The sequence below is a fragment of the Sulfitobacter sp. PR48 genome, from assembly GCF_028807335.1.
Taxonomy (GTDB): Bacteria; Pseudomonadota; Alphaproteobacteria; order Rhodobacterales; family Rhodobacteraceae; genus Sulfitobacter.
Map to the genome: position 1 here is coordinate 55,225 of NZ_JARAMM010000011.1, position 55,388 is coordinate 110,612.

Below are 55,388 nucleotides of genomic sequence, written 5' to 3' on the forward strand. Positions count from 1 at the left end.
ATTGCGGGTTGTTGAAGAACTCTTCCGGTTCGTTCTGTTCGACGATCTGGCCCTGATCCATGAAGATCACCCGGTTCGCCACCTGACGGGCAAAGCCCATCTCATGTGTCACGCAGAGCATGGTCATGCCTTCTTCGGCAAGCTCGATCATCGTGTCGAGAACCTCCTTGATCATCTCGGGGTCCAGCGCCGATGTGGGCTCATCAAACAGCATGATGCGCGGACGCATGCACAGGCTGCGGGCGATGGCCACACGCTGTTGCTGACCACCCGAAAGCTGGCCGGGGTATTTGTCGGCCTGATCGGGGATCTTCACCTTTTCCAGGAAATGCATCGCCGTCTCTTCGGCTTCCTTCTTGGGCGTCTTGCGTACCCAGATCGGGGCCAGCGTGCAGTTTTCCAGGATGGTCAGATGCGGGAACAGGTTGAAGTGCTGAAAGCACATGCCAACCTCGGACCGGATCTTGTCGATGTTCTTGAGGTCCGAGGACAGCACGGTGCCGTCCACTTCGATCCGGCCCTTCTGATGCTCCTCCAGCGCGTTGATGCAGCGGATCAACGTCGATTTGCCGGACCCCGATGGGCCGCAGATCACGATCCGCTCACCGCGATAGACCGTCAGGTCGATGTCGCGCAGCACATGGAAGGTGCCGTACCATTTGTTCATGTTCTGGATCGAGATCGCGATCTCGTCCGATACTTTCATTTGTGTTGCAGTGGCCATGTGTCAGCCCTTTCTTAACGATGATCTGTCGCAAGGCGGCGTTCCAGCCACTGCGAATATTGTGAAATGCCGTAGCAAACGACAAAGAAGAGGATCGAGGCGAACATCAGAAGTTCCCAATAGACCCCGTTCCAGTCCGTCGAGGCCAGGATCGGCCCCCGGATCATGCCCACGATGTCAAACAGCGAGATGACCGAGACCAGCGTGGTGTCCTTGAACAGGCCCACCGCGATGTTCACGATGCCGGGGATGGATATCTTGAGCGCCTGCGGCAGGATGATCAGGCGAATGGCCTGCGCATAATCCAGCCCCAGCGAATCCGCCGCCTCGTTCTGCCCCTTGGGCAGGGCAGCCAGACCGCCCCGGATCACCTCGGCGATATAGGCCGAGGAGAACATGGTGATCATGATCACCACCCGCAGGAACAGGTCCACGGTGGATTCCGGCGGAAAGAAATAGGCCAGCATCACGCTTGCCACGAACAGCAAGGTGATCAGCGGCACGCCGCGGATGAACTCGATGAAGACAACGCAGATGCCCTTGATCAGCGGCAGGTTCGACTGACGCCCCAGCGCCAGCGCGATGCCGATGGGCAGGGACAGCGACACGCAGGTCACGCCCAGCATCAGGTTCAGCATGAAGCCGCCGAGGTCCCTGCTGGGGATCGGTTCCAGCATGGCACTGGCCGATGCGCCTGCCGGGATCAGGTAGCCACCGATTGCCCAGACCAGAACCGCCGCGGCGATCCCGCCCAGAAATCCCTGGGCAAAGCTGGTTTTGACGAACCGTGCATAGACGAGGTAGCCCACGATGAAGCCCAGCAGCGCCACCAGCGGCGCAAGGATGGTGCCGCCCCAGATCAGCCAATAGGCGATGAAGGGATAGAGCCCGGTAAAGATCAGCAGCTTGCGCGGCAGGTCAAAGAACAACACAGGTGCCGCGGCAAAGAACAGCATCAGCAGCGCCAGGTTGGGCCGCCAATAGAGCTCGGACGGATACTTGAAGCCATAAAGCAACTGGTGCCACCGCTCCGTCAGCACGGAGAAACAGGCAGCGGACCGGCCATCGAGAACCTCGCGGCAGGCGGCCAGGCTGTTGGTGTTCCAGACACCACCCAGGATCCAGGGCAGGGTCGAGGACAGGACCAGCCAGATCACGTAAAGTGCAGCGACCGTGAGCAGCGCATTGGCCCAGGTGGGAAACAGGTTGTCCCGCACCCATTTGATCGGCCCTGCCGCAGTCGAGGGCGGTGCTGAGGGCGGAATGGCTGTTTCGCGGACGAAAGCGACGGATTGTGCATGTGTGTCCGACATCTCAGCGCTCCTTCAGCTTGTTGGCATTGTTGTAGACGTTCATGAACGCCGAGATCAGAAGCGAGATCGTGAGATAGAACAGCATCAGCAACAGGACACATTCGATGGCCCGGCCCGTCTGGTTCAGCGTGATGCCGCCCAGCGTCGCCGTCACATCGGCATAGCCCACGGCAATCGCCAGCGATGAGTTCTTGGTGATGTTGAGATATTGCGAAATCAGCGGCGGGATGATCACCCGCAGCGCCTGTGGCAGGACCACCAGGTTCATCACCCGTCCGGGGCGCAGGCCCAGGGCCGCGGCGGCCTCTGTCTGGCCCTTGGACACGGCCTGGATGCCCGCGCGCACGTTTTCCGCGATGAAGGCACCGGTATAGATCGACAGGGCGAACCAGAGCGCGATCAGCGGTGCACCGATCTTGATCCCGCCGCCAAAGTTGAAGCCCCGCAGTTCCGGATAGTCCAGGCTGATGGGGGACCCCATGATGAAATAGGCAAGGATTGCGGGCAGCAGCAATATCCCGACCGAAGGCCAGAACATCGGCAACAGTTTGCCCGTGTCGTACAGCAGCTTCGTCGCATAGCGACGATAGGCAAAGACCCCGATGATGGACAGGATAAAGACAACGACAACCACCAGGGACCCTGCCCCCCAGACCGGCGCGGGCACATAGACACCGCGGTTGGTAAAGGCGAAGGCGCCCAACAACATCGAAGACGCCGGATCCTCGCCCCGGAAGGCGCTGGGTGCAGGCATCGAGGCGGTCATCACGGTAAAGATGATGATGATCCAGATCAGCACGGGAATGTTGCGGAAGATCTCCACGTAGACTGCCATCAGCTTGCGCACCAGCCAGTTCGGCGACAGGCGCAGGACGCCGGCCAGCACGCCAAAGACCGTCGCGGTCACACAGGCCAGGAATGCAACCAGCAGCGTGTTGAGAATGCCGACGACAGCCGCTCTGAGGTGCGTGGACCGGCTGCTGTATTCGATCAGCGTCTGGTTGATATCATAGTTCGAGGCGCTGCCGAGAAACCCGTAGGAGATGTTCAGCCCTGCAGCCCGCAGGTTCTGGATCAGGTTGTTGCCGAGATAAACAATCGCAAGCGCCAGCAGCAGGGCCGCGATGGCCTGCATTGTCAGCGACCGATAGCGTGTATCGTTCAACAGCATAGAGAGCCGGAACGACTCCTTCGGAGGGTCGGTGAGTGTTGTCATCAGATTTTTCCCTGTGTCCCATGCCTTGATTTTTTTCACTGTGCCTTTGTGGCACATGCGGCAGGGTCATTATTGGTCGCAGGCACCGCATCGCGCTGATTTGGTGCCATCAGGTGCGAAGGGCGCGGAATGTTCCGCGCCCTCCGGCAGTTCTGTTTAGCGGAACGGCGGGCTGTAGAGCAGGCCACCGTCTGTCCACTGGGCGTTCAGCCCGCGTGCCAGGCCGATGGGTGTGTCTTCGCCGATGTTCTTGGCAAAGATCTCGCCGTAGTTGCCCTGGGTTTCGATGGCGCGCTTGGCCCAATCTGCGTCCAGGCCCAGCATGGCGCCCAGTTCCCCTTCGGTGCCCAGCAGGCGCGCGATTTCGGGGTTGTTGGTCGAGGAAGCCATTTCACCGACGTTTGCAGAGGAGACGCCCAGTTCTTCGGCTGCGATCAGCGCGTTCAGGGTCCAGCGGACCACATCGCCCCATTCGCTGTCGCCGTGACGGACCAGCGGGCCCAGCGGCTCTTTCGAGACGATTTCAGGCAGCAGGACGTGATCGCCCGGGTTTTCGAAGGCGGCACGTGTCGCCGCGAGGCCGGAGGCGTCTGTTGTGTAGACGTCGCAGGCACCGGCGAGGTACTGCTGCTGCGCTTCGGCGTTGGTTTCGATCGGCACCGGCTCATAGCTGATGTTGTTCACGCGGAAGAAGTCCGCGAGGTTCAGCTCGGTGGTTGTACCAGTCTGGATGCAGACGGTCGCGCCGTCCAGATCCTTGGCCGAGGATACGCCCAGCGCCTTGGGCACCATGAAGCCCTGACCGTCGTAGTAGTTGACGCCGATAAAGTCGAATTTCAGGTCGACATCGCGCGAGAAGGTCCATGTGGTGTTACGGGCCAGCACGTCGATTTCGCCGGATGCCAGCGCGGTAAAGCGTGTCTTGCCGGTTGTCGGGACGAATTCGACAGCTGTCGCATCCCCCAGAACGGCAGCGGCGACAGCGCGGCATACCGCAACGTCAAAGCCTTTCCATTCACCGTTGGCGTCCGGTGCCGCGAAACCGATCAGACCGGTTGTCACGCCACAGTTGAGTTTGCCGCGTGCCTTGACATCGTCAAGCGTAGCTGCGCCGGCAGCGCCGGCAGCCAGACCCGCAACGGTCAACGCACCAAAAATCATAGATTTGTTCATTTTTACCTCTTCCTGATAATCCGCCACGTTTTGGACGGTTGATCCGACAATTCGATGCCGGAGGCGATACTGTGCAGGAGTTCCCATGCTCAGTGTAGGCTAATGTGCTCGGATTCCCGCAAAAAGGTCAAGGGTTAGCCCCCGGGTTTTCGACCGATTGACACGAATGCGGTCTCAGAACGCTCTGCATTGACGCTAATCGGCCTGACTCAGGGCAAACATCCGGCTGGCATGCAAAAAGGCCGCTTTCTTGACTTCCGCCAGCGCTTCGGCGGCATCGTCGCGGCCCCATTGTTCTGCCTGCCATGCCTCGTCAAGCCGTGAAATGTCCCACAGGACCTCTGTATCACGCGCGCCCAGGGTTGCGGCGAAGCCCAGGACAAGGGACCCAGAAAGGCTGACCAGATCGTGAAAGGCGGCCAGTTCGAAATTGTTCAAGGCATGGGTGCGGGCGCGCAGGGTGTCCAGGGTGGCGGGGTCCTGCGGCTTGTGCATGATGCCGGTGCGGGGCTCCAGCCGCGCACCCAGCACTTCGGCAGCCCAATCCAGCATCGGGTCCCAATGTGCCGCCTGCCGCGCCACCAGTTCCTCCGGCGCTTCGGCACGGTAGCACAGAAGATCGGCATCGCCATAGTCGGCCAGCATGTCCGCCACTTCGGCGTGCTGCGCCGCAACCTTGTCGATCGCCGAATTCGCGGTCTTGGTGACCGGCATCAGGTTCGGGTTGATCACCCCCTCTTGCGCGTCCCATTCGGCGGCGACAGCCCTGGCCATCTCTTCGGTGGGCAGGAACAGCGGCTGCTTCGCCGGTGTCTTGACCGGCCTGCCGTCCAGTTCGACCGCAAATCCGCTTGCGGCGGGCACAACTGCCGCCTGTTTCCAGAATCTCTTGGCTTTCCAGTCGCTCACGCGGCTACCCCCCAGATCAGGTCCAGCGCAGCGGGCAGGGCATCGAAACTGTCGATCACCTGACCCGCGCGGGTCAGGCGCTGGCGGTCATGGTAACCCCAGCCAACGCCGACCCCCGCAATCCCTGCGGCATGGGCCATGTCCATGTCAAAACTCGTATCGCCCACCATCACAGCCCGCTCCGCGGCGATCCCCGTCTCGGACAGGGCGGCCAGCAGCATGGAAGGATGCGGTTTGGAGGGGTGGAAATCGGCGCATTGCAGGGTCTGGAACATGCCCTCCAGCCCGTGCCCCTCGATCAGCTTGTCCAGCCCCCGCTTGGATTTGCCGGTGGCAATGCCCAGCAGCACATCATCCCTGTCGTGCAGCAATTGCAGGGCCGCCAGAGCACCGGGGTAAAGCGGCGAAGACTGCGCCACGCCTGCTGTCGCCCGCAAATCCATGTAAGCGGCCTTGTAGGCCCCGACCATGCGCTCATGATCAACGGCTTCCAATGCCGGTACAAGCCGGGCCATCGCCACATCCAGCGAAAGCCCGACGATCCCCAGAAGCTCTGCCCGTTGCGGCAAGGGCTGGCCTACAGCCTCGAATGCCGCCGCCATGGCCGCCAGGATATCGCCCTGACTGTCGACCAAAGTGCCGTCCACGTCGAAAATCACCAGGCTGAGGGGCGCGTCGCTCATCCCCAGCCTTCCTCGAACGGATCGTCCGGCACATCGGCGGGGGACCACTGGAACGTCTCCCAGGTGCGGGCCATATGATCGGGCAAGGGGGCCACCAGTTTCAGGACCGCCCTGGTCACCGGATGCTCCACCGTCAGGCTGCGCGCATGCAGGTGCAGCTTCTTGGAGATATCGCCCCCCAGTTGCGCGCCCCAGCCGTCGCCGGGGTTGTCCTGGCCCGAGCCGCCGTATTTGCCGTCGCCCACGATGGGATGCCCGATCTCGGCCATATGTGCCCGCAGCTGATGGGTGCGGCCCGTCACCGGGATCAGCGCGGCCCAGCAGGTGCGGCTGCCCGCCTGCGCCAGAACCGCGTAATCGGTGGTGGCCCGCTTGGCCCCTTCGGTGCTGTCGATGTCGGCGGGATGCACCGCGATCATCTTTTCGCCTTCACCGCGCGCCCCGTGACCGCCTGCCTTGACCAGCCCGAACTTGATCTGTCCGTTCTTGGGATGCGGCACACCCGCGATGGCCGCCCAATAGATCTTGCGCGTCTCGCGGTGCCGGAAATTTGCCGTCAGCGCCTGTGCCACCGACCGGGTGCGCGCCATGATCAGAACACCGGATGTGTCCTTGTCCAGCCGATGCACCAGACGCGGCTTTTCATCCAGATCGAACATCAGCGCCTCGGCCAGCGCATCCACATGCCTGTCAGACTGGCCAGAGCCGCCCTGCACCGGCAGGCCCGGCGGTTTGTTCAGCGCGATCACATGATCATCGCGGTAGATCACGCAGGAGCGGATGAACTTGGCATCCGCATCCGTCACGCGGGTCCGCTTGGGCGGCGGCGGGGCGTCGCTGTCCGGCAAGGGCGGGATGCGCACCTGCTGGCCGACTTCAAGGCGCGTCGCCCCCTTGACGCGGCCGCCATCGACACGGATCTCCCCCTTGCGGCACATCTTGTCGATGCGGCCCTGAGATATCTGCGGAAATTGCCGTTTGAACCAGCGATCCAGGCGCTGATCGCCGTCGCCTTCCTGCACGGTCAATGTCTGTACCTTGCTCATCCCAGGATCCCCCGCGAGGCCCAGAGCCCCAGCATCAATGCCGCCACGGACAATCCGACGGAGGCGCATACATAAAGCCCGGCCTGCCCATAGGCCTGGCGTTCGATCAGGGTGACCGTTTCCAGCGAAAAGGCGGAAAAGGTGGTAAATCCCCCCAGAAGCCCGGTCATCACGAAGGGGCTGTAATGGGTCAACCCCTTGTGCGCGGCAAACACCACGAAGGCCCCCATCAGGAAGGACCCGACGACGTTCACCGTTATGATGGCGAGCGGAAAGTCCTGCGGGCCGGTCAGCCGCAGCATCGCGACACCGGACAGGAACCGCAGCGCGGCACCGATGGCACCGCCGAGCGCAACAAGAGACAAGGTTGAAATCATGCGGCGTCTGTCACGGTTTGCGTGGCGATTGTCAAGAATTCACGCCCCTGCCCGGCATTTGCAGGCAATTGAGACCCTTTTTCCTGACAATCCGCGCCGGTCTTTGCCAGCCCGCGTCAGCCAACGCCAGACTGTGTCGCGATCACTCAGCGCCCTGCAGCACCGGAATCCTACGGATTTCCGAAAGTGACATGTCTTCCCTGCTGCCACGGCACCGGCATCGGGTTACTCCGCGCCACCCCGCTTGCTCCTCAGCTTCGCGAAATACTCCAGCCGCTTTTTCAACTCCCGCTCGAAGCCCCGCTCAACCGGGGCATAAAGCGCCTGTCGCGCCACCCCTTCGGGAAAGTAATCCTGCCCTGAAAACCCGTCTTCGGCATCATGGTCATAGGCATAGCCATCGCCGTAGCCCTGTTCCTTCATCATCTTCGTGGGCGCGTTCAGGATATGTTTGGGCGGCGGGGCCGATCCGGTTTCCTTCGCCGCACGCCGTGCGCCCTTGTAGGCCACATAGGCCGCATTCGACTTGGGCGCGAGCGCCAGATAGGTCACCGCCTGCGCCAGCGCCAGCTCGCCCTCCGGGCTGCCAAGACGCTCGAACGTCTCCCAGGATTGCAGGCAGACCGCCTGCGCCTGGGGATCGGCCAGCCCGATGTCCTCCACCGCCATGCGGGTGATCCGCCGTGCGAGGTAACGCGGGTCCTCGCCGCCTTCCAGCATCCGCGCAAACCAATAGAGCGCCGCATCCGGGTCCGACCCGCGCACCGATTTATGCAGCGCCGAGATCAGGTTGTAATGGGAATCGCCGCTCTTGTCGTATTGCGCCGCCCGCCGCATCAGCCGCGCCGCCAGCGATGCCTTGTCCAGCTTGCCCTCGACCTTCCAGGCCACCAGCTGCTCGATCAGGTTCAGCAGCGCCCGCCCGTCGCCATCCGCCATCTCCAGCAGCGCCATACGGGCATCTGGCTGCAGGGGCAGATCCACCCCCAGCTCCTGCTCGGCCCGCCGGGCCATCAGCTCCAGATCGTCAACCGTCAGCCGCTCCAGCACCAGCACCTGCGCGCGGGACAGCACCGCCGCGTTCAGCTCGAAACTGGGGTTCTCGGTGGTCGCCCCCACCAACAGAATCGTGCCATCCTCCATATGCGGCAGGAACCCGTCCTGCTGCGCCTTGTTGAAACGATGGATCTCGTCGACAAACAGCAAGGTCCCCTGCCCCTGCCGCCGCCGCAGCTTGGCCGCGTCAAAGACCTTGCGCAGCTCCGGCACGCCGCTGAAAATAGCGCTGATCTGCACAAAATGCAGCTCCGTCTCATCCGCCAGCAGACGCGCGATGGTGGTCTTGCCCACCCCCGGAGGCCCCCAGAAAATCAGCGAGGACAGCGCCCCCGACCCCAGCATCACCGTCAGCGGCGCATCCGGCCCCAGAATCTTGCGCTGGCCGATGACTTCGGAAATGGCGCGCGGCCGCAGCCGGTCGGCCAGCGGGCGATGCCCGCCGCCTTCCTCTGCATCCCCGGTATCGAAGAGATCTGCCACCGCTCAGACCCGAAACCGCAGAAGGCTGCGACGGTCGCCGCGCTGGATCAGCAGTTCAAACTGCCGCACCTGGCCACCGAACAGGGCCTGCAGATCCCCGGGGTGTTCGATCTCCACGCCATTGACCGACAGGATGATATCGCCGTTGCGCAGCCCGACCCGGGGGCCGAACCGGCCCGCGTCCATGACAACAACGCCCGTTGCCTCCAGCGGCAGGTTCAGCTCTGATATCACCGCCGGATTCACCCGTGCGATCCGCATGTCCGGCAGGATGCTGCGGGCGGGCAGCACCTCCTCGTCCCGCGCGGGCACATCCGGTGCGGCGATGAGCGAGACATCGGCCTCTTTCTCCTCCCCGCCCCGCAGGAAGCGCACCGGAGCCTGGCTGCCAAGGCCCGCAACGCTCATCCGGTAGATCATCTCATTGGGCGTATGCACCGGCGCGCCGCCCACATGGGTGATCACATCCCCCACCTGCAAACCGGCCTCCAGAAAGGGGCTGGCCGCATGCAGGCCCGAGATGATGATCCCCCCGGCCCGGTCCAGCCCCAGGGGCCCCGCCATGTCGCTGTCCACCGGCTGGCCGCTGATCCCGGCCCAGGGCCGGGCAAAGGCCACCTCACCCGCGCGGGCCTGCGTGACAAAGGCCTTGACCAGGTCGGCGGGGATGGCAAAGCCGATGCCATTGGACCCGCCCGACCGGGTCAGGATCGACGTGTTGATGCCGATCAGCTGCCCGGCCATGTCAATCAGCGCCCCGCCGGAATTGCCCGGGTTGATCGGCGCATCGGTCTGGATGAAATAGCCCAGCCCCGAATTGCCGCCCCCCGCACCGGAGCGCGCAAGCCCCGAAACGATGCCGCTGCTCACGGTCTGGCCCACACCGAAGGGATTGCCGATGGCCAATGCCAGTTCGCCCACTTCCACCGTCTCGCTGTCGCGCAGTTCAAGAAAGGGCAGCGGCGCCTCCGCATTGATCTTCAATATGGCCAGATCGGCCTCCGGATCCCCCAGCAAGACTTCCGCCGAATACTCCCGACGGTCGTTGAGCACGACGCGAATTTCCGTTGCCATGCCGACCACATGATAATTCGACACGACAATCCCGTCGGCGGAGAGGATCACACCCGAACCAAGCGAGTTCTGGACCCGGGGCCGTTCGGAAAACGGATCGCTGAAGAAACGCTCGAAAAACGGGTCGCTTTGCAGCGGTGTGCGGCGCGGGGCGGCCATGATCTTGGCATAGATATTGACCACCGCAGGTGTCGCCTGTTTGACCAGGGGCACGAAACTCAGCTGCATCTGGGCGGCGGATTGCGGCACCTGCTGGGCCAGCGCGGGTGCCGCCACGAGGGCAAGGATCATCAACAGATATCTCATGCCCCAGATATGCGCGGCGAGGGCGGAATGCGCAACTCCCCTGCTCTTTTTGGCAATAAATATCCCTGCACCACGGCAACAAAAAAAGCCCCGCCAGAAGGCAGGGCTTTCAACGCGCAAAATGCGCAAATTCTTATTCCGCGGCTTCTTCCGCTGACAGGCGGGCCTTGTCGCCTGCACCCTTGGCATCGCGGTCGCGGTCGACGAATTCGATGATCGCCATCGGCGCCATGTCGCCATAGCGGAAACCCGCCTTGAGAACGCGCACGTAACCGCCCTGGCGGTCCTTGTAGCGCGGGCCGAGAACGTCGAACAGTTTCGCCACATAGGCGTCCTGCTTGAGCTTCGCGGCCGCCTGACGGCGGGCGTGCAAATCGCCGCGCTTGGCCAGCGTGATCATCTTTTCGATGATCGGGCGCAGTTCCTTGGCCTTGGGCAGCGTTGTCTTGATCTGTTCATGCTCAATGAGCGAGCCTGCCATGTTTGCCCAGAGCGCCTTGCGGTGCTCATGTGTGCGGTTGAGGCGGCGGTATCCACGTGCGTGACGCATATTTCTTCTCCTAATGTGCCCTCTACGGGCGATTTTGCTTTGTCTGGCTGGCGTGCGTAGCGCCAACTCTCCTTGGGGTCAGCGTCACCCGGAGGGAGGCGCGTAACCCGGTCGTTGTCCGCCCTCGGGCGGGCAATGAAAGGGCAGGATGCCCGGGGTGCAAGGTGCGCAATAAATGCGCACCCTACGGGTTCTTAAAAGTTGTCTTCGAACTTCTTGGCCAGATCTTCGATGTTGTCTGGCGGCCAGTCCTCGACGTCCATGCCAAGGTGCAGACCCATGCCCGACAGCACTTCCTTGATCTCGTTCAGGGATTTGCGGCCAAAGTTCGGGGTGCGCAGCATTTCTGCTTCGGTCTTCTGGATCAGATCGCCGATGTAGACGATGTTGTCGTTCTTCAGGCAGTTTGCCGAACGCACCGAAAGCTCCAGCTCGTCGACTTTCTTGAGCAGCAGCGGGTTGAATTCCAGACCGTCGTCGTCGTCCTGACGGGAGGCTGATTCCGGCTCGTCGAAGTTGACGAAGATCCCCAGCTGATCCTGCAGGATGCGCGCGGCGAATGCCACGGCGTCATCCGGCGTGATCGACCCGTCGGTTTCCACCTTCATGGTCAGCTTGTCATAGTCCAGCACCTGGCCCTCACGGGTGGGCTGCACGTCATAGCTGACCTTCTTGACCGGCGAATAGATCGCGTCGATCGGGATCAGGCCGATGGGCGCATCTTCCGGCTTGTTCTTGTCAGCGCTGACATAACCTTTGCCGGTGTTGACGGTCAGTTCCATGTAGACGTCCGCGCCATCGTCGAGGTGACAGATGACGTGATCGCGGTTCAGGATCTCGATACCGGCGGATTCGCTGATGTCGCCTGCGGTGACAACACCCGGACCCTTGGCGGAGATCGACAGGCGCTTGGGCCCTTCGACTTCCATGCGGATCGAGACACCCTTGAGGTTCAGGACGATGTCGGTGACATCTTCGCGGACACCGGCAACCGAAGAGAATTCATGCAGCACGTTGTCGATCTGCACGGAGGAGATCGCGGCACCCTGAAGCGAGGACATCAGAACGCGGCGCAGCGCGTTGCCCATGGTCAGACCGAAACCGCGCTCCAGCGGTTCGGCAACCACGGTGGCCTGACGCGCGGGGTCGTTGCCCGGCTTTACGTCAAGCTGCTGTGGCTTGATCAGTTCGGCCCAGTTCTTATGGATCATGTGTCCCTCCATCCTAGTATCTGCCGCATGTCCGGTCGGCGGATACGCTCGAGGTTTCAAAAAAGCGGTATGGGGCCGCGTGAAAACACGCGGCCCCGTCAATAAAGTCGCGCTTAGACGCGGCGGCGCTTGGGCGGACGGCAGCCGTTGTGGGCCATCGGTGTCACATCACGGATCGAGGTGATGTTGAAACCGGCAGCCGCCAGGGCGCGCAGGGCGCTCTCACGGCCGGAACCCGGCCCCTGAACTTCGACTTCCAGAGTCTTCACGCCATGTTCCTGCGCCTTGCGGCCCGCATCCTCTGCAGCCATCTGGGCCGCATAGGGTGTGGATTTCCGCGAGCCTTTGAAACCGCATGTTCCGGCAGAGGACCAGCTGATCGCATTGCCCTGAACGTCGGAAATCAGGATCTTGGTGTTGTTGAAGCTCGAATTCACATGCGCCACACCTGCGGCGATGTTCTTGGAGACCTTGCGTTTGGTGCGTTTTGCATCGCGTGCCATGTTCTCAGCCCTCCCTTATTTCTTCTTGCCGGCAATGGCCTTTGCGGGGCCCTTGCGTGTGCGTGCGTTGGTATGGGTGCGCTGACCGCGAACCGGCAGGTTGCGGCGGTGGCGCAGGCCACGGTAGCAACCAAGGTCCATCAGGCGCTTGATGTTCATCTGCGTGTCACGACGCAGGTCACCTTCGACGGTGTAGTTTTCGTCGATGTGCTCGCGCACTTTCAGGACTTCAGCATCGCTGAGTTCGTTGACCCGGCGGGACAGATCGATGCCAACGGCTTCGCAGATCGCGCGGGCCGAAGAGTTGCCGATACCGGTGATATATGTGAGGGCGATGGGAACCCGCTTTGCAGTCGGGATGTTAACGCCGGCAATACGTGCCACGTGTCATATTCCTTTTCGTTGCGGGTCCGTCATCCCGGACCCTTTTTTCACAACATAAGCCCGATGCGATTTGGGCGCGTCGGGCCTGGCTGATCAGGTGATCTTGCGGAACTGAGAAACCCCCTTGCCGCAAATTGATTCGTCGTCAAGATACGGCTGGTTACGGGCAATCCGGACAAGGGTCAAGGCACGAACTGCCCGATGGGCCCGCTTCCGCCACATGCAAGCGGTTTTGCCGGACACAGCGGGGTTTCGCGAACCCGATCGGGGTTTCCCGCCAGGTCAGATCACGGCGCAGAGCAAACGCGCCTCATAGGCCCGTACAGTGGGCCGAACGGTCTTCCACATGCCACGCAAGATACTGCTGCGCAATTCGGGAAACAGGCGGAACAGCTCGCGCCGGGTGGGTTCGTCCACCGTGCCGACTGCCCGGTCGCCTGGATTGAAGCTCTCGGTTTCGCTGCCCGCCGCAAAGACGATTTCGTGCCGGTCACACATGAAATGCCAGTATTCGACCTCCGCCAGGTCGCGCACCTCCTGGATCGCTGAGCCATCGACAAGATGGCGGGCGGCCACCAGCGCCTGATCTGTTGCCAGCAGCAATTCGCAGCGGGATCCGGAGAACAGGAAGCGATGGGCGGGCGACACCATGATTTCGCAGAGCGGCAGGCCCTGCCCCAGCGCACCGGGGCGCAAGCGGATGGGGGCAAGTGCCGCGTTTTCGGGGGTCAGGGCGACGCGCGTGGTCGCGATCCAGCGAATCGCCTGGGCGCCATTGTCCAGGGTCGTCACCATGTCGCCCGGACGCAGGTTCTCTACCGCCACTTCCCCGTCCGGCGTGCGGATCGGCGTGCCACGGCAGAAACAGACAATCTCGTCCGGGTTGGCGGATGCGATATCCGACAGCTCCAGTTCCCCGTTGCCGCCCGGCAGCACATCGCGCCCCTGCACGAATGTGGCGGTCCCGGCATCGGCAAAGCCGCCAAGGTCGATAACGAACCTGGAGCCGCCGAAAAGGCCGAAGATGATGTAGTCGTCCCCGGCACCTGTATTGTTATAGGCATCCGGCGTCGAGAAATTGGCAGAGATAAGCGGTGTGGCCGACGGCACCAGCGTGCCGGAAGCGTTCGGAACGGCGGCGTGGATCGCAAAGAACTGGCCATTGCCAATGGTTTCACCCTCCCCCTGAGTGCGGATCAGGAAGAAGCGGGAGGTCTCGTCGCCCAGCGTCTTGATGCCATTCAGCCTGATGGTCGAGGTGCCACCGGGAAAGGTGACATGCGCGGTCGAGAACTTCGCAATCTGGTTGCCGGAAAGGAGGAACTGCTCGCCTGACATTCTGCCCGCACCTTGAAGGGGTCTGACGCCCCTGTTCGGCCCACGATTCTTCGTGGATCCGATTCAACGATCAGTCAAATTCATGGCAAATTGATGGCGAAACAGACGGTGCCACGGCGCGCAGACGGAATAATCCCGCGCGCCGGTCCACGGATCAGATGCGGGAGACAGTCCCGTCAGGAATCCAGAGTCGCGGAAATGCTGCGCTGCACATCCTCGATGGCACCCAGGCCATCCACACCGCGCAGCAGTCCCTTGGCGTGGTAATAGCCGATCAGCGGCGAGGTCTGTTTGTAATAGGCCATCAGGCGCACCTTCAGGCTTTCGGCATTGTCATCCGCGCGCACCGGCTGGCCTGCCTTGCGGGCCTCTTCGGCGCGGCCGACGATGCGGTCTACCAGAACATCATCATCGACCTGCAGTTCCACGGCATGTTCGATGGTTTGGCCCACCTCTTCCATCAGGAGCGACAGCGCATCGGCCTGCGCCAGCGTCCGGGGGAATCCGTCAAAGATGAAACCGCCCTTGTTGTCGCCTTCCAGCTTTTCGCGGATCAGGCCGATCACGATCTCATCGGTGACCAGATCGCCACGCGCCATGACATCGGCGACCATCTTGCCCATCTCGGTGCCTGAATCCTTGGCCTCGCGCAGCATGTCACCGGTGGAAAGCTGAACCATGTTGCGGGTTTCAACCAGATGGCGTGCTTGCGTGCCTTTGCCGGCGCCCGGCGGTCCAAGGAGAATAATGTTCATCGGCGTACGGGGCTCCGTTTCTTGCGTGGTTTTCCTTTGCCGGCACCTTTACCGCGCAACTGAGATTTTTCGAGTAGACCTTCGTACTGATGCGCGAGCAGGTGGCTCTGAACCTGCTGGATCGTATCCATGGTCACAGAGACAACGATCAGCACCGATGTGCCGCCGAAATAGAAGGGGATCGCGAATTGACCACGCAGCACCTCTGGCAGGACACAGACCAGCGCCAGATAGGCAGAACCCAGAACCAGGATGCGGTTCACCACGTATTCAAGATATTCCGCTGTCTTCTTGCCCGGACGGATGCCGGGGACAAAACCGTTCTGGCTTTTCAGGTTTTCGGCAACTTCGTCAGGTTTGAAGCTGACGTTGAACGTATAGAAATACGCAAAGAAGACGATCATCGAGATGAAGAACAGCAGGTAAAGCGGCTGACCGGGGCCGAAGTTCGCCAGCAGGATCGACATGATCGGACCGGTGGAATTGCCCGAGAATGTGCTGATCGTGACCGGCAGCAGCAGCAGTGAAGAGGCAAAGATCGCCGGGATCACGCCCGCCGGGTTCACCTTGACCGGCAGGTGGCTGGACCCGCCGTCATACATTTTCATCCCGACCTGGCGGCGGGGATACTGGATGTGGATCTTGCGCAGCGCACGTTCCATGAACACGACGAACATGATCGTGAGCACCACCATGACCAGCACACCGATGATCACCGCCGGGCTGATCGCGCCGGACCGGCCAGAGGCAAAGAACTGTGCAATCGCGGCAGGAACCTCGGCGATGATGCCGACAAAGATGATCAGCGAAATGCCGTTGCCGATCCCGCGCGAGGTGATCTGTTCACCCAGCCACATCAGGAACATGGTGCCGCCGACCAGCGTGATCATGCAGGCAATGCGGAAATAAAGCCCCGGATCGGCGGCAATGTCGCCCGCCTCCAGGCTGACCGCCAGCCCATAGGCCTGCAGGGTCGCCAGCGCCACCGTGCCGTAACGTGTGTATTGGTTGATCTTCTTGCGCCCCTGTTCGCCCTCTTTCTTGAGCTGCTCAAGCGCGGGCACCATCGAGGTCATCAGTTGTACGATGATCGAGGCCGAGATATAGGGCATGATCCCAAGGGCAAAGATACCCATCCGTCCCAGCGCCCCGCCGGTGAACATGGACACCATGCCGCCGATCCCCTGGCCCGCGCTTTCCATGAAATCGCGCAGCGCCTGACCGTCAATCCCCGGCACCGGAATGAAGGTGCCCAACCGGTAGACGATCAGCAAACCCAGCGTGAACAGGATCCGGTTGCGCAGGTCTGTCGCCTTGCCCAATGCGGACCAGCTGGTGTTGGCGGCCATGTTTTCGACGGCTGATACCATGAGGGGTCTCTTTTATTGTTATGCAAACGCCGCCCCGGCCGTTTTCCGGCGGGCGGCGTTCTGGGAAAACTCGAAGGAACATGTAAGCGGGTCGCGGCCCGCTCACAAGTCTTAAGGTCCGATTACTCGGCTGCTGCCGCCGCAGGTGCTGTGACGGTCAGGGTGCCGCCCGCTTTTTCCACCGCTTCAACGGCAGATTTGGACGCGCCTGCAACCTGCAGGTCGACCTTGGACGTGATGTCGCCCTTGGCCAGCACGCGAATGCCGTCCAGTTCGCGACGCACCAGACCGGATGCAACCAGCGCGGCGGCGTCGATCGCCTTGCCTGCGTCCAGTTTCTTGGCGTCGATGAATTTCTGGATCAGGCCCAGGTTCACAACGGCAAAGCTCTTGCGGTTCGGCTTGTTGAAGCCACGCTTGGGCAGACGTTGGTAGAGCGGCATCTGGCCGCCTTCGTAGCCATTGATCGACACGCCGGAACGGGATTTTTGACCCTTGATACCACGGCCACCCATCTTGCCCTTGCCAGAGCCGGGGCCACGGGCAACGCGCATGCGTTTCTTGGATGCGCCCGGATTGTCGGAAAGTTCATTCAGTTTCATGTCGCTTCTCCTTTTGCCGGAATTGGCCCCCAGCGACGGGAGCGGCCAAACGCGGCGTTTACGAATCTATAGCGGACGCGTCAAGCGTCCACCGGGGGCGTATAGACGAGCACCGGCGCAGGATCAAGCGGGGTTGCACATTGCCCCGCGCGGACCGCACGTCACAGCTTGCGGGCCACGACGAAATGACTGGGTGGTGCGGCCGGGTAATTCCCGGTCTCGATAATCTCGAACCCCGCTTCTTCGATGGTGCGGTCCAGATCGGCGATCCTGAGAAAGCGGACAAAGGGGGCCTTGCCGATCAGCTGCATCACCGGCAGGACCAAGCGCCAGATGCCCGGCTTCTCACCCAGACAGACGGTCTTGGTGATCAGCAACCCGCCCTTGGCGGTCTGGTCCGCCAGTCCCGCCAGCGCGCCCTGCAGGTCCTCCACCAGGTGCAACAGGTTCAACCCCATCACCACGTCAAAGGGGCCGCCCGCGTCGACACCGCGCCCGACCGCCATCGTGCTGAAGGTCACATTGCCAACCTCTTGCGCCTGCGCCTTGCCTTTCGCGATGTCGATCATCGCCTGCGACAGATCCGTCGCATGCAATTGATCAACCTGTGGGGCCAGTGTCAGCGCAGTCGACCCTGTGCCGCAGCCGACCTCCAGCACCCTGTCCTGCTGGCGCAGGTAAGACCGGATGCGGTCCAGCGTCTGGGCATAGGCCGCTTCATCCCTGACGGGCTGGCGGGCGTATTTCCTGGCGGCACCATCCCAGAATTTCGCACTTGGCTTCATCTTCGTCTCCCTCAGCTTGCCACTCTCTGTGTTGTCACTGGGTAATTCATACGCATATGCAAGGTAATTGTGGAAATATGCAGTTTCGATATACGATATTGCATGGATAACGCCCAGATGAGCTTTGACTGGAACCGGGGCCGCGCCTTTCTGGCGACGGCTGAACATGGGTCGCTCTCTGCCGCCGCCCGGGCGCTTGGCCTGACCCAACCGACCCTCAGCCGGCAGGTCGCGGGGCTGGAACAGGACCTGGGCGTGCTGCTGTTCGACCGTGTCGGCAAGACCCTGCAACTGACCGACGCGGGGCGCGACATGCTGGATCATTTCAAACGCATGGGCGCTGCCGCCGAGCGGATATCCCTGACCGCCTCCGGGCGGTCGACCTCGGTCGAGGGGCATGTGTCGATCAGCGCCAGCGACGTGACCGCCGCGCTTCTGCTGCCGGAAACGCTGGCCCTGCTGCGCCACACGGCCCCCGGCATCACGGTAGAGGTCGTCGCCTCCAACGCGCTGAGCGACCTCAGGCGTCGCGAGGCCGATATTGCCATCCGCCATGTGCGCCCCACGCAACACGACCTGACCGCCAAGCTGCTGTTCCAGACCCGCGCCCATTGCTATGCCGCGCAAAGCTATGCCGAAGAATACGGCCTGCCCCGCAGCATCGCGGATTTCGCCCGGGCGCGCATGATCGGCTATGGCGAACCGGCGCAGATGCTGCCGCAGATCGCCGCGCTGAAACTGCCACTGACCACCGCCAATTTTGTCCATTGGTCCGAAAGCGGCGTCGTCGGCTGGGAAATGGTGCGCCATGGGCTGGGCATGGGCCTGATGTCCGAAACCCTTGGCGCCCGGACGACAGGGGTTGTGCCGGTCCTGCCGGATCTGGTTCCGGAAATCATCTTTCCCACCTGGCTGGTGGCGCACCGGGAATTGCACAGCAATCCGCGCATCCGGCTGGTGTTCGACTTTCTCGCCGATCATCTGCCACGCTGACAGCTCTCGACACTGCGGGGCGGCGCGGTATCCTGACCCGGCCTTCATTCTCTCGGAGTATTCCCGATGCCGCTACGCCCGCTCGATACCGACCCTGCCCTGTGCCTGATCAATGGCCAGTGGCAGCCCCCCGCAGGTGGCGCGACCTTGCCGCTGACCAACCCGTCGGACGGCAGCGCGCTGTGCGAGATCGCGCGCGGCACGGCGGAGGATATTGACCGGGCCGTCGCAGCGGCAACGGCGGCACATGCCGGGGCCTGGGGCCGCGCAACCGCGCTGGAACGGGGGCGCATCCTGTCGCGGATCGGCGCATTGGTTCTGGAAAACGCCGACGAACTGGCGCGGCTTGAGGCATTGGACGTGGGCAAACCCCTGAAACAGGCCCTCGCGGATGTGAACGCCCTGGCCCGCTACATGGAGTTCTATGCGGGTGCCGTGGACAAGCTGCATGGCACGACCATCCCCTATCTCGACGGCTATACCGTCTATACCCTGCGCGAGGCGCATGGGGTCACCGGGCATATCATCCCCTGGAACTACCCGATGCAGATCATCGGCCGGTCGGTCGGTGCCGCCCTGGCCACCGGCAATGCCGCCGTGCTGAAACCGGCGGAAGAAGCCTGCCTGACCGCACTGGCCTTTGGCGAGCTGGCGCGGCGGGCGGGCCTGCCCGATGGCGCGCTGAACGTGGTGCCGGGGCTGGGGGCCGAGGCAGGCGCGGCGCTGGCCGGGCATCCCGGCGTGCAACACGTCTCCTTCACCGGCTCTGTCGGGGTCGGCAAGCTGATCCAGAAGGCGGCAGGTGACAATGTGGTGCCGGTCACGCTGGAACTGGGGGGCAAATCGCCGCAGCTGGTCTTTGACGATGCCGATATTGACGCCGCCCTGCCCTTCCTTGTCAACGCGGGCATCCAGAACGCGGGCCAGACCTGTTCCGCCTCTTCGCGCATCCTGGTGCAGCACGGTGTCTATGACCGCGTTGTCAGCGCCATGGCCGAACGCTATGCCGCGCTGCGGGTCGGTCCTGCCCTGAGTGATCTGGACGTGGGGCCGCTGATCTCGACCCGGCAGCGCGATATCGTGCGCGGGTTCCTCGAACGCGGCAGCGATCTGGAAATTGCGGCGCAGGCCACCCTTTGCGATCTGCCAGAGAACGGGGCCTATGTTGCCCCCACCCTCTTTGCCGGGGTCGCGGCGGATCACCCGCTGGCGCAGGACGAGATTTTTGGCCCCGTGCAGGTCATCATCCCCTTCGAGGATGAGGCCGAGGCGCTGGCCATCGCCAATGGCACCGACTACGGGCTTGTCGCTTCGGTCTGGACGCGGGATGGCGCACGGCAAATGCGGCTGGCACGCGCCTTGCACGCGGGTCAGGTGTTCCTGAACAACTATGGTGCCGGCGGCGGGGTGGAACTGCCTTTTGGCGGAACCGGGCTGTCGGGCCATGGCCGCGAAAAGGGGTTCGAGGCGCTCTACGGGTTCACCTCGCTCAAGACCGTGGCGGCCTTTCACGGGTAGTGAAATACAAAACGCCCCGCAGCAACCTGCGGGGCGTCTGATACTGGTGCCGGGGTTTTCGAAAACCCCGGTCCTGTCTTTCAGAAAACCGGTTACCCTTTTTCTTCGATGATCTCGACCATATGGGGGATCGAATTGATCATGCCGCGCACGGAAGGCGTGTCTTCCAGCTCGCGGGTGCGGTTCATCTTGTTCAGACCCAGACCGATCAGCGTGGCACGCTGTTTTGCGGGGCGGCGGATCGGCGAACCGATTTGCTTTACGACAATGGTTTTCGCCATGGTTTAGGCCTCCTCGGCTACTTGCGAAGATGTTTCAACGGCATCTTCACGCTTGGGCAGAATGTCCGCGACCTTCTTGCCGCGACGCTGCGCCACGGAACGGGGCGACTGCTCTTTGCGCAGGCCGTCCATGGTGGCGCGGATCATGTTGTAGGGGTTCTGCGAACCGATGGACTTGGACACAACATCCTTCACGCCCAGCATTTCGAAAACGGCACGCATCGGACCACCGGCGATGATCCCGGTACCTTCCGGTGCGCTGCGCATCACGACCTTGCCCGCGCCGTGACGGCCGGCCATGTCGTGGTGCAGAGTGCGGCCTTCGCGCAGTTGAACGCGGATCATCTGGCGCTTGGCCTGCTCTGTGGCCTTGCGGATCGCCTCGGGGACTTCCTTGGCCTTACCCTTGCCAAAGCCGACGCGGCCTTTCTGGTCGCCGACAACGACAAGTGCGGCAAAGCCAAAGCGCTTACCACCCTTGACGGTCTTGGACACGCGGTTGATCGCCACAAGGCGGTCTGCAAATTCCGGGGTCTCTTCGCGCTGGTTGCGGCGGTTGCCCCCACGGTTGTCATCTCTGGCCATTTGCGGCCTCCTTGTTCTGCGGGCCTGTGCCCTGTTTGGTCAATCCAGGTGGGCGTGTGGCCCCCGGATCATCGAAGGTGCGCAGTGAATGCGCACCCTACAGCTTTTTTGATCGTAGGGTGCGCATTCACTGCGCACCGCCACTTAGATTTTCAGACCGCCTTCGCGGGCCGCATCTGCAAGCGCCTTCACCTTGCCGTGGAACAGGAAACCGCCCCGGTCAAAGTATGCTTCTTCCACGCCGGCCTTCTTGGCACGCTCCGCAATCGCCGCACCAACCTTGGTTGCCGCGTCGATGTTGTTCTTGCCGACCACGCCCAGATCCTTTTCCAGGGAGGAGGCGGAAGCTATTGTCTTGCCAGCCACATCGTCGATCAGCTGAACGCTGATGTTCTTGGAAGACCGGTGCACGCTGAGGCGCAGGCGCCCGGCGTTGACGCGGCGAAGCTTGTTCCGAACGCGCAGGCGGCGTTTGATAAACAACTGTCTTTTCGTGTTTGCCATCTTTGCGTTCCTTACTTCTTCTTGCCTTCTTTGCGGAAGATGAACTCGCCCTTGTAGCGGATGCCCTTGCCCTTGTAGGGCTCGGGCTTGCGCCACGCGCGGATGTTCGAAGCAACCTGACCAACAAGCTGTTCGTCAATGCCTTCCACAACGATTTCGGTCTGCTTGGGCGCAGAGACGGTCACGCCTTCGGGCGCAACATAGTCCACGTCATGCGACAGGCCGAGGTTCAGTTTCAGAGTGTTGCCGGTCATCGCGGCACGATAACCAACACCCTGGATTTCCAGCTCTTTCTTGAAGCCGTCGGTCACACCGGTGACGAGGTTCGCCACCATGGTGCGGGACATGCCCCACTGCTGGCGCGCGCGCTTGGACTTGCCGCGCGGCGTCACGGTGATCACATTATCCTCGACCGTGATGGTGACATCGTCGGTCGCCTTGAAGCTGCGGGTCCCCTTGGGGCCTTTCACTTCGACGGTCTGGCCGGAAACGGACGCGGAAACACCGCTGGGCAGTGCGACCGGTTTTTTACCAATACGAGACATCGAATTCTCCTTAGAATACGGTGCAGAGCACTTCGCCGCCAACATTGGCAGTCCGTGCAGCAGCATCCGACATCACACCCTTGGGGGTGGAGACAATCGACACACCCAGACCCTGACGGACCTGCGGGATGTCATTGGCGCCCATGTAGACGCGGCGACCGGGCTTGGAAACCCGCTTCAGCTCGCGAATGACAGGTTCACCCTCGTAGTACTTCAGGCTGATTTCGATGGCGGGGTGGCCGTCGGCGCCCGTCATCTTTTCATAGCCGCGAATGTAGCCTTCGTCGGCCAGCACATCCAGCACCCAGGCACGCAGCTTGGACGCCGGTGTCATGACGGTGGACTTGCCGCGCATCTGGCTGTTGCGGATGCGTGTCAGCATATCTGCGATAGGATCGTTCATCTGATGCGCTCCTTACCAGCTCGACTTGACCATGCCGGGGATCTGGCCCGAGGAGCCGAGATCACGCAGCGCGATACGCGAGATTTTGAGTTTACGGTAATAGGCGTGCGGACGGCCCGTCAGCTGGCAGCGGTTGTGCAGACGCACGGCGCTGGAGTTGCGGGGCAGTTTCGCCAGCTTCAGGGAGGCGCGGAAACGCTCTTCCATCGGCTTGCTTTCATCGCTGATGATCTCTTTCAGCGCGGCACGCTTTGCTGCGTATTTCTTGACCAGTGCTTCACGCTTCTTTTCGCGTGCGATCATGGATTTCTTAGCCATATCTAATCCTTCCCCGCGCTCAGGAGTTGAAAGGCATGTTGAAGGCTTTCAACAATGCTTTCGCTTCTGCGTCGGTTTTCGCCGTTGTGGCGATGACGATGTCCATACCCCAGGTCTCATCGACCTTGTCGAAATCGATTTCGGGGAACACGATGTGCTCTTTCAGGCCCATGGCATAGTTGCCGCGGCCGTCGAAAGACTTGCCCGAGATACCGCGGAAGTCGCGGATACGGGGCATTGCGATCGTGATCAGACGATCCAGGAATTCATACATGCGCTCACCGCGCAGGGTCACTTTCGCGCCCAGCGGCATGTCTTCACGCACACGGAAACCGGCGATGGATTTCTTGGCCACGGTGGTCATGGCTTTCTGGCCTGCGATCGCGGTCAGGTCTTCCTGCGCGCTCTTGGCCTTCTTGCTGTCACGCACGGCTTCGGCACCACAACCGATGTTCAGCACGATCTTGTCGAGGCGCGGAATCATCATGTCGTTCTTGTAGCCGAACTCTTCACGCATCTTGGCGCGGATCTCGTCGCGGTAGACGCTCAGAAGACGGGGTGTGTAGGTTGCAGTATCAAGCATCGATCACGTCCCCCGTGGTTTTTGCAAAGCGCACTTTCTTGTCGCCTTCGATTTTGAAGCCCACGCGTGTCGCCTTGCCATTGGCATCGACGATGGCGAGGTTGCTCAGGTCGATCGGCATCGCCTTGGGGATGCGGCCGCCCTGGCTTTCCTGGGACTGGCGTGTGGCGCGGATGGAAATGTTGATCCCGTCCACAACGGCCTTGCCGGATTTCGGGTCAACAGACGTGATCGAACCCGTCTTGCCCTTGTCCTTGCCTGCCAGAACGATGACCTTGTCACCTTTGCGAAGTTTAGCAGCCATTACAGCACCTCCGGCGCAAGCGAGATGATCTTCATGAAGTTCTTGCCGCGCAACTCGCGCACAACCGGGCCAAAGATACGTGTACCGATCGGCTCGTTGTTGTTGTTCAGGATGACGGCGGCGTTACGGTCGAAGCGGATGGCGGTGCCATCGTCACGACGTACTTCCTTGGCGGTGCGAACAACGACGGCCTTGCGGACGTCGCCCTTTTTCACACGACCGCGGGGGATGGCTTCCTTGACCGACACGACAATGATGTCGCCGACGGACGCGTACTTACGCTTGGAACCACCCAGGACCTTGATGCACTGAACACGGCGTGCGCCGCTGTTGTCAGCAACATCCAGGTTGGTCTGCATCTGGATCATTTGGTTTCTCCCGACCTTTGGGGGGCGATGCGTGCCTTGTCCCCAGGGTTTCGATTAACGGTTGGTGCTTCAGGCCTCAGCGGTCTGCAGCACTTCCCAACGTTTGGTTTTCGACTTTGGTGCACATTCGATGATGCGGACACTGTCGCCCACCTTGAATGTGTTGTTCTCATCGTGCGCCCGGTACTTCTTGGACTTACGGATGGTCTTTTTCAGAACCGGGTGCGTGAAACGGCGTTCCACGGAAACGGTGACTGTCTGTTCGTTTGCGTCGGAGGTCACGACACCGGACAAGATACGCTTGGGCATAGGTGCTCTCCTTATTCCGCAGCAGCCGCTTGAGCGGCCTTTTGGTTCAACACTGTTTTCACACGGGCGACGTCACGTTTGACGGTACGCAGACGCGCGGGGTTTTCCAGCTGGCCGGTGGCTTGCTGGAAGCGCAGGTTGAAGGCTTCTTTCTTCAGATTGACAAGCTCGTCCCGGAGCTGATCCGGCGTCTTGTCATGCAGTTCCTTGGCGTTCATTGACGCTTTCCTTTCAACATCACCAGCAGGCCCCTAAAGGGTGACCATGATTCTGGTGGAGTTCATGATGAAGGGTGCCAATACGCCGGGAGCCGATTTAACGCAACCCCTGTTGTCGGATTGGGCCATTTTGCGTGGCAAAGACCGTCACTTCGCCCCTTCTTACCACTCGCCTTGCCCGCGTCACTGGGGTATCCAACCGCCATGACCGATATCAGATCCCTTTTCGTGACCCGCCTTTACCATGCCGCCCTGTCTGCGCATGGCCCTGCCATCGACCCGGACGAGATGGAGGCCTCCTGTTATTCCATCGCAGAGGATGACGAGGCGGGGCAGCAATGGTCGGAAGACAACGGATACCCCGGCTATACCTCCTACGCCTCGCTGACGGACCTGCCCTACCGCTTTCCGATCTTCAAGGATCTGGTCAAGGCGCTGGACAAACATGTGGCGGATTTTGCCAGGGATCTGCAATTCGACCTGGATGGCAAGCAGCTGAAGCTTGAGGACCTGTGGATCAACATCCTGCCCGAGGGCGGCATCCACACCGGCCACCTGCATCCGCATTCGGTGATTTCCGGCACGACCTATGTCGCCATGCCCGACGGGGCCAGCGCCATCAAGTTCGAGGACCCGCGCCTGCCGATGATGATGGCCGCCCCCGGCCGGCTGAAGGAGGCCCGGCCCGAGATGCGCACATTTGCCTATGTCGCGCCCAAGGTGGGTGATGTCCTGCTGTGGGAAAGCTGGCTGCGCCACGAGGTGCCGATGAACATGTCCGAGGAAGACCGCATCTCCGTCAGCTTCAACTACAGCTGGGGCTGACGCTGGCAGGTCAGCGCAGCAATGCCCCCGCCGGTAGCTGCGCGGACGGGGGTCTGGCTCTGCTTTACTATATCTGCACTATATAATGTGCGCGCGATCACTTGTCGGTGGGTTTGGGGGCTTCTTCCGTGTCACCGGCCGGTTGATCCGCAGCACCGGCATCCTCCGTGCTTTCGCTGTCAGAACCGGCATCTGACTGGGCATCACCAGCCGGCGCATCGGCGTTTTCCGATCCTTCGGCGGCGGAGCCCTCCGCAGCCGCCTCATCCGTGCCGGATTGAACCGCTTTATCGCCATCCCGGGGGCTGTCCTCTGTCCCCTTTGCAGAAGTGCCATCGCCGGGCGCTGTCGCTTCGCTGCCCTGGGCTGTATCACCCGATTGCAATTCGCTCATCCGCCGTTCCGCCTCAAGCAGCGCGTTCGACCGCTCCTCAAGGTTCGCGGTCAGATCGGTCACCATCTGCTGGACCTCCTGCCGCTGCGCCTCCGCCTGTTCCACGTCGGTCGCCAATGCGCTGCGCTCTGCCGTCAGCCGCTCGATGTCGGATTGCAACGACTGCCTGCGCGCTTCCATCTCGGTCAGGTTGGTTTCCATCGTGGTCACCTGCGCGCGCAGATCCGTCTCCTGCTGCGTCAGTTCCTGCATCTTCTTTTCGGCGGCGGCGGCATCCTCTGACAGGCGCGCGCTGTCGTCGGTCAGGGTTGCCAGAGTCTCGCGCAATGTCGCTTCTTCGGACCGCGCCTCTTCAAGGCGCGCGTTCACATCGTTCAGCTCCTGCGACTGCGCGTCGATTTCCGTGGTCAGGCCGCTCTTGCGTTGCTCGAATCCGGCGATCTCTTCCCGCATCGGCGCCAGCTGCGCTTCCAGTTCCTCGATCTTTTGCTGCTGCTGCGCGATTGTGCTCTCGGCTTCGGATTGCTGGTTGCGCAACCCGTCCAGCTGCGGTTGCAGCGTGTCGATCTCGCCCTGGACCGCATCGCGTTCCCCCTCCAACGTCGCGACTTCGGGTTGCAGGCTGGCGATCCGTGCCTGCAGATCCTCCACGGTGCCGCTGGCCTCGGCGCGCTGACTGATGTCGCTTTCAAGCTGCTGGATCGTCCGATCCGATTGCGACTGCGCAGTAACAAAGTAAAGCGCCGTGCCCCAGCCAAGAACGGCCACCGCACCGACCGCCAACAGTTCCGTGTTCCACGATGTCTTCTTGCTGTCAGCCATGATGTGTTTCCCCCTGCGGGCCGCGCGGCCCTGTAAAGTTGTCAATATTTCGTGATCAACGCCCATGCGGCGCGACAGGTTCCACGATATATATATCAATGACCGGTGCCGGTGCCTGCCGCAGCACAGCGCGCGCATTGCACTGCAAAGAATCCTGACACTGCCAGGCCAAACGCGGTAAGGTTCCAGAATGACAGTTCGCCTCTCCCCCCTCCGGTTTCCGACTGCCCTCCTGCTGGCGCTCATCCTCGCGTTCTGCATGACGCTGATCCCCGCGATCACACATGCCGCAACCATCAAGGATTTTGTCGGCTCCTACGAAGGCGAAGCGGAGGTGATGGTGGACGGCGTCCCGCAGAAACGGGACATGAGCGTCACCATCGCGCCGACCAAGGAGGGGTTCAAACTCAGCTGGACCTCCGCCACCCACCGCGAGGACGGCCGGATCAAGGAAAAGTCCTATTCCATCGGATTCGTCCCCAGCGCCCGTGACAACATCTATCAATCCGCGATGAAGACGAACCTTTTCGGCAAGGCCACGCCGCTGGACCCCTTGCAGGGCGAACCCTTTGTCTGGGCCCGGATTGAGGGCGACACTTTCTCCGTCTTCTCCCTGTTCATCGACCCGGCGGGGGATTACGAGATGCAGGAATTCCACCGCACGCTGGCCCCTGGCGGGCTGGACCTGTTGTTTCGCCGCGTGCGCGAAGGCACCATAGAGCGCGAGATCAGAACCCTGTTGCGCCGCAAGGACTGAACCGACAGCCGTTCGGGCAGGTCCCTGCAGATCGGCCAGCAGTCAGAACTCGCCCCTTGCCACCTCCCCCCGCATCCCCTATAGCACGGCCATTGAGTCGGGGTGCGTCCACACGCGCCCCGTTTCAGTTACACATCAAGACGCGACGAGGGCGAGCGATGAGCGCCTGTCCTCCAATCCGTTGACATCCCAAAGACAAGGGATTTGCACATGGCTCAAAGCCAGAACATCCGCATTCGCCTGAAGGCGTTTGATTACCGGGTGCTTGATGCCTCCACCCAGGAAATCGTCAACACCGCCAAACGCACCGGCGCCTCCGTTCGCGGCCCCATTCCGCTGCCGAACAAGATCGAGAAATTCACCGTTCTGCGTGGTCCCCACGTTGACAAGAAATCCCGTGACCAATTCGAGATCCGCACGCACAAGCGCCTGCTGGACATCGTTGATCCGACTCCCCAGACCGTGGACGCGCTGATGAAGCTCGACCTGGCCGCTGGTGTGGACGTCGAGATCAAGCTGCAATCGTAAGGAGGGCAAGAACATGTTGCGCTCAGGCGTTATTGCGAAAAAAGTCGGCATGACCCGACTGTTCATGGAAGACGGGCGTCAGATCCCCGTTACCGTTCTTCAACTCGACAAACTTCAGGTTGTCGCACAGCGTACCACCGAAAAAGACGGCTATACCGCCGTTCAGCTCGGTGCGGGCACAGCCAAGGTCAAGCGGACCTCCCAGGCGATGCGCGGCCACTTTGCCGCCGCCAAGGTTGAACCCAAGCGCAAGGTTGCCGAGTTCCGCGTGGACGCGGAAAACCTGATCCCCGTTGGTGAGGAAATCATCGCGGACCATTACTTTGCCGGTCAGTATGTTGACGTTGCAGGCACCTCCATCGGTAAAGGTTTTGCCGGTGCGATGAAGCGCCACAACTTCGGCGGTCTGCGGGCCTCGCACGGTGTGTCGATCTCGCACCGTTCGCACGGTTCCACAGGCCAGTGTCAGGACCCCGGCAAGGTGTTCAAGGGCAAGAAGATGGCCGGTCACATGGGTGCTGCCCGTGTCACCACCCAGAACCTCGAAGTTGTCAAAACCGACAGCGCACGTGGTCTGATCATGGTCAAGGGCGCCGTCCCCGGCTCCAAGGGTGGCTGGGTCACCGTCAAGGACGCGGTCAAGAAACCGTTCCCCGATGACGCGATCCTGCCCGCCGCGCTGAAGTCCGCCGCCGACGAAGCCGCGAAAGCCGCCGAAGAGGCAGCCGCCGCAGCCGCAGCCGAGGCAGAAGCCGAAGCCAAGCGTCTGGCCGAAGAGCAAGCAGCAGCCGAAGCCGAAGCGCTGAAAGCCGCTGAAGCCGAAATCGCAGCCGAAGGTTCCGATGAGCCGGCCGCTGACGAAGACAAGAAAGAAGGTGACGCATGAAACTCGATGTCATCAAACTCGACGGCGGCAAGGCCGGATCGGTAGACCTGGACGAGGCCCTGTTCGGCCTTGAGCCGCGCGCCGACATCCTGCACCGCGTCGTGCGCTGGCAGCGTAACAACGCCCAGCAAGGCACGCACAAGGTCAAGACACGGTCCGAAGTGAGCTACTCGACCAAGAAGATCTATCGCCAGAAAGGCACCGGCGGCGCACGCCACGGCGCACGTTCTGCACCGATCTTCCGCAAGGGTGGTATCTACAAGGGCCCGACCCCGCGCAGCCACGGTCACGAACTGACCAAGAAGTTCCGCAAGCTGGGCCTGCGCCACGCGCTGTCCGCCAAGGCGAAAGCCGGTGCATTGGTCATCATTGATGACGCGATGTCCGATGGCAAAACAGCAGCTCTGGCCAAGCAGGTGAAAAACCTCGGCTGGAAGCGGGCGCTGATCATTGACGGTGCAACCGTGAATGAGAACTTCCTGCAAGCCGCGCGCAACATCGAAGGTCTGGATATCCTGCCGACAATGGGCGCAAACGTTTACGACATCCTCAAGCGTGACACCCTGGTGATCACCAAGGCGGGGATCGAAGCACTGGAGGCCCGTTTGAAATGACCGCCAAGCACGAACATTACGACGTGATCCGCAAGCCGATCATCACCGAGAAAGCGACAATGGCGTCGGAAAACAACGCCGTCGTCTTTGAAGTGGCGATGGGCAGCAACAAGCCCCAGATCAAGGAGGCCGTAGAGGCGCTCTTTGGTGTCAAGGTGAAGGCCGTGAACACGACCATCACCAAGGGCAAGGTCAAGCGTTTCCGTGGCCAGATCGGCACACGCCGGGACGTCAAGAAGGCCTATGTGACGCTGGAAGAAGGCAACACGATCGACGTCTCCACCGGGCTGTAAGGCCCGAGACGCGAAAAGATGCAAAGGCCCTCCGCGCAAGCGGGGGGCCTTTTTCTGTTTCGCGGTGCAGGTTTAGCGCATTTGCACCGCCGGCGGCAATCTACCTTACATATTTGTAAGCAAATTCTGAGCCTTAGAACCTATACAGCCTGTGCTGATGAGGAGTATGCCAAGCGCAGGATTGGAGTTTGGACCTGCCGAGGTACAGTCCGCATTTCCATGGTCCAGTCCGTTACAGGAACTATTATGGACTCTAAAATGAGACAATATCTTGTGGCAGCATTCGCGTCGATTGCGCTGTTCAACACTGCCTTCGCCGATGAACCCGTTGATGCCTCCGACTCCACCATTGCCGAACAGCGCGCGGCACTTGCCTCCAGCGCCGACGGCGTTGGCTTTGGCCCGCAATCCCCGCGTGACATCAGCGTGACCACGGGCAGCAACCCGCGCGTCTTTGGTGCGGCACCTGCCTATACGCAGATGAACCTTTGCAACATCCACTTCCACGAAAACGCGGAACACCGCGGCGGCGAGTTCACGACCTACGCCGGAAATGGCGATGGCCACGGCAACGGAACCGGCTTCAAGTATGATGGTGAATTGACCGCAGCCGAACTTGCGCCGCTGGATCACAAGGTCGGTGTCAACGAGCATGGCGATCTTGAGCCAGGTGACACCATCGAGGTTCACTTTGTCTATTCCACTGCCCAGGTTGAACCGGGCCCGACATTGGGGGCCTGCCTGAACGATGCCATCGGCAACCCGCAGCTGCGGGTCGAGGCCGAAGTCATGGTCCTGGTGAACGATGAACAGGCGCTGGATTTCACCAAGCTGGCGCAGGTTGATAAAGTGAACGGCTACTACCAGGCGCCCAATCTGCTGGAAACGCTGGGGGAACCCGTGACCTATGCCGGATCGACAACCGGACCGGGGTACAATGAAAAGGCATCGCCTTTTGAGGTCACATGGAACGTCCGGCCCAAGGTTGCGCATGTGAGCATCCAGTCCGTCGAAACCTGGCTCAAGGACAACCCGTTTGAGGAAGACCACGCCCATGGCGTCCGCAATCTGGTGGTTAACCCTGACCTGCTGTCTCCGATCACCCATTGAGGGGCGGCTCAGGATACTGACATGTGGCTGCCGGGGACAGTTCGCGGGATTTGGGGTCTAATCACTTGACCCTCCCCGCGTCCTCCCCTACACGACCCCATCGGCAAAGCCCCGGATTCGTCCGGGGCTCTGTCGTTGTTTGTATGCCGGGCGGTACACGCCCTGTGTACATCCGGTGCACAACTTGTGCGCCAATCCCTCGGGGACCTTCGGGGCCCTATAAACCATAGCCAGCCTCGCGCTGGCACACAGCTAAACGGAAGACAGACAACATGGCACTCAAGTCGTACAAACCGACGACGCCGGGCCAGCGTGGGCTGGTACTGATCGACCGTTCGGAGCTTTGGAAAGGCCGCCCGGTCAAAGCCCTTACTCAGGGTCTGACCAAATCCGGCGGACGGAACAACACCGGACGGATCACAATGCGTCGTACAGGTGGTGGTGCAAAGCGCCTCTACCGTATCGTTGATTTCAAACGCAACAAGCTGGACATGTCCGCTGTTGTCGCGCGGATCGAATATGACCCGAACCGGACAGCCTTTATTGCCCTGATCCAGTACGAAGATGGCGAACAGGCCTATATCCTGGCCCCTCAGCGTCTGGCCGTCGGTGACAAGGTCATCGCGGGCGCAAAGCAGGACATCAAGCCGGGCAACGCAATGCCTTTCTCCGGCATGCCCATCGGCACAATCGTCCACAACATCGAAATGAAGCCCGGCAAAGGCGGTCAGATCGCCCGTGCTGCAGGCACCTACGCACAATTCGTGGGCCGCGATGGCGGCTATGCCCAGATCCGTCTGAGCAGCGGCGAACTGCGCCTGGTCCGTCAGGAATGCATGGCCACCGTCGGTGCCGTGTCGAACCCCGACAACTCCAACCAGAACTACGGCAAAGCGGGCCGCATGCGTCACAAGGGCATCCGCCCCTCTGTGCGTGGTGTCGTGATGAACCCGATCGACCACCCGCATGGTGGTGGTGAAGGCCGGACCTCTGGTGGTCGTCATCCGGTGACCCCATGGGGCAAGCCGACAAAGGGTGCCAAGACCCGCAACAAGAACAAAGCGTCCAGCAAGCTGATCATCCGCTCGCGGCACGCCAAGAAGAAGGGGCGTTAATAGATGTCTCGTTCAGTATGGAAAGGCCCTTTTGTCGACTCTTATGTCCTCAAGAAGGCCGAAGCGTCGCGTGAGAGCGGCCGGAACGAAGTGATCAAGATCTGGTCGCGCCGTTCCACGATCCTCCCGCAGTTTGTTGGCCTGACGTTCGGCGTCTACAACGGTCACAAGCACATCCCCGTCAACGTCAGCGAAGACATGATTGGTCAGAAGTTCGGTGAATATTCCCCGACACGGACCTACTACGGTCATGCCGCCGACAAAAAAGCAAAGCGGAAATAAGCCATGAGCAAGGATAAAAATCCCCGCCGCGTGGCAGACAACGAAGCCCGCGCAAAACTGCGCATGCTGAAGACGTCGCCGCAGAAACTGAACCTCGTTGCCGGCCTGATCCGCGGCAAGAAGGTGGAACGTGCCCTCACGGACCTGACCTTCTCCAAGAAGCGGATCGCGCAGGACGTGAAGAAATGCCTTCAGTCCGCCATCGCCAACGCCGAGAACAACCACAACCTTGACGTGGACGAGCTGATCGTGGCCGAAGCCTATGTCGGCAAGAACCTGACCATGAAGCGCGGTCGCCCGCGTGCGCGTGGCCGGTTCGGCAAGATCATGAAGCCGTTTGCCGAAGTCACCATCGTCGTGCGTCAAGTTGAGGAGCAAGCATAATGGGTAACAAAGTAAACCCGATCGGCATGCGCCTGCAGGTCAACCGCACTTGGGACAGCCGCTGGTATGCCGATACGAAGGACTACGGCGATCTTCTGCTGGAAGACCTCGCCATCCGCGCCTTCATCAAGGAAGAGTGCAAGCAGGCCGGTATCGCCCGCGTGATCATCGAACGTCCGCACAAGAAGTGCCGCGTCACGATCCACACCGCGCGTCCCGGCGTCATCATCGGCAAGAAAGGTGCGGACATCGAAGGTCTGCGTCAGAAGATCGCCAAGATGACTAGCTCGGAACTGCACCTCAACATCGTTGAAGTCCGCAAGCCCGAACTGGATGCCGCATTGGTCGGTGAAAGCATCGCACAGCAGCTGGAGCGCCGGGTTTCCTTCCGCCGCGCCATGAAACGTGCGGTTCAGAACGCCATGCGTATGGGTGCCCTGGGTATCCGTGTGAACCTCGCAGGCCGCCTTGGCGGTGCCGAGATCGCCCGGACCGAATGGTACCGCGAGGGGCGCGTGCCTCTGCACACACTGCGTGCAGACATCGACTATGCCCACGTGGAAGCCGAAACGGCCTATGGCATCATCGGGATCAAGACCTGGATCTTCAAAGGCGAGATCATGGAACATGATCCGGGTGCCCGCGATCGCAAGCACCAGGAACTTCAAGACGGCCCAGCACCTCGCGGTGCCGGCGGTCGCCGGTAAGGAGCAGATAGATGCTACAGCCAAAACGGACGAAATTCCGCAAGCAGTTCAAAGGCTCGATCAAGGGTCTGGCAAAGGGCGGGTCTGACCTGAACTTTGGCACCTACGGCCTGAAGGCACTGCAGCCTGAGCGTGTCACAGCACGCCAGATCGAAGCCGCACGCCGTGCCATGACGCGCCACATGAAGCGTCAGGGCCGCGTCTGGATCCGTATCTTCCCGGATGTCCCGGTCACCTCCAAGCCCGTCGAAGTGCGTATGGGTAAGGGTAAAGGTTCCGTCGACTTCTGGGCAGCCAAGGTGAAGCCGGGTCGCATCATGTTCGAAATCGACGGTGTCGGTGACGACGTTGCCCGCGAGGCGCTGCGCCTGGCCGCGATGAAGCTGCCGATCAAGACACGGGTTGTCGTCAGAGAAGATTGGTAGGCGGTGCGCATGAATGCGCACCCTACGTAGGGTGTGCGCTCTGCGCGCACCTCTGCCCACCAAGATGTAGAGATATGAAAGCCCCCGCTGAGACATCAGCGGGGGCTTTCTGTTTGCCTGCCGCTTCTTACAGACTCTTGCGCAACGATACCTCGCATATGATATATAGCGATGACGCGCTTTTTAGTGTGCGAGTGGAGAGCATGGCGAACAACACGAAAAAACCGTAATAAACGGGGGCTGGATCGCCCGTAACGCAAAAAGCGGTAAGTTCGTCGCAGTCGGGACGAACGCGAGTACGTCGAAAAGCAACCCGAAGACGGTTAAGACGATTAAAGAAGTCTCCAGCAAGCGAGGCGTTGCATTGCAGCGACTTGCGGATCGGTAAACGCCATTAAAGGATAACACTCGCCGACGCGTTGGCCGCTCACGATGAAGCGCTAACCTATGGAGGTCGTGATGGTGTTTCCAGCCTTCACCTCATCCAGTCCGCAATTTCGAGGCCATACTCTGGATACCACCGCTCGATCGCGGCAAAGGCTTCTGCGCTTTTGGAAAGCGTGGTTGGCAACCACGGGTTTACTGACGGCAACAAGCGCACAGCCTGGATTCTGGTGGAGTTGTTGATCAAGACACGGGTTGTCGTCAGAGAAGATTGGTAGGCGGTGCGCATGAATGCGCACCCTACGTAGGGTGTGCGCTCTGCGCGCACCTCTGCTGACCAAGATATAGAGATATGAAAGCCCCCGCTGAGACATCAGCGGGGGCTTTCTGTTTGCGCGATATCCCATGCTATGGATTTTGCATCATGTCAGCGATAGGCTCGTCGCATCCCATAACAAAAGGTCCAGCGCGATGAAGAAAGTCCCCAAGCCGACGACCGATGCCGCCCTCATCAAGGCCTTCCTGGACAAGGGCGGAGAGGTGAAGAAGGGCAAGACCAAGCCGATGCGCGAAGACCTCGGGCTTAGCAACAATCAATGGGGCAGCAAGCTGACCAAGGAAGAAAAAGCGGCGAAGAAGGCAAGGTAGCCCGCTTTCCGCGCCTGAGCCCCTGCCCTGCCCGCTCCGACCCCCACAGGCCTGCAATAAGCCCCGCCAGGCGCGGTCTGCGCGCTACTGCCCCCACACCCCCCAACGACAAAGGCCGCCCCCTGTGGGAGCGGCCTTGCCTGTTCGTGTGCTCAGGAGCGCGCCCTTGCGGGCGCCTGCCCGATCAGTCGGTGATCTTCGACACCACGCCCGCACCAACGGTGCGGCCGCCTTCGCGGATCGCAAAGCGCAGGCCCTGCTCCATCGCGATCGGCGCGATCAGTTCAACGCCAAAGGACACGTTGTCGCCCGGCATCACCATCTCGGTGCCTTCGTTCAGCTGAACCGTGCCGGTCACGTCGGTGGTCCGGAAGTAGAACTGCGGACGGTAGTTCGCGAAGAACGGCGTGTGACGGCCACCCTCTTCCTTGGTCAGGATATAGGCTTCGGCTTCGAACTTGGTGTGCGGGGTCACGGAACCCGGCTTGCACAGCACCTGGCCACGCTCGACGCCTTCACGCTCCACACCACGCAGCAATGCGCCGATGTTGTCGCCCGCTTCACCACGGTCCAGCAGCTTGCGGAACATTTCAACGCCTGTGCAGGTCGTCTTCTTGGTGTCGCGGATGCCGACGATCTCGATCTCGTCGCCCACGTTGATCACGCCACGTTCCACACGGCCGGTCACAACCGTACCACGGCCGGAGAACGAGAACACGTCCTCGACCGGCATCAGGAAGGGCTGGTCAACCGCACGCTCGGGGGTCGGGATCCATTCGTCAACCGCAGCCATCAGCGCGCGGATCGAATTCTCGCCGATCTCGGGATCGCGGCCTTCCATCGCCGCCAGCGCGGAGCCGGGGATGACCGGAATGTCGTCGCCGGGGTATTCGTAGGAAGACAGCAGCTCGCGGATTTCCATTTCCACCAGTTCCAGCAGTTCCGCGTCGTCCACCTGGTCGACCTTGTTCATGTAGACAACCATGGTGGGGATGCCCACCTGGCGGCCCAGCAGGATGTGCTCGCGGGTCTGGGGCATCGGGCCGTCAGCCGCGTTCACAACCAGGATCGCGCCGTCCATCTGCGCCGCACCGGTGATCATGTTCTTGACGTAGTCGGCGTGGCCGGGGCAGTCGACGTGGGCGTAGTGACGCGCATCGGTCTCGTATTCCACATGCGCGGTCGAAATGGTGATCCCGCGGGCTTTCTCTTCGGGTGCGCCGTCGATCTGGTCATACGCACGGAAGTCGCCGAAATACTTCGTGATCGCCGCTGTCAGAGTTGTCTTGCCGTGGTCAACGTGACCAATCGTGCCGATGTTAACGTGCGGCTTGTTACGTTCAAACTTTGCCTTTGCCATGGTGTGGCTCCTTCATTTTTATTCAAAACGGTGCGTGCACGGCACACACCCTACGGGTTGGTGTAGGGTGCGTGGTTTCCCACGCACCGCTGGATCAAGCGAATTTGGACTGGATTTCGTCCGAGATGTTCTGCGGCACGGCCTCGTAATGGTCGAACTGCATGGTGAAGTTCGCACGGCCCGACGACATCGACCGCAGCGTGTTGATGTAGCCGAACATGTTGGCCAGCGGCACGAAGCAGTCGATCGCAATCGCGTTGCCGCGTGTGTCCTGACCCTGCACCTGACCGCGACGCGACGTGAGGTCGCCGATGATGCCGCCGGTGTATTCCTCGGGCGTCACCACTTCGACTTTCATGATCGGTTCCAGCAGTTTCGCACCGGCCTTCTTCATGCCTTCGCGCATACCCATCCGGGCCGCGATTTCGAACGCCAGCACCGAAGAGTCAACATCGTGGAACTTACCGTCGATCAGCGCCACCTTGAAGTCGATGACAGGGAAGCCCGCCAGTGGACCGGAGTCCAGAACCGACTTGATACCCTTTTCCACACCCGGGATATATTCCTTGGGCACGGCACCACCGACGATGCGGCTTTCGAAGGAATAGCCTTCGCCCGGCTCCGTCGGCATCAGGATCATCTTCACCTCGGCGAACTGACCGGAACCACCGGACTGTTTCTTGTGGGTGTAGGTGATCTCGGCTTCGCGCGTAATCGTTTCGCGGTAAGCCACCTGCGGTGCACCGATGTTCGCTTCGACCTTGAATTCACGCTTCAGGCGATCCACCAAGATGTCGAGGTGAAGTTCGCCCATGCCCTTCATGATGGTCTGACCGGATTCGAGGTCGGTCTCCACGCGGAAGGACGGGTCCTCGGCAGCCAGACGGGCCAGACCTGCGGACATCTTTTCCTGGTCGGCTTTTGTCTTGGGCTCGACCGCGATCTCGATCACCGGATCCGGGAAGGTCATGGTTTCCAGCACCACCGGATCGTTCTGGGCACAAAGCGTGTCACCTGTGGTGGTGTCTTTCAGACCCGCCAGCGCGATGATGTCGCCCGCAAAGGCTTCTTCGATTTCCTCGCGGTTGTTCGAGTGCATCATCATCATACGGCCGATGCGCTCTTTCTTGCCCTTGGTGGAGTTCAGGATGTTGTCACCCTTGTTGATCTTGCCCGAATAGATGCGGGTGAAGGTCAGCGAGCCGACGAAGGGGTCGTTCATGATTTTGAACGCAAGGCCCGAGAACGCCATGTCGTCGTCCGCGCGGCGCGGGATGTTGCGGGTTTCCGTTTCGTCACCGGGTTTGAAGCCCATGTAATCGACAACGTCCAGCGGGCTGGGCAGATAGTCGATCACGGCGTTCAGCAGGGGCTGCACGCCCTTGTTCTTGAACGCGGAACCACAGAGGACGGGAATGAACTTGATCGCCAGCGTACCCTTGCGGATCAGCTTGCGCAGCGTGTCCACGTCCGGCTCCGCGCCGTCCATCAGGTAGTTTTCCATGGCGTCATCATCCATCTCGACCGCAGTCTCGATGAGGTGGGCGCGCCATTCGTCGGCCTGTGCCTTGAGGCTGTCGCGGATCTCGCGCTGTTCCCAGGACGCGCCGAGGTCTTCACCGGCCCAGACCCATTCTTTCATGGTCACCAGGTCGACCATGCCCTCAAGCTCGTTTTCGGCGCCGATCGGGATCTGGATCGGTGCCGGTGTCGCACCGGTACGGTCCTTGATCATCTTCACGCAGTTGAAGAAGTCGGCGCCGATCTTGTCCATCTTGTTGACAAAGACGATGCGCGGCACCTTGTAGCGGTCGGCCTGGCGCCAGACAGTCTCTGTCTGCGGCTCGACACCGGCATTGGCGTCAAGCACGGCAACCGCGCCGTCGAGAACGGCCAATGAACGCTCAACCTCGATGGTAAAGTCCACGTGGCCGGGCGTGTCGATGATGTTCATCCGGTACTTGGTGTCGGATGTGGCATCTGCTGTCGGCTCTTCCTGGCGCTGCCAGAACGTTGTCGTCGCAGCGGAAGTGATGGTGATGCCGCGCTCCTGCTCCTGCTCCATCCAGTCCATCGTGGCCGCACCGTCGTGGACCTCACCGATGTTGTGGCTCTTGCCGGTGTAGAACAGGATGCGTTCCGAACATGTGGTCTTGCCGGCATCGATGTGCGCCATGATGCCAAAGTTGCGATAGCGTTGAAGCGGATAGTCGCGTGCCATTGGGAGGTGTCCTCAGAGGTCTTGCGTTAAAAAGGGTCAGGGGCCACGCGTATCGCAGCCCCGATCTTTGAAGTGAATTACCAGCGGTAGTGGCTGAATGCCTTGTTGGCATCGGCCATCTTGTGCGTGTCTTCACGCTTTTTCACGGCTGTGCCACGGGATTGAACGGCATCCAGCAGTTCCCCGGCAAGACGTTCTTCCATGGTGTTCTCGTTGCGCGAACGCGCGGCCTTGATCAACCAGCGGATCGCCAGCGCCTGACGACGCTCGGGACGCACTTCCACGGGCACCTGGTAGGTCGCACCACCGACGCGGCGCGAGCGCACTTCGACGGAGGGCTGGATGTTTTCAAGTGCTTCGTGGAACACTTCGATGGGCGCGCGTTTGATCTTGTCCTCAACGCGGGTCATCGCGTTGTAGACGATTGTTTCGGCGACGGATTTCTTGCCGTCGATCATGAGGTTGTTCATGAATTTGGTCAGAACCAGATCGCCATACTTGGCGTCCGGCAGAACTTCGCGTTTTTCAGCGGCGTGGCGGCGTGACATGTCGTTGTCTTCCTTCGTGGGCTCGGGTGGTGCGCATCAATGCGCACCCTACGGATGGATGAGTAGGGTGCGCATTGACTGCGCACCGCTGCACAAATTACTTCGGACGCTTGGCACCGTACTTGGAACGGCGCTGCTTACGATCCTTGACGCCTTGCGTATCCAGAACGCCGCGCAGGATGTGGTAACGCACACCGGGAAGGTCTTTGACACGGCCGCCGCGGATCAGGACAACGGAGTGTTCCTGAAGGTTGTGGCTTTCACCCGGAATATAGCTGATGACCTCAAAGCCGTTGGTCAGGCGCACCTTGGCAACCTTACGCATGGCCGAGTTCGGTTTCTTCGGTGTGGTGGTGTACACGCGGGTACAGACGCCACGCTTCTGCGGGCATTCCTGCAGGTGCATGGATTTCGAGTATTTACGCTTCGGCTGCCGCGGCTTGCGGATCAGCTGTTGGATCGTTGGCATTCCGGTTTATCCCCGTTCTGTCTCACATCAGATGCACGAGGAGCACCCCATGCGGTTTCAAATTCGATGCTTTACCTTCGGCAAAGCAAAAACACCGCAACGTTCCCGTACCGAGGAAAACGAGGCGGTGGGGTTACAGAGGACCGGATCAGCATTAGACCGGGTCTTGACCACGTAGCTTATGATTTCGGGCCAGCAGGGGTTGCCCCACGTCCCGGATAGCGCGCGTATAGGCCGTTGGGCACAGGGTGTCAACAGCCCCCGGCCCGTCAGGATCGCAGCGGACCAGGAGCAAAGGCGCTTGCAACGGCGCCTGCCGCACCTGCATATTCGGGGTCACCCGCAGGCCTCAAGAGGAAACCACCCGTATGCAGGCGATCGGACTTTGCCGTTTTTCCTATCCCGCGCTGGGGGGCTTTCAGGTCGAACATGAGGACATCGAGGAAAGGATCGCCTATCTTTACGAAGACAGGCGGCTGGAAGAGCGGTTTCAACTGCTCGAAACCGTCGCACTGCCCTGTCTGAGGGCACAGACCGACCCTGATTTCAGCCTGATCATCGTCATTGGCGACCAGTTTCCGAAACATCATGAGAAACGGCTCGAATCCCTTGTCAAAGACCTGCCGCAGGCCCTGATTCACAAGGAACCACCGCGCAACCAGCGCGAGGTGATGAAGGAAATCCTGAACGAAGCGCGGATCAATCCGGCGGAGCCCTGCCTGCAATTCCGGTATGACGACGATGATGCGGTCTCTGTCGATTTCATCGAAAAGCTGCGCCGCGCGGTGGCAGATTCCAGCGCGTTGATCGGCAGCAACCGCACCGTCGCCTATGACTGGAACCGCGGCTTCGTGGCAGAATTCGGTGCGGAGGGGATTGCGGCGGTGGACATGTTCCGCCAGTTCTACGTCGCCTCGCTGGGCATGTACATCAAGGGCAATTGTTCACAGACCATCATGAACTTTGCGCATGAGAAAATCCCCCGGTTCATGCCCGCGATCAGTTTCTCGGACCCCGCGATGTGGGTGCGCAGCCACAACGGCTTTAACGATTCGCGGCAGAAAAAGGTCAAGCCGATCCCGGTGACCCCGCTGACCGGCGCACAGGAAAAGCTGTTCAGGAAACGGTTTGCCATCGACGCGGATCACGTCAGGCGGGTCTTTTCAGGCAGCTGACAGTATGCGCTCGCGGTAGAAGGTGAAGACCCCGGTCGCCACGACAATTGCCGCCCCCGTCAATGTCATCCAGCCGGGCCATTCGCCAAAGACGAACCAGCCCAGCAACAATGCCCAGACCAACTGCGTGTAGCGGAAGGGCGCGGTGAAAGATACGTCGCCCACCCGCATCACCCAGATGGACAGGAAGTAGCCTGCCATGATCACCACCGCCGAACTGATGATCAGCACCCAGATATCCGGCGCGATTGAAACCCAAGGGCCGAACAGCGACACCAGACCGAAGGACACCATCACCGCAACCGCCGTGCTGAGCGCAACGGTCATCGAGGGAACCTGCGGCGACAACTGCCGGGTGATCAGGTCACGGGCGGTGACCCCCAGCACCGCCAGCAGCGCATAGATCGCCCAGATGTTGAACCCTTCCGCCCCCGGCCTGATGATCAGCATGACACCCGCAAACCCGATCACGATCGCCGTGATGCGCCGACGCCCGACCGCCTCGCGCAGGAACAGCGCCGAGGCAAGGGTCACGGCCAGCGGCACCACCTGCATGATCGCGGTGATATTGGCGAGCGGCATTTTGAACAATGCGGTGAGGAAAAAGTAAGAGATACTGATCTCTGTCGCGGCCCTGGCCCCGATCAGGACCCAGTCGCGGCGCGCGATGTCGAAATGCATCGTCCCGATCCGCCCCTTGGTCGCCAGCATCAGCGAACAGGTGATCAGCGAACGGATGAAGATCAGCTGCGCCAGCGGCACCGCGCCCGCCGTCAGTTTCAGCAGCGCATCATTCAGGGTGAAAGACGCCATGGAGGCCGTCATCAGCAACGCGCCAAGCAGAGTGGGTGACATTGTTCGGCGCCCTTCGACAAGTGTAACTCGCGCACCCTATGCCGCGTCGCCGGGCATGCACAATCCCACCCGACGCAGGGGCCGGAAAAACGAAAACCCCCGACACCTGGGGTGCCGGGGGCTTTCTTCAGTCACGGGTGATCAGATCAATCGCGGCTTTCTTCATCCACGATCACGGTGTCAAAGACATCGCCGCCGACCACATCGTCGCTTGCTTCCGGCGCGGCGAGGCGTGCGGCCTGCTCTGCCTCTTCGCGGCGGGCTTCGATGACCACGTTGTCACGGTCCTGGGCAACCTTGCGCATCTGCATGGTCGCACCGCCCGTACCAGCCGGGATCAGACGGCCCACGATGACGTTCTCCTTGAGACCCACCAGTTTGTCGCGCTTGCCCTGGACCGAAGCCTCGGTCAGAACCCGCGTGGTTTCCTGGAAGGACGCGGCAGAGATGAAGCTGCGGGTCTGCAGCGACGCCTTGGTGATGCCCAGCAGGATCGGTTCGCCCTTGGCCGGACGACCGCCCTTCTTGATCGCCTTCTCGTTGGCCAGATCGAACTCCTGCTTGTCGACATGTTCGCCCTTGAGCAGCGTGGTCTCGCCCGAATCCTGGACTTCCCACTTCTGCAGCATCTGGCGCACGATCACCTCGATGTGCTTGTCGTTGATCTTCACACCCTGCAGACGATAAACATCCTGCACTTCGTCGATCATGTAGTCGGCCAGAGCCTCCACACCCATGATCGCAAGGATGTCATGCGGCGCCGGGTTGCCGTCCATGATGTAATCGCCTTTCTGGACATAGTCACCTTCCGCAACCGGGATGTGCTTGCCCTTGGGCACCATGTACTCGACCTTGACGTCGGGATCATCGGCAGACTCGATCGCGATACGGCGTTTGTTCTTGTAGTCCTTGCCGTAGCGCACATAGCCGTCGATTTCCGCGATGATGGCGTGATCCTTGGGGCGACGCGCCTCAAAGAGTTCGGCCACGCGCGGCAGACCACCGGTGATGTCCTTGGTCTTGGCACCTTCGCGCGGGATACGCGCGATGACGTCACCCGCCTTGATGTCGGTGCCGTCCTCAACGGACAGAACCGCATCCACGGACATCGGATAGGTCACCGGGTTGCCCGCATCGTTGCGGACCGGTTCACCATCTTCACCCACAAGGATCACTTCCGGCTTCAGCTCGTTGCCCTTGGGGGCCGCGCGCCAGTCGATCACGATCTTCTGGGTCATGCCTGTCGCGTCATCGGTCTCGTCCTTGACGGCGATACCCGACACCAGGTCGACGAACTTGGTCAGGCCCGATTTCTCCGCGATGATCGGCAGGGTATAGGGATCCCATTCAATCAGCTTGTCACCCCGGGCGACTTTCTGCCCGTCCTTGACGAACAGCGTCGTACCATAGCCGATCTTGTGGCTGGCCCGCTCGGCATCGTCCTCACCGACAATCCGCAGCTTCATGTTCCGGCCCATCACGATCACTTCGCCATTGGCGTTTTCGATGGTCTGGGCGTTTTCGAACACGATCTTGCCTTCCTGAGACGCCTCAAGGAAAGACTGCTGGCCACCCTGAGCAACGCCGCCGATGTGGAAGGTCCGCATCGTCAGCTGTGTACCGGGTTCACCAATGGACTGCGCCGCGATGATGCCCACGGCTTCACCCTGGTTGACCAGGGTGCCGCGTGCGAGGTCACGGCCATAGCACATGGCGCAGACGCCCTCTTCGGCTTCGCAGGTCAGCGGCGAACGGATGCGTGCGGACTGAACCGCAGCTTCGTCCACCAGATCCGCCATCCGTTCGTCGATGATGGTCCCCGCGGGCACCAGCACTTCGTCGGTGCCGGGTCTGAGGATGTCATCCGCCGACACACGGCCCAGCAGACGCTCGGCCAGGGAAGACACGACTTCACCATCGTTGACCGCCGCTTCGGCAGTGATCGCGGCTTCGGTCCCGCAGTCGTGCATGCGCACGATGCAATCCTGGGCCACGTCCACCAGACGCCGTGTCAGATAACCGGAGTTCGCGGTTTTCAGAGCCGTATCCGACAGACCCTTCCGGGCACCGTGGGTCGAGTTGAAGTATTCAAGAACGGTCAGACCTTCCTTGAAGTTCGAGATGATCGGCGTCTCGATGATGTCGCCGTTCGGCTTGGCCATCAGGCCGCGCATCCCGCCCAGCTGTTTCATCTGGGTCACGGAACCACGGGCACCGGAGTGGGCCATCATGTAGACCGAGTTCGGTTCCATCACGGCACCGTTTTCGTCCAGCCGCTCTGCAGAGATCGAGCCCATCATGGCCTCGGTCACCTTGTCGTTACACTTCGACCAGGCATCCACGACCTTGTTGTACTTCTCACCCTGGGTGATCAGACCGTCCATGTACTGCTGTTCGAAATCCTTGACCTGCTCGCGGGTCTCGTCGACGAGGCCCCATTTGCTGTCCGGGATCAGCATGTCGTCCTTGCCGAACGAAATGCCCGCCTTGAACGCTTCGCGGAAGCCCATGGTCATGATCTGGTCACAGAAGATAACCGATTCCTTCTGGCCGCAATAGCGGTAGACGGTGTCGATGACCTGCTGCACTTCCTTCTTGCGCAGCAGACGGTTGACCAGGTCGAAAGGTGCCTTGGCGTTCAGCGGCAGCAGCGCACCCAGACGCACACGACCGGGGGTCGTGTCATAGCGCACCATGACCTCGTTGCCCTCGTTGTCGATCTGCTTGATCCGGGCCTTGATCTTGGTGTGCAGGTGTACTTCGCCCGCATCCAATGCGTGCTGCACTTCGTCCACGGTGCCAAAGATCTTGCCTTCGCCCTTCATGCCCGCGCGTTCCAGCGTGGTGTAATAAAGGCCAAGGATCATATCCTGCGAGGGAACGATGATCGGCGCGCCGTTGGCAGGCGACAGAACGTTGTTGGTCGACATCATCAGGACGCGCGCCTCAAGCTGCGCTTCCAGCGAGAGCGGCACGTGAACCGCCATCTGGTCGCCGTCGAAGTCGGCGTTGAAGGCCGAACAGACCAGCGGGTGCAGCTGGATCGCCTTGCCTTCGATCAGGACGGGTTCGAACGCCTGAATGCCAAGACGGTGCAGCGTGGGCGCCCGGTTCAGCATGACAGGGTGTTCGCGGATGACCTCATCCAGGATGTCCCAAACCTCGGGACGTTCCTTTTCCACCAGCTTCTTCGCCTGCTTCACGGTGCTGGACAGGCCCTTGGCCTCCAGCCGCGAATAGATGAACGGCTTGAACAGTTCGAGCGCCATCTTCTTGGGCAAGCCGCATTGATGCAGCTTGAGTTCCGGGCCGGTCACGATGACCGAACGGCCGGAGAAGTCGACGCGCTTGCCCAAAAGGTTCTGACGGAAGCGGCCCTGCTTGCCTTTCAGCATGTCGGAGAGCGACTTCAGCGGACGCTTGTTGGCGCCGGTGATGACGCGGCCGCGACGGCCGTTGTCAAACAGCGCATCAACCGATTCCTGCAGCATCCGCTTTTCGTTGCGCACGATGATGTCAGGCGCACGCAGTTCGATCAGGCGTTTCAGACGGTTGTTCCGGTTGATCACGCGACGATAGAGGTCGTTCAGGTCGGAGGTCGCAAAGCGGCCACCGTCCAGCGGCACCAGCGGGCGCAGTTCCGGCGGGATCACGGGGATCACGGTCAGCACCATCCACTCCGGACGGTTGCCGGATTCCAGGAAGCTTTCCACGACCTTCAGACGCTTGATGATCTTCTTGGGCTTCAACTCGCCGGTGGCTTCTTTCAGCTCTTCACGCAGCTGGTCGGCCTCGGCTTCCAGGTCGATCGCCGCCAGCATTTCGCGGATCGCTTCGGCACCGATGTTGGCGGTGAAAGCGTCCATGCCATAGGCGTCCTGGGCGTCCATGTACTCTTCCTCGGTCATCATCTGACCGTAGGTGAGGTCCGTCAGACCGGGTTCGATCACGACGTAGTTTTCGAAGTACAGCACGCGTTCCAGATCGCGCAGCGTCATGTCCAGCATCAGGCCGATGCGGGAGGGCAGCGATTTCAGGAACCAGATGTGCGCGACCGGCGAGGCCAGTTCGATGTGGCCCATACGCTCGCGGCGGACCTTTTGCAGGGTCACTTCAACGCCGCATTTCTCGCAGACGACACCGCGATACTTCATGCGCTTGTATTTGCCGCAGAGGCATTCGTAATCCTTGATCGGGCCAAAGATGCGCGCGCAGAACAGACCGTCACGCTCGGGCTTGAACGTGCGGTAGTTGATCGTCTCAGGTTTCTTGATCTCGCCGAAGGACCACGACAGGATCCGCTCGGGCGATGCCAGAGAGACCTTGATCTCATCGAACACCTTGGGCGGCGTCAGCGGGTTGAACGGGTTGTTTGTCAGTTCCTGGTTCATATCTTTTCCTCATTTGTAAGAGGGTGCGGGGAAGGTTTTGGCGAAAGGTGCGCGATGAACGCGCGCCCTGCGTAGGGTGCGCATTTACTGCGCACCGCTTGATGCCTCACTCATCCTCCTCCGCATCCAGGAGTTCCATATTCAGGCCGAGGCCGCGCACTTCCTTGACGAGAACGTTAAAGCTCTCCGGAATGCCCGCTTCGAAGTTGTCCTCGCCCTTGACGATGCTTTCATAGACCTTGGTCCGGCCCGCGACGTCGTCCGACTTGACGGTCAGCATTTCCTGCAGGGTGTAGGCGGCGCCGTAAGCTTCCAGAGCCCAGACCTCCATCTCACCAAAGCGCTGGCCACCGAACTGCGCCTTACCGCCCAGCGGCTGCTGGGTAACCAGGCTGTACGGCCCGGTCGAACGCGCGTGGATCTTGTCATCCACCAGGTGGTGCAGCTTGAGCAGGTACTTCACGCCCACGGTCACGGGACGGGCAAATTGCTCGCCTGTGCGACCGTCGAACAGCACCGACTGACCGGAGGTGTCGAAACCGGCCCGCTTGAGCGAGTCGTTCACATCCGCTTCCTTGGCACCGTCGAAGACCGGTGTGGCAATCGGCACACCGCGCGTCACGTTGCCTGCAGCCTCGATCAGCGTGTCCTCATCCATGCCTTCGATTCCCTCGGCATAGACGTCTTCGCCGTAGGCATGGCTCATCGCCTCGCGCACCGGGGTCAGGTCGCCGGACCGGCGATATTCCTGCAGCGCCTCGTCGACATTCAGACCCAGACCGCGCGCGGCCCAGCCCATGTGTGTCTCAAGGATCTGACCGACGTTCATACGCGACGGCACGCCCAGCGGGTTGAGGCAGAAATCGACCGGGGTCCCATCCGCGAGGAACGGCATGTCCTCCATCGGCACCACTTTCGAAATCACACCCTTGTTCCCGTGACGACCGGCCATCTTGTCGCCCGGCTGCAGTTTGCGCTTCACCGCCACGAACACCTTGACCATCTTCATCACGCCCGGGGGCAGATCATCGCCACGACGCACTTTCTCGACCTTGTCCTCGAAACGTGCATCCAAGGTCCGTTTCTGGATCTCGTACTGCTCGTTCAGGGCCTCGACGATTTTCGCGTCGTCTTCGTCCTCAAGCGCCAACTGCCACCACTGACCGCGGGACAGCTGATCGTCCAGCATCTCTTCGGTGATCTGGCTGTTCGATTTGACACCTTTCGGGCCTTTGACAGCGACCTTGCCCAGGATCATCTCGCGCAGACGCGCATAGATGTTCCGGTCGAGGATCGCGAGTTCGTCGTCGCGGTCACGGGCCAGGCGTTCGACTTCCTCACGCTCGATCTGCAGCGCACGTTCGTCCTTTTCCACACCATGGCGGTTGAACACGCGCACTTCGACGACCGTGCCGAAGTCACCCGGTTTCACCCGCAGCGATGTATCGCGGACGTCCGATGCCTTTTCACCAAAGATGGCGCGGAGCAGTTTCTCTTCCGGCGTCATCGGGCTTTCGCCTTTCGGTGTGATCTTGCCGACCAGGATATCGCCCGGCTCCACATCCGCGCCGATGTACACGATGCCCGCCTCGTCGAGGTTGCGCAGCGCTTCTTCACCGACGTTGGGAATGTCGCGGGTGATCTCTTCCGGCCCGAGTTTCGTGTCACGTGCGGCGACTTCGAATTCCTCGATGTGGATCGAGGTAAAGACGTCATCGCGGGAGATACGTTCGGAGATCAGGATCGAGTCTTCGTAGTTGTAGCCATTCCACGGCATGAAGGCGACAACCACGTTCTTGCCCAGAGCCAGCTCGCCCATGTCGGTGGACGGACCATCGGCAATCACCTGCCCCTTGGTCACCGTCTCACCCACTTTCACCAGCGGACGCTGGTTGATGCAGGTGTTCTGGTTCGACCGCTGGAACTTGCGCATGCGGTAGATGTCCACGCCCGCGTCGCCCAGCTCAAGGTCTTCGGTTGCCCGGATCACGATACGCGACGCATCGACCTGGTCGATGATACCCGCCCGCTTGGCCATATAGGCCGCGCCGGAATCGCGTGCCACGACTTCCTCGATGCCGGTGCCGACCAGCGGCGCCTCGGCCTGCAGAAGCGGAACCGCCTGACGTTGCATGTTCGATCCCATCAGGGCGCGGTTCGCGTCGTCGTTCTCAAGGAACGGGATCAGCGAAGCGGCGACCGAGACCAGCTGCTTGGGGCTCACGTCGATCAGGTCAACGCTTTCGGTGGGGGCCAGCGTATAGTCGCCGGACCGACGGGTGTTCACCATCTCGTTGGTAAAGCGACCGTTTTCATCCAGCGATGCGTTGGCCTGCGCCACAGTGTGGCGCATTTCCTCGGTCGCGGACATGTAGTGGACCTCATCGGTCACCTTGCTGTCCTTAACCACGCGGTAGGGCGTTTCGATGAAGCCGTATTTGTTCACGCGGGCAAAGGTCGCCAGCGAGTTGATCAGACCGATGTTCGGACCTTCCGGCGTTTCAATCGGGCACATCCGGCCATAGTGGGTCGGGTGCACGTCGCGCACCTCAAAGCCGGCACGTTCGCGGGTCAGACCGCCCGGTCCAAGCGCCGACAGGCGGCGCTTGTGCGTCACTTCGGACAGCGGGTTGGTCTGGTCCATGAACTGCGACAGCTGCGAGGAGCCGAAGAATTCACGCACCGCGGCTGCGGCCGGTTTCGCGTTGATCAGGTCCTGCGGCATCACCGTGTCGATTTCGACCGAGGACATACGTTCCTTGATCGCACGCTCCATGCGCAGCAGGCCGACGCGGTACTGGTTTTCCATCAGTTCGCCAACGGAACGCACACGACGGTTGCCCAGGTGGTCGATGTCGTCGATGTCGCCACGGCCATCGCGCAGGTCCACCAGCGCCTTGATGCAGGCAACGATGTCTTCGCGGCGCAGGGTGCGCACGGTGTCTTCGGCATCGAGGTCGAGACGCATGTTCATCTTGACCCGGCCCACGGCGGAAAGGTCATAGCGCTCGGAGTCAAAGAACAGCGTGTCGAACAGGGCAGAGGCGGCTTCCACGGTGGGCGGCTCGCCCGGACGCATGACGCGGTAGATGTCCATGAGCGCGGTGTCGCGGTTCATGTTCTTGTCCTGCGCCATGGTATTGCGCATGTAGGGGCCGACGTTGATGTTGTCGATGTCCAGAAGCGGGATCTCGGTGATGCCCGCGTCGATCAGCTCCTTCGCGGTGCCACCGATCAGCGTGCCGTCCTTGTCGTATTCCAGCGTCAACTCGTCACCGGCTTCGACATAGATCGCGCCGGTTTCCTCGTTGATGATGTCCTTGGCGACAAACTTGCCGTTGATGTGATCGAAGGGCAGCAGCAGCTCCGTGACGCTCCCGTCGTCGATCAGCTTTTTCACCGCGCGCGGGGTGACTTTCTTGCCCATCTCGAAGAGCACTTCACCAGAGGCCGCGTCAACAACGTCATAGGTTGGGCGCGTGCCACGTACCCGCTCGGGGTAGAAGGGGGCAACCCAGCCCTTGTTCTTCTGCAGGGTGTAGGTGATGGTCTTGTAATAGGCATCCATGATGCCTTCCTGGTCCAGCCCCAGAGCATAAAGCAGGGTGGTCACAGGCAGCTTGCGGCGACGGTCGATGCGCGCGAACACGATATCCTTGGCGTCGAATTCGAAATCCAGCCATGAGCCGCGATAAGGAATGATCCGGCAGGCGAACAGCAATTTGCCCGAGGAATGCGTCTTGCCCTTGTCGTGGTCAAAGAACACGCCGGGAGAACGGTGCATCTGGGAAACGATCACACGCTCCGTGCCGTTCACGATGAACGTGCCATTCGGCGTCATCAGGGGCATATCGCCCATGAACACGTCCTGTTCCTTGATGTCCTTGACCGATTTGGCGCCTGTGTCTTCGTCGATATCAAACACGATCAGACGCAGCGTCACCTTGAGCGGTGCGCTGTAGGTCATGTCGCGCTGCTGACATTCCTCAACATCGTACTTGGGCTTTTCCAGCTCGTACTTGACGTACTCCAGCACGGAAGTCTCGTTGAAGTCCTTGATCGGGAAAACCGACTGGAACACGCCCTGGATGCCATCGCCATCCGTGGGGGTCTCGGCATCGCCGGAATTCAGGAAAAGGTCATAAGACGATTTTTGAACCTCGATCAGGTTCGGCATTTCCAGCACTTCGCGGATTTTGCCATAATATTTACGCAGACGTTTCTGGCCAAGGAAGGATTGTGCCATGTGTCGTGTCACCTTTCGATTCTCTCACCAAGCGCGTCCTCACCGGGGCCGTGAGGCGCTGCTTTAAGAGCGGAGTTTTCCGGTCAATGCTGGGATGCGTCCCACCGCACCCCTTCCGACCTGTGGACCTCTCCAGAAGGATGCTTTCGCAAAAGCACCCTTCAAGACAGGTTTGGCTGGACAGGACAATCGCCCCGTCCAGCCAATATTCTTGCGGGATGTGCCGGAATTTTGAAAATTCCGGTCCGATCTTTTCGAAAAGATCGGCTCCCTCGGCGACCGCTTAGGCCAGCTCGACTTCCGCGCCAGCTGCTTCCAGCTTCGCTTTGACTTCTTCGGCTTCGGCTTTGTCGACGCCTTCTTTGATCTTGCCGCCGGCTTCGACCAGGTCCTTGGCTTCTTTCAGGCCCAGACCGGTGATGCCGCGCACTTCCTTGATCACGTTGATCTTGGATGCGCCCGCGTTCTTCAGAACGACGTCAAATTCAGTTTTCTCCTCGGCTGCTGCGCCACCGGCGTCAGCAGGACCGGCCATCATCACTGCGCCGCCAGCTGCGGGCTCGATGCCATATTCGTCCTTGAGGATTGTTTTCAGTTCTTGTGCTTCCAGCAGGGTCAGACCAACGATCTCTTCTGCCAGTTTCTTCAGATCAGCCATGTTTAGCTCTTTCCGTTAACGATATGTGTGTTCCAACGTGTTGTTTCAACCAGCACGCCGATATGACGAATTGCTTACGCAGCCTTGTCCTCGATCGTGGACAGGATGGATGCAATGTTGCTTGCAGGTGCGCCAATGGCCCCGGCGATGTTCGATGCAGGTGCGCCCAGCATGCCCGCGATGGTGGAGATAAGCTCCTCCCGCGAAGGCATCTTGGACACGGATTCCACACCGGCCACGTCGAGTGCGTTCTCGCCCATTGCACCGCCAAGGATAACGAACTTCTGGTTCTCCTTGGCGAAGTCCTGAGCAACCTTGGCCGCAGCCACGGGATCCTCAGAATAGGTCAGAACGGTCATGCCCGTCAGAAGGTCGGCAATGCTTGCGCATGGCTTACCCTCAAGGGCGATCTTGGCGAGCCTGTTCTTGGCAACACGCACGGCCCCGCCAGCGTTACGAGCACGCGCGCGAAGGTCCTGCATTTCAGCAACTGTCAGACCGACGTAGTGGGCTACCACAACGACGCCAGAGCTTTCAAAGATCTGGCCGAGCTCGTCGACCAACTGTTCTTTTTGTGCTCTATCCACAGTTTCACTCCAGTAAGGGAGGGTTGCCCCTCCGGCTCAGTTTTGCCGGGACTGATGGCCCCGACTTTCGGGTCCTTACGGGGGCCGGACGCGTCGCTGCGGATCGCCCATCGGGCTGTCCGAAGAAAATCTGCCGTTTCCCGTCTCAGGCAGGAATTATGTTGAAAAGCCTTCAACACCCACCGTCTCGGACGAAAAGCACAAAAGCGCGACGAATCGCGCTTTGTACCTGAGGGGTGGGATAAACAGTTGACGGGGGATTTCCAACCCCCAAATGCGCAAGTTGCACACTTAGCCCGGTCAGACCGCTTGGCGCGGTCCGGCGCAGCAGGGATACAGGCCTTTTCCGAAGTATTCCGGATCAGCCCGCCATGCGCAAGTGTTCTTCGACCTCGCCGAAATACTGGTGCACGATGCCCTTCATGTCCATGTCCAGTTCCAGCAGCAAATCATGCGCTTTCATCGTGTCATGCTGTTCCGGCGTGATCTGGTGCAACCGGCTCCACAGATGCCGCAGCTTGCGTTCGCGGCCCAGTTTCACCAGCCGGTTCATCTTGGCCAACAGCAGGTCCCTCCGGCCGTTCCTGAATGCCTTGAGCCGAAAATCCGCCTTGCGCCGCCAGTCTGCGTAATTCAGGAAGTAGAAATGCAAAAGCGCGCAGCCGTCGTCCAGCGTCTTGGACCCGTCAGTGATCCGCTTGCCCTGCGCATCGACAAACCAATGCGGATGCGCGCGGGAAACCTCCAGCCCGGCGCGGGTCAGGGTCTTGCCGGTGACATGCCCGGCAAAGCCGCGGTTCCGGTTCATGTAGACCGCGAAGATGCCGAACACCTTGTCCAGCAGATCGCCGTCGATGAAACGGCGAAACAGAAGCCTGTCCGGCTGCTGCGGGAAATTGACGTATTCGACCGGACGGAAAACAACGGACCTGTCGCTTTCCGGCAGGGACGCCAATACCTCCGACAGGGGCCGGTCCCTGGACCACATCAATTCATCCCCATCAACAACCGCAACCCAGCCGTCCTTGATCTGCCGATATGCATGCAGGATCGCCGCGTTTTGCCGCTTGGTGAAATTCACCGCGTCGAGCACGCCCAATTCTTCCCAGAAAGCCTCTGTGCAACGGGTCACGACAACGCGGTCGCCAAAGCGGTCCATCGCCGCGATACCCGGATCTTCCGGATCATCAAAATATAGGAAAATACGATCCGCGCCCTGATGCAAATGCCATGCGACAAACCGTTCCAAGACTTCGCGGGGTTCGCGAAGGATGGCCACCACGGACCACTTACCAGACTGCATACTGCCTCGTTCATCGCTTTTGACGCGATTTTCAAATTACTTCGATGGAAGAAATCGGCAGGAAATATGGCAAAAATTGGGCAGAGATCGCGGATGCCCCCAAACGCGACCTTTGGGTCACATCTGAGTGCCGATCTGTCGGGAGCAGACAGATCGGAAAAGGACAGGCCTTAAAAGAAAAAGGGCGGTGACATTGCCACCGCCCCTCTCCAATCAGTTATCCGTTCAAGGCCGATCAGGCCTGACCGGTCATCGCGTCGTCAACCGCCACGGAGATCCCGGGGCCCATTGTCGAGCTCAGGTTGATCTTCTTCATGTAGGTGCCCTTGGAGCCTGTCGGCTTGGCCTTGGCCACTGCACCCACAAAGGCGCGGATGTTTTCAGCCAGCTTGGCCTCGTCAAAGCTCAGCTTGCCGACGCCGGCATGCACGACGCCGCCCTTTTCGGCCTTGAACTGAACCTGGCCACCCTTGGCTGCCTCGACGGCCTCCTTGATGTCCATGGTCACGGTTCCGACCTTGGGGTTCGGCATCAGGTTGCGGGGGCCAAGCACCTTGCCCAGACGGCCCACGATGGGCATCATGTCGGGCGTGGCGATGCAGCGATCAAACTCGATCTTGCCGGATTGCACGGTTTCCATCAGGTCTTCTGCGCCGACAATATCCGCACCGGCGGCCTGGGCTTCTTCTGCCTTGGGGCCACGGGCGAACACGGCAACGCGCATGGTCTTGCCGGTGCCGTTGGGCAGGCCGACAACGCCACGGACCATCTGGTCCGCATGACGCGGGTCAACGCCGAGGTTCAGGGCGATTTCCATGGTCTCGTCGAACTTGACCTTGGAGTTGCTCTTGATCAGTGCAACCGCTTCTTCAACAGTCACATCTTCCTTGCCGACGAATGCTTCGCGGGCGGCGGCGGTACGTTTTCCAAGCTTTGCCATCTTACTTCACCTCGATGCCCATGGAGCGGGCAGAGCCCAGGATGATCTTCATCGCCGCTTCAACGTCATTGGCGCTCAGATCGGCGGCCTTGGCTTCTGCGATCTCGCGCAGCTGCTTGGGCGTGACGGTGCCGACGGTTTCACGGCTGGGCGTTTTCGCGCCAGAGTTAATCTTGGCAGCCTTTTTCAGGTAGTAGGACGCCGGGGGCGTCTTGATGTCCATGGTAAAGGACTTGTCCTGATAATAGCTGATCACGGTCGGGCACGGCGCACCGGGCTCCATGTCCGCTGTCTTGGCGTTGAATGCCTTGCAGAATTCCATGATGTTGATGCCGCGCTGACCCAATGCAGGGCCCACGGGCGGGGACGGGTTGGCTTGCCCCGCCTTGACTTGCAACTTCATCGTACCGACGAGTTTCTTGGCCATTGGCCTTCTCCTTTCAACACCCTTGAGACGCGTCTCAAGAGTTTTTGGTTGCGTGGTCCGGTTCGGGTGCCGCGGCCCCCTTGCCTCCCACAATGATAGGGCGGATGCCCCGACACTCAGGCCTGCTTGTTGACCTGCGTGAATTCCAGTTCCACCGGTGTTTCCCGGCCAAAGATCGACACAGAGACCTTCAGGCGCTGGTTCTCGTCGTCGACCTCTTCGATCATACCGTCGAAATCCTCGAACGGGCCATCGGCTACCTTGACCTTCTCGCCCACTTCGAAATGGATCAGGGTACGCGGCGCGTCTTCGCCTTCCTGTACCCGGCCCAGAATCGCCTGCACTTCGGCATCGCGCATCGGCATCGGACGGCCCTGCGGGCCAAGAAAGCCGGTAACGCGGTTGATCGAGTTGATCAGGTGATAGCCCTTGTCGGACATTTCCATGTGCACCAGCACATAGCCGGGCATGAAGCGGCGCTCTGCCGTCACCTTCTTGCCCCGGCGAACTTCGATCACCTCTTCGGTCGGCACCAGCACCTCGTCGATCTGGTCCTCAAGGCCCTGCTCTTCGACAGAGGTGCGAATCTGCTCGGCGATCTTCTTTTCGAAGTTCGACAGGACACTGACCGAATACCACCGTTTTGCCATCTGAACTCTGGTCCCTGTCTTGCGCGGCATCTGCCGCCTTCTGAGTAACGCTCGTGCGCCGCGTGGGGCACACCTGAAAAAGCCTGAATAAAAAAGCGGCGCGCAACTCGAATCGCCGCACGCCCTTGTCAGGTCAGGCCTGCGCAATACCCTGCGCGCGCAGGTCTTTCAAGGGAGGATTGCGAATTCACGGCACAGCTCCGACAGAGCGTCGCTCAGCCGAACATCCCGAGAATGCTTTGCAGCCCGCCGCGGATCAGGATGTCCACGATCGCGAAAAACACGGCTGTGAGTGCCGCGAGGATGAACACCATCACCGTGGTCAACAGCACCTCGCGCCGGGTGGGCCATACGACCTTCGCCACCTCGGCACGCACCTGCTGAATGAACTGTAGCGGATTGGTGGTGGCCATCTGATATATCCTAACGCTTGTCTGCCCGAAGCATCTAAAGGGTGCGTCGGGCGGATTCAAGCCGTAACAGCCGGGCCCAATCGCTTTGCCATGCGGGCCTGTCAGACCTCGCTCTCGCGCATTTCGGAAAACCGGCGGTCCAGGGCGGCGTCATGACGGCTTTCCGCTTCTGCCAGATCGCCGA

Annotated in this window: 63 protein-coding genes (2 of these 63 only partly in view); 17 read left to right on the forward strand and 46 right to left on the reverse strand. The window is 60.9% G+C overall.

The window, feature by feature from the left end:
- The 19 genes from PVW51_RS15345 to PVW51_RS15435 all read right to left on the reverse strand — a co-directional run.
- A protein-coding gene (locus tag PVW51_RS15345) for an amino acid ABC transporter ATP-binding protein (RefSeq protein WP_269365875.1) crosses the window boundary here: on the reverse strand, window positions 1-724 show its 5' portion. Its footprint begins 44 nt before the window's first position; only the first 724 of its 768 coding nucleotides appear in the window; it begins with the start codon at window positions 722-724; its stop codon lies beyond the left edge, outside the window.
- 14 nt (window positions 725-738) lie between these two features.
- The gene (locus PVW51_RS15350; RefSeq protein WP_269365874.1) at window positions 739-2,037 is read right to left on the reverse strand and encodes an amino acid ABC transporter permease; all 1,299 of its coding nucleotides are present in this window, start codon (window positions 2,035-2,037) and stop codon (window positions 739-741) included.
- Window position 2,038: 1 nt separating this feature from the next.
- Entirely contained in the window at window positions 2,039-3,253 is a 1,215-nt protein-coding gene (locus PVW51_RS15355) for an amino acid ABC transporter permease (protein ID WP_274575923.1), read from the reverse strand.
- Window positions 3,254-3,409: 156 nt separating this feature from the next.
- Window positions 3,410-4,426, reverse strand: coding sequence for an amino acid ABC transporter substrate-binding protein (locus tag PVW51_RS15360; protein ID WP_269365872.1), 1,017 nt, complete (start codon window positions 4,424-4,426; stop codon window positions 3,410-3,412).
- Window positions 4,427-4,621: 195 nt separating this feature from the next.
- A complete protein-coding gene (locus PVW51_RS15365) occupies window positions 4,622-5,335 on the reverse strand; it encodes an ATP12 family chaperone protein (protein ID WP_274575924.1) in 714 nt (237 codons plus the stop codon).
- Window positions 5,332-6,018 (reverse strand): HAD-IA family hydrolase, encoded by a 687-nt coding sequence (locus PVW51_RS15370; RefSeq protein WP_274575925.1) that lies wholly within the window; start codon window positions 6,016-6,018, stop codon window positions 5,332-5,334. Before PVW51_RS15370 ends, PVW51_RS15365 begins: the two co-directional genes overlap by 4 nt.
- Complete coding sequence (locus tag PVW51_RS15375; RefSeq protein ID WP_274575926.1) at window positions 6,015-7,064, reverse strand: RluA family pseudouridine synthase; 1,050 nt, start codon at window positions 7,062-7,064, stop codon at window positions 6,015-6,017. Before PVW51_RS15375 ends, PVW51_RS15370 begins: the two co-directional genes overlap by 4 nt.
- Window positions 7,061-7,441, reverse strand: a complete 381-nt coding sequence (gene crcB / locus PVW51_RS15380; RefSeq protein ID WP_114273595.1) for a fluoride efflux transporter CrcB — start codon at window positions 7,439-7,441, stop codon at window positions 7,061-7,063. The genes PVW51_RS15375 and crcB overlap by 4 nt, the downstream gene beginning before the upstream one ends.
- A 225-nt stretch (window positions 7,442-7,666) precedes the next feature.
- Entirely contained in the window at window positions 7,667-8,980 is a 1,314-nt protein-coding gene (locus PVW51_RS15385) for a replication-associated recombination protein A (RefSeq protein WP_269365866.1), read from the reverse strand.
- 3 nt (window positions 8,981-8,983) lie between these two features.
- Complete coding sequence (locus PVW51_RS15390; protein ID WP_274575927.1) at window positions 8,984-10,360, reverse strand: trypsin-like peptidase domain-containing protein; 1,377 nt, start codon at window positions 10,358-10,360, stop codon at window positions 8,984-8,986.
- Between the two features lie 133 nt (window positions 10,361-10,493).
- The gene (gene rplQ, locus PVW51_RS15395) at window positions 10,494-10,910 is read right to left on the reverse strand and encodes a 50S ribosomal protein L17 (protein WP_269365864.1); all 417 of its coding nucleotides are present in this window, start codon (window positions 10,908-10,910) and stop codon (window positions 10,494-10,496) included.
- Window positions 10,911-11,104: 194 nt separating this feature from the next.
- Complete coding sequence (locus PVW51_RS15400) at window positions 11,105-12,121, reverse strand: DNA-directed RNA polymerase subunit alpha (protein ID WP_067296727.1); 1,017 nt, start codon at window positions 12,119-12,121, stop codon at window positions 11,105-11,107.
- 113 nt (window positions 12,122-12,234) lie between these two features.
- Window positions 12,235-12,624, reverse strand: coding sequence for a 30S ribosomal protein S11 (rpsK, locus tag PVW51_RS15405; protein ID WP_067296725.1), 390 nt, complete (start codon window positions 12,622-12,624; stop codon window positions 12,235-12,237).
- A 15-nt stretch (window positions 12,625-12,639) separates the two neighbouring features.
- The gene (rpsM, locus tag PVW51_RS15410; protein WP_067296723.1) at window positions 12,640-13,008 is read right to left on the reverse strand and encodes a 30S ribosomal protein S13; all 369 of its coding nucleotides are present in this window, start codon (window positions 13,006-13,008) and stop codon (window positions 12,640-12,642) included.
- Window positions 13,009-13,290: 282 nt separating this feature from the next.
- Window positions 13,291-14,346, reverse strand: a complete 1,056-nt coding sequence (locus tag PVW51_RS15415) for a Hint domain-containing protein (protein ID WP_274575931.1) — start codon at window positions 14,344-14,346, stop codon at window positions 13,291-13,293.
- A 176-nt stretch (window positions 14,347-14,522) separates the two neighbouring features.
- Entirely contained in the window at window positions 14,523-15,101 is a 579-nt protein-coding gene (locus PVW51_RS15420) for an adenylate kinase (protein WP_269365858.1), read from the reverse strand.
- Window positions 15,098-16,471, reverse strand: a complete 1,374-nt coding sequence (gene secY, locus PVW51_RS15425) for a preprotein translocase subunit SecY (protein WP_269365857.1) — start codon at window positions 16,469-16,471, stop codon at window positions 15,098-15,100. Before secY ends, PVW51_RS15420 begins: the two co-directional genes overlap by 4 nt.
- Before the next feature lie 122 nt (window positions 16,472-16,593).
- A complete protein-coding gene (gene rplO / locus PVW51_RS15430; RefSeq protein ID WP_269365855.1) occupies window positions 16,594-17,073 on the reverse strand; it encodes a 50S ribosomal protein L15 in 480 nt (159 codons plus the stop codon).
- Window positions 17,074-17,234: 161 nt separating this feature from the next.
- A complete protein-coding gene (locus PVW51_RS15435; RefSeq protein WP_274575941.1) occupies window positions 17,235-17,858 on the reverse strand; it encodes a class I SAM-dependent methyltransferase in 624 nt (207 codons plus the stop codon).
- Between the two features lie 102 nt (window positions 17,859-17,960).
- On the opposite strand from PVW51_RS15435, the gene PVW51_RS15440 reads away from it, so the two are divergent.
- On the forward strand, window positions 17,961-18,851 hold the full coding sequence (locus PVW51_RS15440; protein ID WP_274575943.1) for a LysR family transcriptional regulator: 891 nt from the start codon (window positions 17,961-17,963) through the stop codon (window positions 18,849-18,851).
- 66 nt (window positions 18,852-18,917) lie between these two features.
- On the forward strand, window positions 18,918-20,369 hold the full coding sequence (locus PVW51_RS15445; RefSeq protein ID WP_274575945.1) for an aldehyde dehydrogenase family protein: 1,452 nt from the start codon (window positions 18,918-18,920) through the stop codon (window positions 20,367-20,369).
- Between the two features lie 92 nt (window positions 20,370-20,461).
- Here the strand turns inward: PVW51_RS15445 and rpmD are convergent, their stop codons facing one another.
- From rpmD to rpmC, 11 genes are all read right to left on the reverse strand, one after another.
- Window positions 20,462-20,650, reverse strand: a complete 189-nt coding sequence (gene rpmD, locus PVW51_RS15450; protein WP_114273606.1) for a 50S ribosomal protein L30 — start codon at window positions 20,648-20,650, stop codon at window positions 20,462-20,464.
- A gap of 3 nt (window positions 20,651-20,653) precedes the next feature.
- The gene (gene rpsE, locus PVW51_RS15455; RefSeq protein ID WP_114273607.1) at window positions 20,654-21,235 is read right to left on the reverse strand and encodes a 30S ribosomal protein S5; all 582 of its coding nucleotides are present in this window, start codon (window positions 21,233-21,235) and stop codon (window positions 20,654-20,656) included.
- 144 nt (window positions 21,236-21,379) lie between these two features.
- A complete protein-coding gene (rplR, locus tag PVW51_RS15460; protein ID WP_114273608.1) occupies window positions 21,380-21,739 on the reverse strand; it encodes a 50S ribosomal protein L18 in 360 nt (119 codons plus the stop codon).
- An 11-nt stretch (window positions 21,740-21,750) separates the two neighbouring features.
- Window positions 21,751-22,284 carry a 50S ribosomal protein L6 gene (gene rplF, locus PVW51_RS15465; RefSeq protein ID WP_269365847.1) on the reverse strand — a complete coding sequence of 178 codons (534 nt, stop codon included), beginning with the start codon at window positions 22,282-22,284 and terminating at the stop codon, window positions 21,751-21,753.
- A gap of 10 nt (window positions 22,285-22,294) precedes the next feature.
- A complete protein-coding gene (gene rpsH / locus PVW51_RS15470; RefSeq protein WP_067296696.1) occupies window positions 22,295-22,687 on the reverse strand; it encodes a 30S ribosomal protein S8 in 393 nt (130 codons plus the stop codon).
- A 12-nt stretch (window positions 22,688-22,699) separates the two neighbouring features.
- Entirely contained in the window at window positions 22,700-23,005 is a 306-nt protein-coding gene (rpsN, locus tag PVW51_RS15475) for a 30S ribosomal protein S14 (RefSeq protein ID WP_114273610.1), read from the reverse strand.
- A 19-nt stretch (window positions 23,006-23,024) separates the two neighbouring features.
- Window positions 23,025-23,588: a 50S ribosomal protein L5 gene (gene rplE / locus PVW51_RS15480; protein ID WP_269365843.1), complete on the reverse strand. Its 564-nt coding sequence runs from the start codon at window positions 23,586-23,588 to the stop codon at window positions 23,025-23,027.
- Window positions 23,581-23,892: a 50S ribosomal protein L24 gene (gene rplX, locus PVW51_RS15485; RefSeq protein WP_067296689.1), complete on the reverse strand. Its 312-nt coding sequence runs from the start codon at window positions 23,890-23,892 to the stop codon at window positions 23,581-23,583. The genes rplE and rplX overlap by 8 nt, the downstream gene beginning before the upstream one ends.
- Entirely contained in the window at window positions 23,892-24,260 is a 369-nt protein-coding gene (gene rplN, locus PVW51_RS15490; protein WP_067296687.1) for a 50S ribosomal protein L14, read from the reverse strand. Before rplN ends, rplX begins: the two co-directional genes overlap by 1 nt.
- Window positions 24,261-24,329: 69 nt before the next feature.
- Window positions 24,330-24,569, reverse strand: coding sequence for a 30S ribosomal protein S17 (gene rpsQ / locus PVW51_RS15495; RefSeq protein WP_269365841.1), 240 nt, complete (start codon window positions 24,567-24,569; stop codon window positions 24,330-24,332).
- Window positions 24,570-24,580: 11 nt separating this feature from the next.
- A complete protein-coding gene (gene rpmC / locus PVW51_RS15500; protein ID WP_269365840.1) occupies window positions 24,581-24,787 on the reverse strand; it encodes a 50S ribosomal protein L29 in 207 nt (68 codons plus the stop codon).
- 204 nt (window positions 24,788-24,991) lie between these two features.
- On the opposite strand from rpmC, the gene PVW51_RS15505 reads away from it, so the two are divergent.
- On the forward strand, window positions 24,992-25,612 hold the full coding sequence (locus tag PVW51_RS15505) for a 2OG-Fe(II) oxygenase family protein (RefSeq protein ID WP_274575957.1): 621 nt from the start codon (window positions 24,992-24,994) through the stop codon (window positions 25,610-25,612).
- Window positions 25,613-25,709: 97 nt separating this feature from the next.
- Here the strand turns inward: PVW51_RS15505 and PVW51_RS15510 are convergent, their stop codons facing one another.
- Window positions 25,710-26,828, reverse strand: coding sequence for a hypothetical protein (locus tag PVW51_RS15510; RefSeq protein ID WP_274575958.1), 1,119 nt, complete (start codon window positions 26,826-26,828; stop codon window positions 25,710-25,712).
- Between the two features lie 190 nt (window positions 26,829-27,018).
- Here PVW51_RS15510 and PVW51_RS15515 point away from each other — a divergent pair, with 190 nt between their 5' ends.
- The 13 genes from PVW51_RS15515 to PVW51_RS15575 all read left to right on the forward strand — a co-directional run bounded on the left by PVW51_RS15515 (window position 27,019) and on the right by PVW51_RS15575 (window position 34,961).
- The gene (locus PVW51_RS15515) at window positions 27,019-27,585 is read left to right on the forward strand and encodes a hypothetical protein (RefSeq protein ID WP_274575959.1); all 567 of its coding nucleotides are present in this window, start codon (window positions 27,019-27,021) and stop codon (window positions 27,583-27,585) included.
- A gap of 210 nt (window positions 27,586-27,795) precedes the next feature.
- Complete coding sequence (gene rpsJ / locus PVW51_RS15520; protein WP_005849850.1) at window positions 27,796-28,113, forward strand: 30S ribosomal protein S10; 318 nt, start codon at window positions 27,796-27,798, stop codon at window positions 28,111-28,113.
- Between the two features lie 13 nt (window positions 28,114-28,126).
- Window positions 28,127-28,999, forward strand: a complete 873-nt coding sequence (gene rplC, locus PVW51_RS15525) for a 50S ribosomal protein L3 (protein ID WP_269365828.1) — start codon at window positions 28,127-28,129, stop codon at window positions 28,997-28,999.
- Complete coding sequence (gene rplD, locus PVW51_RS15530; protein WP_067296672.1) at window positions 28,996-29,613, forward strand: 50S ribosomal protein L4; 618 nt, start codon at window positions 28,996-28,998, stop codon at window positions 29,611-29,613. The genes rplC and rplD overlap by 4 nt, the downstream gene beginning before the upstream one ends.
- Window positions 29,610-29,906: a 50S ribosomal protein L23 gene (locus PVW51_RS15535; protein ID WP_067296670.1), complete on the forward strand. Its 297-nt coding sequence runs from the start codon at window positions 29,610-29,612 to the stop codon at window positions 29,904-29,906. The genes rplD and PVW51_RS15535 overlap by 4 nt, the downstream gene beginning before the upstream one ends.
- A 258-nt stretch (window positions 29,907-30,164) precedes the next feature.
- Window positions 30,165-31,016 carry a delta-class carbonic anhydrase gene (locus PVW51_RS15540; protein WP_269365825.1) on the forward strand — a complete coding sequence of 284 codons (852 nt, stop codon included), beginning with the start codon at window positions 30,165-30,167 and terminating at the stop codon, window positions 31,014-31,016.
- 272 nt (window positions 31,017-31,288) lie between these two features.
- Window positions 31,289-32,131, forward strand: a complete 843-nt coding sequence (rplB, locus tag PVW51_RS15545) for a 50S ribosomal protein L2 (RefSeq protein WP_067296666.1) — start codon at window positions 31,289-31,291, stop codon at window positions 32,129-32,131.
- Window positions 32,132-32,134: 3 nt separating this feature from the next.
- Window positions 32,135-32,413 carry a 30S ribosomal protein S19 gene (gene rpsS / locus PVW51_RS15550; RefSeq protein WP_067296663.1) on the forward strand — a complete coding sequence of 93 codons (279 nt, stop codon included), beginning with the start codon at window positions 32,135-32,137 and terminating at the stop codon, window positions 32,411-32,413.
- Between the two features lie 3 nt (window positions 32,414-32,416).
- On the forward strand, window positions 32,417-32,797 hold the full coding sequence (rplV, locus tag PVW51_RS15555; RefSeq protein WP_025054725.1) for a 50S ribosomal protein L22: 381 nt from the start codon (window positions 32,417-32,419) through the stop codon (window positions 32,795-32,797).
- The gene (gene rpsC / locus PVW51_RS15560) at window positions 32,797-33,504 is read left to right on the forward strand and encodes a 30S ribosomal protein S3 (RefSeq protein ID WP_067296660.1); all 708 of its coding nucleotides are present in this window, start codon (window positions 32,797-32,799) and stop codon (window positions 33,502-33,504) included. Before rplV ends, rpsC begins: the two co-directional genes overlap by 1 nt.
- A gap of 11 nt (window positions 33,505-33,515) precedes the next feature.
- Entirely contained in the window at window positions 33,516-33,929 is a 414-nt protein-coding gene (rplP, locus tag PVW51_RS15565) for a 50S ribosomal protein L16 (RefSeq protein WP_067296658.1), read from the forward strand.
- Window positions 33,930-34,489: 560 nt separating this feature from the next.
- On the forward strand, window positions 34,490-34,591 hold the full coding sequence (locus tag PVW51_RS24320; protein ID WP_443288248.1) for a Fic family protein: 102 nt from the start codon (window positions 34,490-34,492) through the stop codon (window positions 34,589-34,591).
- A gap of 193 nt (window positions 34,592-34,784) precedes the next feature.
- Window positions 34,785-34,961, forward strand: a complete 177-nt coding sequence (locus tag PVW51_RS15575) for a hypothetical protein (RefSeq protein ID WP_269365818.1) — start codon at window positions 34,785-34,787, stop codon at window positions 34,959-34,961.
- Window positions 34,962-35,145: 184 nt separating this feature from the next.
- Here PVW51_RS15575 and tuf read toward each other — a convergent pair whose 3' ends face one another.
- The 4 genes from tuf to rpsL form a co-directional block, all read right to left on the reverse strand.
- A complete protein-coding gene (gene tuf, locus PVW51_RS15580; protein WP_274575965.1) occupies window positions 35,146-36,321 on the reverse strand; it encodes an elongation factor Tu in 1,176 nt (391 codons plus the stop codon).
- Window positions 36,322-36,415: 94 nt separating this feature from the next.
- Window positions 36,416-38,542 (reverse strand): elongation factor G, encoded by a 2,127-nt coding sequence (gene fusA, locus PVW51_RS15585; RefSeq protein WP_274575967.1) that lies wholly within the window; start codon window positions 38,540-38,542, stop codon window positions 36,416-36,418.
- Between the two features lie 77 nt (window positions 38,543-38,619).
- Window positions 38,620-39,090 (reverse strand): 30S ribosomal protein S7, encoded by a 471-nt coding sequence (rpsG, locus tag PVW51_RS15590; protein WP_067294877.1) that lies wholly within the window; start codon window positions 39,088-39,090, stop codon window positions 38,620-38,622.
- Between the two features lie 97 nt (window positions 39,091-39,187).
- A complete protein-coding gene (rpsL, locus tag PVW51_RS15595; protein WP_025063456.1) occupies window positions 39,188-39,559 on the reverse strand; it encodes a 30S ribosomal protein S12 in 372 nt (123 codons plus the stop codon).
- Window positions 39,560-39,927: 368 nt separating this feature from the next.
- On the opposite strand from rpsL, the gene PVW51_RS15600 reads away from it, so the two are divergent.
- Window positions 39,928-40,734, forward strand: a complete 807-nt coding sequence (locus tag PVW51_RS15600) for a putative rhamnosyl transferase (protein ID WP_114273620.1) — start codon at window positions 39,928-39,930, stop codon at window positions 40,732-40,734.
- Here the strand turns inward: PVW51_RS15600 and PVW51_RS15605 are convergent.
- The 11 genes from PVW51_RS15605 to PVW51_RS15655 all read right to left on the reverse strand — a co-directional run.
- Window positions 40,723-41,589: a DMT family transporter gene (locus PVW51_RS15605; protein WP_274575970.1), complete on the reverse strand. Its 867-nt coding sequence runs from the start codon at window positions 41,587-41,589 to the stop codon at window positions 40,723-40,725. The two genes, PVW51_RS15600 and PVW51_RS15605, sit on opposite strands and share 12 nt — an antisense overlap.
- A 146-nt stretch (window positions 41,590-41,735) precedes the next feature.
- Window positions 41,736-45,980, reverse strand: a complete 4,245-nt coding sequence (gene rpoC / locus PVW51_RS15610) for a DNA-directed RNA polymerase subunit beta' (RefSeq protein WP_269365808.1) — start codon at window positions 45,978-45,980, stop codon at window positions 41,736-41,738.
- 106 nt (window positions 45,981-46,086) lie between these two features.
- The gene (gene rpoB / locus PVW51_RS15615; protein ID WP_274575971.1) at window positions 46,087-50,226 is read right to left on the reverse strand and encodes a DNA-directed RNA polymerase subunit beta; all 4,140 of its coding nucleotides are present in this window, start codon (window positions 50,224-50,226) and stop codon (window positions 46,087-46,089) included.
- Window positions 50,227-50,509: 283 nt separating this feature from the next.
- A complete protein-coding gene (gene rplL / locus PVW51_RS15620) occupies window positions 50,510-50,884 on the reverse strand; it encodes a 50S ribosomal protein L7/L12 (RefSeq protein WP_067294893.1) in 375 nt (124 codons plus the stop codon).
- A 74-nt stretch (window positions 50,885-50,958) separates the two neighbouring features.
- The gene (rplJ, locus tag PVW51_RS15625; protein ID WP_114273624.1) at window positions 50,959-51,471 is read right to left on the reverse strand and encodes a 50S ribosomal protein L10; all 513 of its coding nucleotides are present in this window, start codon (window positions 51,469-51,471) and stop codon (window positions 50,959-50,961) included.
- A gap of 361 nt (window positions 51,472-51,832) precedes the next feature.
- A complete protein-coding gene (locus PVW51_RS15630; RefSeq protein WP_274575973.1) occupies window positions 51,833-52,774 on the reverse strand; it encodes a glycosyltransferase family 2 protein in 942 nt (313 codons plus the stop codon).
- 235 nt (window positions 52,775-53,009) lie between these two features.
- Complete coding sequence (gene rplA / locus PVW51_RS15635; protein ID WP_269365800.1) at window positions 53,010-53,714, reverse strand: 50S ribosomal protein L1; 705 nt, start codon at window positions 53,712-53,714, stop codon at window positions 53,010-53,012.
- A gap of 1 nt (window position 53,715) precedes the next feature.
- Window positions 53,716-54,141 carry a 50S ribosomal protein L11 gene (rplK, locus tag PVW51_RS15640; RefSeq protein WP_114273627.1) on the reverse strand — a complete coding sequence of 142 codons (426 nt, stop codon included), beginning with the start codon at window positions 54,139-54,141 and terminating at the stop codon, window positions 53,716-53,718.
- A gap of 116 nt (window positions 54,142-54,257) precedes the next feature.
- Window positions 54,258-54,791, reverse strand: a complete 534-nt coding sequence (gene nusG / locus PVW51_RS15645; RefSeq protein ID WP_269365798.1) for a transcription termination/antitermination protein NusG — start codon at window positions 54,789-54,791, stop codon at window positions 54,258-54,260.
- A gap of 215 nt (window positions 54,792-55,006) precedes the next feature.
- Window positions 55,007-55,204 (reverse strand): preprotein translocase subunit SecE, encoded by a 198-nt coding sequence (gene secE / locus PVW51_RS15650; RefSeq protein ID WP_269365797.1) that lies wholly within the window; start codon window positions 55,202-55,204, stop codon window positions 55,007-55,009.
- A gap of 101 nt (window positions 55,205-55,305) precedes the next feature.
- On the reverse strand, window positions 55,306-55,388 hold the 3' end of the coding sequence (locus PVW51_RS15655) for a hypothetical protein (protein ID WP_274575978.1). The gene runs 667 nt beyond the window's last position; only the last 83 of its 750 coding nucleotides appear in the window; its start codon lies off the right edge, out of view; it ends in the stop codon at window positions 55,306-55,308.

Coding starts and splice junctions, on each gene's coding strand:
- PVW51_RS15515 (WP_274575959.1), top strand. CDS start 27,019: ATGACAGTTCGCCTCTCCCCCCTCCGGTTTCCGACTGCCCTCCTGCTG.
- PVW51_RS15575 (WP_269365818.1), top strand. CDS start 34,785: ATGAAGAAAGTCCCCAAGCCGACGACCGATGCCGCCCTCATCAAGGCC.
- tuf (WP_274575965.1), bottom strand. CDS start 36,321: ATGGCAAAGGCAAAGTTTGAACGTAACAAGCCGCACGTTAACATCGGC.
- rplF (WP_269365847.1), bottom strand. CDS start 22,284: ATGTCTCGTATTGGTAAAAAACCGGTCGCACTGCCCAGCGGTGTTTCC.
- rpsG (WP_067294877.1), bottom strand. CDS start 39,090: ATGTCACGCCGCCACGCCGCTGAAAAACGCGAAGTTCTGCCGGACGCC.
- rplP (WP_067296658.1), top strand. CDS start 33,516: ATGCTACAGCCAAAACGGACGAAATTCCGCAAGCAGTTCAAAGGCTCG.
- rplL (WP_067294893.1), bottom strand. CDS start 50,884: ATGGCTGATCTGAAGAAACTGGCAGAAGAGATCGTTGGTCTGACCCTG.
- rplB (WP_067296666.1), top strand. CDS start 31,289: ATGGCACTCAAGTCGTACAAACCGACGACGCCGGGCCAGCGTGGGCTG.
- rpsJ (WP_005849850.1), top strand. CDS start 27,796: ATGGCTCAAAGCCAGAACATCCGCATTCGCCTGAAGGCGTTTGATTAC.
- PVW51_RS15630 (WP_274575973.1), bottom strand. CDS start 52,774: ATGCAGTCTGGTAAGTGGTCCGTGGTGGCCATCCTTCGCGAACCCCGC.
- rplQ (WP_269365864.1), bottom strand. CDS start 10,910: ATGCGTCACGCACGTGGATACCGCCGCCTCAACCGCACACATGAGCAC.
- secY (WP_269365857.1), bottom strand. CDS start 16,471: ATGGTATCAGCCGTCGAAAACATGGCCGCCAACACCAGCTGGTCCGCA.
- rplN (WP_067296687.1), bottom strand. CDS start 24,260: ATGATCCAGATGCAGACCAACCTGGATGTTGCTGACAACAGCGGCGCA.
- rpoB (WP_274575971.1), bottom strand. CDS start 50,226: ATGGCACAATCCTTCCTTGGCCAGAAACGTCTGCGTAAATATTATGGC.
- rpoC (WP_269365808.1), bottom strand. CDS start 45,980: ATGAACCAGGAACTGACAAACAACCCGTTCAACCCGCTGACGCCGCCC.
- crcB (WP_114273595.1), bottom strand. CDS start 7,441: ATGATTTCAACCTTGTCTCTTGTTGCGCTCGGCGGTGCCATCGGTGCC.
- PVW51_RS15415 (WP_274575931.1), bottom strand. CDS start 14,346: ATGTCAGGCGAGCAGTTCCTCCTTTCCGGCAACCAGATTGCGAAGTTC.
- PVW51_RS15400 (WP_067296727.1), bottom strand. CDS start 12,121: ATGATCCATAAGAACTGGGCCGAACTGATCAAGCCACAGCAGCTTGAC.
- PVW51_RS15355 (WP_274575923.1), bottom strand. CDS start 3,253: ATGACAACACTCACCGACCCTCCGAAGGAGTCGTTCCGGCTCTCTATG.
- PVW51_RS15370 (WP_274575925.1), bottom strand. CDS start 6,018: ATGAGCGACGCGCCCCTCAGCCTGGTGATTTTCGACGTGGACGGCACT.
- PVW51_RS15440 (WP_274575943.1), top strand. CDS start 17,961: ATGGATAACGCCCAGATGAGCTTTGACTGGAACCGGGGCCGCGCCTTT.
- PVW51_RS15360 (WP_269365872.1), bottom strand. CDS start 4,426: ATGAACAAATCTATGATTTTTGGTGCGTTGACCGTTGCGGGTCTGGCT.
- rplE (WP_269365843.1), bottom strand. CDS start 23,588: ATGCTTGATACTGCAACCTACACACCCCGTCTTCTGAGCGTCTACCGC.
- rpsH (WP_067296696.1), bottom strand. CDS start 22,687: ATGAACGATCCTATCGCAGATATGCTGACACGCATCCGCAACAGCCAG.
- PVW51_RS15375 (WP_274575926.1), bottom strand. CDS start 7,064: ATGAGCAAGGTACAGACATTGACCGTGCAGGAAGGCGACGGCGATCAG.
- rpmD (WP_114273606.1), bottom strand. CDS start 20,650: ATGGCGAAAACCATTGTCGTAAAGCAAATCGGTTCGCCGATCCGCCGC.
- rplK (WP_114273627.1), bottom strand. CDS start 54,141: ATGGCCAAGAAACTCGTCGGTACGATGAAGTTGCAAGTCAAGGCGGGG.
- rplR (WP_114273608.1), bottom strand. CDS start 21,739: ATGGCAAACACGAAAAGACAGTTGTTTATCAAACGCCGCCTGCGCGTT.
- rplV (WP_025054725.1), top strand. CDS start 32,417: ATGAGCAAGGATAAAAATCCCCGCCGCGTGGCAGACAACGAAGCCCGC.
- rpsL (WP_025063456.1), bottom strand. CDS start 39,559: ATGCCAACGATCCAACAGCTGATCCGCAAGCCGCGGCAGCCGAAGCGT.
- nusG (WP_269365798.1), bottom strand. CDS start 54,791: ATGGCAAAACGGTGGTATTCGGTCAGTGTCCTGTCGAACTTCGAAAAG.
- rplO (WP_269365855.1), bottom strand. CDS start 17,073: ATGAAACTGAATGAACTTTCCGACAATCCGGGCGCATCCAAGAAACGC.
- rpsE (WP_114273607.1), bottom strand. CDS start 21,235: ATGGCCAGAGATGACAACCGTGGGGGCAACCGCCGCAACCAGCGCGAA.
- PVW51_RS15420 (WP_269365858.1), bottom strand. CDS start 15,101: ATGAACATTATTCTCCTTGGACCGCCGGGCGCCGGCAAAGGCACGCAA.
- PVW51_RS15510 (WP_274575958.1), bottom strand. CDS start 26,828: ATGGCTGACAGCAAGAAGACATCGTGGAACACGGAACTGTTGGCGGTC.
- rpsQ (WP_269365841.1), bottom strand. CDS start 24,569: ATGCCCAAGCGTATCTTGTCCGGTGTCGTGACCTCCGACGCAAACGAA.
- PVW51_RS15445 (WP_274575945.1), top strand. CDS start 18,918: ATGCCGCTACGCCCGCTCGATACCGACCCTGCCCTGTGCCTGATCAAT.
- PVW51_RS15600 (WP_114273620.1), top strand. CDS start 39,928: ATGCAGGCGATCGGACTTTGCCGTTTTTCCTATCCCGCGCTGGGGGGC.
- rpsN (WP_114273610.1), bottom strand. CDS start 23,005: ATGGCTAAGAAATCCATGATCGCACGCGAAAAGAAGCGTGAAGCACTG.
- PVW51_RS15535 (WP_067296670.1), top strand. CDS start 29,610: ATGACCGCCAAGCACGAACATTACGACGTGATCCGCAAGCCGATCATC.
- PVW51_RS15605 (WP_274575970.1), bottom strand. CDS start 41,589: ATGTCACCCACTCTGCTTGGCGCGTTGCTGATGACGGCCTCCATGGCG.
- rpsS (WP_067296663.1), top strand. CDS start 32,135: ATGTCTCGTTCAGTATGGAAAGGCCCTTTTGTCGACTCTTATGTCCTC.
- rplA (WP_269365800.1), bottom strand. CDS start 53,714: ATGGCAAAGCTTGGAAAACGTACCGCCGCCGCCCGCGAAGCATTCGTC.
- rpsK (WP_067296725.1), bottom strand. CDS start 12,624: ATGGCACGCGATGCAAAACGCACCAAACGCAAGGTCTCCAAGAACATC.
- PVW51_RS15350 (WP_269365874.1), bottom strand. CDS start 2,037: ATGTCGGACACACATGCACAATCCGTCGCTTTCGTCCGCGAAACAGCC.
- fusA (WP_274575967.1), bottom strand. CDS start 38,542: ATGGCACGCGACTATCCGCTTCAACGCTATCGCAACTTTGGCATCATG.
- rplX (WP_067296689.1), bottom strand. CDS start 23,892: ATGGCTGCTAAACTTCGCAAAGGTGACAAGGTCATCGTTCTGGCAGGC.
- rpmC (WP_269365840.1), bottom strand. CDS start 24,787: ATGAACGCCAAGGAACTGCATGACAAGACGCCGGATCAGCTCCGGGAC.
- PVW51_RS15540 (WP_269365825.1), top strand. CDS start 30,165: ATGAGACAATATCTTGTGGCAGCATTCGCGTCGATTGCGCTGTTCAAC.
- PVW51_RS15390 (WP_274575927.1), bottom strand. CDS start 10,360: ATGAGATATCTGTTGATGATCCTTGCCCTCGTGGCGGCACCCGCGCTG.
- PVW51_RS15435 (WP_274575941.1), bottom strand. CDS start 17,858: ATGAAGCCAAGTGCGAAATTCTGGGATGGTGCCGCCAGGAAATACGCC.
- PVW51_RS15505 (WP_274575957.1), top strand. CDS start 24,992: ATGACCGATATCAGATCCCTTTTCGTGACCCGCCTTTACCATGCCGCC.
- rpsC (WP_067296660.1), top strand. CDS start 32,797: ATGGGTAACAAAGTAAACCCGATCGGCATGCGCCTGCAGGTCAACCGC.
- rplC (WP_269365828.1), top strand. CDS start 28,127: ATGTTGCGCTCAGGCGTTATTGCGAAAAAAGTCGGCATGACCCGACTG.
- rplD (WP_067296672.1), top strand. CDS start 28,996: ATGAAACTCGATGTCATCAAACTCGACGGCGGCAAGGCCGGATCGGTA.
- secE (WP_269365797.1), bottom strand. CDS start 55,204: ATGGCCACCACCAATCCGCTACAGTTCATTCAGCAGGTGCGTGCCGAG.